56 protein-coding genes and 1 tRNA gene (2 of these 57 running past the window's edge) are annotated in these 54,666 nt (G+C 64.3%); 29 read left to right on the forward strand and 28 right to left on the reverse strand.

Annotated elements, in window-relative coordinates:
• Positions 1 to 338, forward strand: the 3' end of a protein-coding gene (locus AWB72_RS04795) for a Bcr/CflA family multidrug efflux MFS transporter (protein ID WP_040051872.1). It extends 874 nt beyond the left edge of the window; 338 of the gene's 1,212 nt are visible here — the last part of the coding sequence; the start codon falls outside the window, past its left edge; the stop codon is at positions 336 to 338.
• A gap of 504 nt (positions 339 to 842) precedes the next feature.
• Here AWB72_RS04795 and AWB72_RS04800 read toward each other — a convergent pair.
• The 5 genes from AWB72_RS04800 to AWB72_RS04820 all read right to left on the reverse strand — a co-directional run bounded on the left by AWB72_RS04800 (position 843) and on the right by AWB72_RS04820 (position 7,566).
• Positions 843 to 2,993, reverse strand: coding sequence for a prolyl oligopeptidase family serine peptidase (locus AWB72_RS04800; RefSeq protein WP_040051967.1), 2,151 nt, complete (start codon positions 2,991 to 2,993; stop codon positions 843 to 845).
• A gap of 157 nt (positions 2,994 to 3,150) precedes the next feature.
• Complete coding sequence (locus AWB72_RS04805; RefSeq protein ID WP_040051873.1) at positions 3,151 to 4,269, reverse strand: ABC transporter ATP-binding protein; 1,119 nt, start codon at positions 4,267 to 4,269, stop codon at positions 3,151 to 3,153.
• A gap of 53 nt (positions 4,270 to 4,322) precedes the next feature.
• Positions 4,323 to 5,180: a carbohydrate ABC transporter permease gene (locus tag AWB72_RS04810; RefSeq protein WP_087127882.1), complete on the reverse strand. Its 858-nt coding sequence runs from the start codon at positions 5,178 to 5,180 to the stop codon at positions 4,323 to 4,325.
• A complete protein-coding gene (locus AWB72_RS04815; RefSeq protein ID WP_040051875.1) occupies positions 5,170 to 6,111 on the reverse strand; it encodes a carbohydrate ABC transporter permease in 942 nt (313 codons plus the stop codon). The genes AWB72_RS04810 and AWB72_RS04815 overlap by 11 nt, the downstream gene beginning before the upstream one ends.
• 201 nt (positions 6,112 to 6,312) lie before the next feature.
• Positions 6,313 to 7,566 carry an ABC transporter substrate-binding protein gene (locus AWB72_RS04820; RefSeq protein WP_040051876.1) on the reverse strand — a complete coding sequence of 418 codons (1,254 nt, stop codon included), beginning with the start codon at positions 7,564 to 7,566 and terminating at the stop codon, positions 6,313 to 6,315.
• Between AWB72_RS04820 and AWB72_RS28430 the strand changes: the two genes are divergently transcribed.
• The 4 genes from AWB72_RS28430 to AWB72_RS04835 all read left to right on the forward strand — a co-directional run bounded on the left by AWB72_RS28430 (position 7,566) and on the right by AWB72_RS04835 (position 12,381).
• Positions 7,566 to 8,018 carry a hypothetical protein gene (locus AWB72_RS28430; RefSeq protein WP_143754577.1) on the forward strand — a complete coding sequence of 151 codons (453 nt, stop codon included), beginning with the start codon at positions 7,566 to 7,568 and terminating at the stop codon, positions 8,016 to 8,018. The two genes, AWB72_RS04820 and AWB72_RS28430, sit on opposite strands and share 1 nt — an antisense overlap.
• A gap of 144 nt (positions 8,019 to 8,162) precedes the next feature.
• On the forward strand, positions 8,163 to 9,623 hold the full coding sequence (zwf, locus tag AWB72_RS04825) for a glucose-6-phosphate dehydrogenase (protein WP_040051877.1): 1,461 nt from the start codon (positions 8,163 to 8,165) through the stop codon (positions 9,621 to 9,623).
• A 138-nt stretch (positions 9,624 to 9,761) separates the two neighbouring features.
• On the forward strand, positions 9,762 to 10,484 hold the full coding sequence (gene pgl, locus AWB72_RS04830) for a 6-phosphogluconolactonase (RefSeq protein WP_040051878.1): 723 nt from the start codon (positions 9,762 to 9,764) through the stop codon (positions 10,482 to 10,484).
• Positions 10,465 to 12,381: a bifunctional transcriptional regulator/glucokinase gene (locus tag AWB72_RS04835; RefSeq protein ID WP_040051879.1), complete on the forward strand. Its 1,917-nt coding sequence runs from the start codon at positions 10,465 to 10,467 to the stop codon at positions 12,379 to 12,381. The genes pgl and AWB72_RS04835 overlap by 20 nt, the downstream gene beginning before the upstream one ends.
• Before the next feature lie 132 nt (positions 12,382 to 12,513).
• Here the strand turns inward: AWB72_RS04835 and AWB72_RS04840 are convergent, their stop codons facing one another.
• The 5 genes from AWB72_RS04840 to AWB72_RS04860 all read right to left on the reverse strand — a co-directional run bounded on the left by AWB72_RS04840 (position 12,514) and on the right by AWB72_RS04860 (position 17,936).
• A complete protein-coding gene (locus tag AWB72_RS04840) occupies positions 12,514 to 13,635 on the reverse strand; it encodes a porin (protein WP_040051968.1) in 1,122 nt (373 codons plus the stop codon).
• Positions 13,636 to 13,994: 359 nt separating this feature from the next.
• Entirely contained in the window at positions 13,995 to 15,164 is a 1,170-nt protein-coding gene (locus AWB72_RS04845) for a porin (RefSeq protein WP_040051969.1), read from the reverse strand.
• Between the two features lie 515 nt (positions 15,165 to 15,679).
• The gene (locus AWB72_RS04850) at positions 15,680 to 16,459 is read right to left on the reverse strand and encodes an ABC transporter ATP-binding protein (RefSeq protein ID WP_040051880.1); all 780 of its coding nucleotides are present in this window, start codon (positions 16,457 to 16,459) and stop codon (positions 15,680 to 15,682) included.
• A gap of 31 nt (positions 16,460 to 16,490) precedes the next feature.
• Positions 16,491 to 17,204 carry an ABC transporter permease gene (locus AWB72_RS04855; protein WP_040051881.1) on the reverse strand — a complete coding sequence of 238 codons (714 nt, stop codon included), beginning with the start codon at positions 17,202 to 17,204 and terminating at the stop codon, positions 16,491 to 16,493.
• Between the two features lie 45 nt (positions 17,205 to 17,249).
• Entirely contained in the window at positions 17,250 to 17,936 is a 687-nt protein-coding gene (locus AWB72_RS04860; protein ID WP_040051882.1) for an ABC transporter permease, read from the reverse strand.
• A 452-nt stretch (positions 17,937 to 18,388) separates the two neighbouring features.
• Here AWB72_RS04860 and AWB72_RS04865 point away from each other — a divergent pair, with 452 nt between their 5' ends.
• Complete coding sequence (locus AWB72_RS04865) at positions 18,389 to 19,087, forward strand: pirin family protein (protein ID WP_040051883.1); 699 nt, start codon at positions 18,389 to 18,391, stop codon at positions 19,085 to 19,087.
• 100 nt (positions 19,088 to 19,187) lie between these two features.
• On the opposite strand, the gene AWB72_RS04870 is transcribed toward AWB72_RS04865, so the two are convergent.
• On the reverse strand, positions 19,188 to 19,784 hold the full coding sequence (locus AWB72_RS04870) for a Spy/CpxP family protein refolding chaperone (protein WP_040051884.1): 597 nt from the start codon (positions 19,782 to 19,784) through the stop codon (positions 19,188 to 19,190).
• A 222-nt stretch (positions 19,785 to 20,006) separates the two neighbouring features.
• Here AWB72_RS04870 and AWB72_RS04875 point away from each other — a divergent pair, with 222 nt between their 5' ends.
• On the forward strand, positions 20,007 to 20,729 hold the full coding sequence (locus AWB72_RS04875) for a response regulator (RefSeq protein ID WP_040051885.1): 723 nt from the start codon (positions 20,007 to 20,009) through the stop codon (positions 20,727 to 20,729).
• Positions 20,713 to 22,053 (forward strand): ATP-binding protein, encoded by a 1,341-nt coding sequence (locus AWB72_RS04880; RefSeq protein WP_040051886.1) that lies wholly within the window; start codon positions 20,713 to 20,715, stop codon positions 22,051 to 22,053. The genes AWB72_RS04875 and AWB72_RS04880 overlap by 17 nt, the downstream gene beginning before the upstream one ends.
• 46 nt (positions 22,054 to 22,099) lie before the next feature.
• On the opposite strand, the gene AWB72_RS04885 is transcribed toward AWB72_RS04880, so the two are convergent.
• Together AWB72_RS04885 and AWB72_RS04890 are read right to left on the reverse strand one after the other, a co-directional pair.
• Positions 22,100 to 22,363, reverse strand: a complete 264-nt coding sequence (locus AWB72_RS04885) for a double-stranded DNA-specific endonuclease (RefSeq protein ID WP_040051887.1) — start codon at positions 22,361 to 22,363, stop codon at positions 22,100 to 22,102.
• A 96-nt stretch (positions 22,364 to 22,459) separates the two neighbouring features.
• Complete coding sequence (locus tag AWB72_RS04890; protein ID WP_040051970.1) at positions 22,460 to 24,145, reverse strand: GGDEF domain-containing protein; 1,686 nt, start codon at positions 24,143 to 24,145, stop codon at positions 22,460 to 22,462.
• Positions 24,146 to 24,873: 728 nt separating this feature from the next.
• Between AWB72_RS04890 and AWB72_RS04895 the strand changes: the two genes are divergently transcribed.
• The 4 genes from AWB72_RS04895 (at position 24,874) to AWB72_RS04910 (ending at position 28,803) form a co-directional block, all read left to right on the forward strand.
• On the forward strand, positions 24,874 to 26,625 hold the full coding sequence (locus AWB72_RS04895; protein WP_040051889.1) for an ABC transporter permease: 1,752 nt from the start codon (positions 24,874 to 24,876) through the stop codon (positions 26,623 to 26,625).
• A 12-nt stretch (positions 26,626 to 26,637) separates the two neighbouring features.
• Positions 26,638 to 28,008, forward strand: coding sequence for an ABC transporter ATP-binding protein (locus AWB72_RS04900; RefSeq protein ID WP_040051890.1), 1,371 nt, complete (start codon positions 26,638 to 26,640; stop codon positions 28,006 to 28,008).
• A 179-nt stretch (positions 28,009 to 28,187) separates the two neighbouring features.
• Entirely contained in the window at positions 28,188 to 28,388 is a 201-nt protein-coding gene (locus tag AWB72_RS04905) for a type II toxin-antitoxin system HicA family toxin (protein WP_040051891.1), read from the forward strand.
• Between the two features lie 13 nt (positions 28,389 to 28,401).
• On the forward strand, positions 28,402 to 28,803 hold the full coding sequence (locus tag AWB72_RS04910; protein WP_040051892.1) for a type II toxin-antitoxin system HicB family antitoxin: 402 nt from the start codon (positions 28,402 to 28,404) through the stop codon (positions 28,801 to 28,803).
• Positions 28,804 to 28,868: 65 nt separating this feature from the next.
• On the opposite strand, the gene AWB72_RS04915 is transcribed toward AWB72_RS04910, so the two are convergent.
• From AWB72_RS04915 to AWB72_RS04925, 3 genes are all read right to left on the reverse strand, one after another.
• Positions 28,869 to 29,393 carry a hypothetical protein gene (locus AWB72_RS04915; RefSeq protein ID WP_040051971.1) on the reverse strand — a complete coding sequence of 175 codons (525 nt, stop codon included), beginning with the start codon at positions 29,391 to 29,393 and terminating at the stop codon, positions 28,869 to 28,871.
• Positions 29,390 to 29,944, reverse strand: coding sequence for a hypothetical protein (locus AWB72_RS04920; RefSeq protein ID WP_040051972.1), 555 nt, complete (start codon positions 29,942 to 29,944; stop codon positions 29,390 to 29,392). The genes AWB72_RS04915 and AWB72_RS04920 overlap by 4 nt, the downstream gene beginning before the upstream one ends.
• Before the next feature lie 259 nt (positions 29,945 to 30,203).
• On the reverse strand, positions 30,204 to 31,271 hold the full coding sequence (locus tag AWB72_RS04925) for a sigma-54 interaction domain-containing protein (protein WP_040051893.1): 1,068 nt from the start codon (positions 31,269 to 31,271) through the stop codon (positions 30,204 to 30,206).
• Between the two features lie 621 nt (positions 31,272 to 31,892).
• On the opposite strand from AWB72_RS04925, the gene AWB72_RS04930 reads away from it, so the two are divergent.
• From AWB72_RS04930 to AWB72_RS04970, 9 genes are all read left to right on the forward strand, one after another.
• Positions 31,893 to 32,267: a hypothetical protein gene (locus AWB72_RS04930; protein ID WP_040051894.1), complete on the forward strand. Its 375-nt coding sequence runs from the start codon at positions 31,893 to 31,895 to the stop codon at positions 32,265 to 32,267.
• A 61-nt stretch (positions 32,268 to 32,328) separates the two neighbouring features.
• Positions 32,329 to 32,646: an ElaB/YgaM/YqjD family protein gene (locus AWB72_RS04935; protein WP_040051973.1), complete on the forward strand. Its 318-nt coding sequence runs from the start codon at positions 32,329 to 32,331 to the stop codon at positions 32,644 to 32,646.
• A gap of 64 nt (positions 32,647 to 32,710) precedes the next feature.
• Positions 32,711 to 32,917 carry a hypothetical protein gene (locus AWB72_RS04940; protein ID WP_040051895.1) on the forward strand — a complete coding sequence of 69 codons (207 nt, stop codon included), beginning with the start codon at positions 32,711 to 32,713 and terminating at the stop codon, positions 32,915 to 32,917.
• 330 nt (positions 32,918 to 33,247) lie between these two features.
• Complete coding sequence (locus AWB72_RS04945; protein WP_040051896.1) at positions 33,248 to 34,651, forward strand: sigma-54-dependent transcriptional regulator; 1,404 nt, start codon at positions 33,248 to 33,250, stop codon at positions 34,649 to 34,651.
• A gap of 210 nt (positions 34,652 to 34,861) precedes the next feature.
• The gene (locus tag AWB72_RS04950; protein ID WP_087127884.1) at positions 34,862 to 35,062 is read left to right on the forward strand and encodes a hypothetical protein; all 201 of its coding nucleotides are present in this window, start codon (positions 34,862 to 34,864) and stop codon (positions 35,060 to 35,062) included.
• A gap of 247 nt (positions 35,063 to 35,309) precedes the next feature.
• Positions 35,310 to 35,546 carry a hypothetical protein gene (locus AWB72_RS29300; RefSeq protein ID WP_084593022.1) on the forward strand — a complete coding sequence of 79 codons (237 nt, stop codon included), beginning with the start codon at positions 35,310 to 35,312 and terminating at the stop codon, positions 35,544 to 35,546.
• A 193-nt stretch (positions 35,547 to 35,739) separates the two neighbouring features.
• Positions 35,740 to 37,188, forward strand: coding sequence for an alpha,alpha-trehalose-phosphate synthase (UDP-forming) (otsA, locus tag AWB72_RS04960; protein WP_040051898.1), 1,449 nt, complete (start codon positions 35,740 to 35,742; stop codon positions 37,186 to 37,188).
• Positions 37,189 to 37,312: 124 nt separating this feature from the next.
• Entirely contained in the window at positions 37,313 to 37,666 is a 354-nt protein-coding gene (locus AWB72_RS04965; RefSeq protein WP_244285515.1) for a chemotaxis protein, read from the forward strand.
• Positions 37,667 to 37,787: 121 nt separating this feature from the next.
• Positions 37,788 to 38,705 carry a YihY/virulence factor BrkB family protein gene (locus tag AWB72_RS04970; protein ID WP_040051900.1) on the forward strand — a complete coding sequence of 306 codons (918 nt, stop codon included), beginning with the start codon at positions 37,788 to 37,790 and terminating at the stop codon, positions 38,703 to 38,705.
• A gap of 142 nt (positions 38,706 to 38,847) precedes the next feature.
• On the opposite strand, the gene AWB72_RS04975 is transcribed toward AWB72_RS04970, so the two are convergent.
• Complete coding sequence (locus AWB72_RS04975) at positions 38,848 to 40,335, reverse strand: RNA polymerase factor sigma-54 (protein WP_040051901.1); 1,488 nt, start codon at positions 40,333 to 40,335, stop codon at positions 38,848 to 38,850.
• A gap of 506 nt (positions 40,336 to 40,841) precedes the next feature.
• On the opposite strand from AWB72_RS04975, the gene AWB72_RS04980 reads away from it, so the two are divergent.
• Positions 40,842 to 41,183: a BON domain-containing protein gene (locus tag AWB72_RS04980; protein ID WP_040051902.1), complete on the forward strand. Its 342-nt coding sequence runs from the start codon at positions 40,842 to 40,844 to the stop codon at positions 41,181 to 41,183.
• Between the two features lie 329 nt (positions 41,184 to 41,512).
• A complete protein-coding gene (locus AWB72_RS04985) occupies positions 41,513 to 41,746 on the forward strand; it encodes a hypothetical protein (protein ID WP_040051903.1) in 234 nt (77 codons plus the stop codon).
• A 135-nt stretch (positions 41,747 to 41,881) separates the two neighbouring features.
• Here the strand turns inward: AWB72_RS04985 and AWB72_RS04990 are convergent, their stop codons facing one another.
• Positions 41,882 to 42,334, reverse strand: a complete 453-nt coding sequence (locus tag AWB72_RS04990) for a PA2169 family four-helix-bundle protein (RefSeq protein WP_040051904.1) — start codon at positions 42,332 to 42,334, stop codon at positions 41,882 to 41,884.
• Between the two features lie 193 nt (positions 42,335 to 42,527).
• On the opposite strand from AWB72_RS04990, the gene AWB72_RS04995 reads away from it, so the two are divergent.
• Entirely contained in the window at positions 42,528 to 42,767 is a 240-nt protein-coding gene (locus tag AWB72_RS04995) for a hypothetical protein (RefSeq protein ID WP_040051905.1), read from the forward strand.
• Positions 42,768 to 42,842: 75 nt separating this feature from the next.
• Here AWB72_RS04995 and AWB72_RS05000 read toward each other — a convergent pair whose 3' ends face one another.
• The 6 genes from AWB72_RS05000 to AWB72_RS05025 all read right to left on the reverse strand — a co-directional run bounded on the left by AWB72_RS05000 (position 42,843) and on the right by AWB72_RS05025 (position 47,159).
• Positions 42,843 to 43,421 (reverse strand): glycine zipper 2TM domain-containing protein, encoded by a 579-nt coding sequence (locus tag AWB72_RS05000; RefSeq protein ID WP_040051906.1) that lies wholly within the window; start codon positions 43,419 to 43,421, stop codon positions 42,843 to 42,845.
• Between the two features lie 82 nt (positions 43,422 to 43,503).
• Positions 43,504 to 43,878 (reverse strand): DUF1488 family protein, encoded by a 375-nt coding sequence (locus tag AWB72_RS05005; RefSeq protein ID WP_052450010.1) that lies wholly within the window; start codon positions 43,876 to 43,878, stop codon positions 43,504 to 43,506.
• The gene (locus AWB72_RS05010) at positions 43,875 to 44,426 is read right to left on the reverse strand and encodes a DUF4142 domain-containing protein (protein WP_040051907.1); all 552 of its coding nucleotides are present in this window, start codon (positions 44,424 to 44,426) and stop codon (positions 43,875 to 43,877) included. Before AWB72_RS05010 ends, AWB72_RS05005 begins: the two co-directional genes overlap by 4 nt.
• Before the next feature lie 54 nt (positions 44,427 to 44,480).
• Entirely contained in the window at positions 44,481 to 45,020 is a 540-nt protein-coding gene (locus AWB72_RS05015; RefSeq protein WP_040051908.1) for a type 1 glutamine amidotransferase domain-containing protein, read from the reverse strand.
• Positions 45,021 to 45,161: 141 nt separating this feature from the next.
• Positions 45,162 to 46,532, reverse strand: a complete 1,371-nt coding sequence (locus AWB72_RS05020) for an MFS transporter (RefSeq protein WP_040051909.1) — start codon at positions 46,530 to 46,532, stop codon at positions 45,162 to 45,164.
• Positions 46,533 to 46,655: 123 nt separating this feature from the next.
• Positions 46,656 to 47,159: a YbhB/YbcL family Raf kinase inhibitor-like protein gene (locus AWB72_RS05025; protein WP_040051910.1), complete on the reverse strand. Its 504-nt coding sequence runs from the start codon at positions 47,157 to 47,159 to the stop codon at positions 46,656 to 46,658.
• Between the two features lie 283 nt (positions 47,160 to 47,442).
• On the opposite strand from AWB72_RS05025, the gene AWB72_RS05030 reads away from it, so the two are divergent.
• Positions 47,443 to 48,927, forward strand: a complete 1,485-nt coding sequence (locus AWB72_RS05030; protein ID WP_040051975.1) for a sensor domain-containing diguanylate cyclase — start codon at positions 47,443 to 47,445, stop codon at positions 48,925 to 48,927.
• 6 nt (positions 48,928 to 48,933) lie between these two features.
• Here AWB72_RS05030 and AWB72_RS05035 read toward each other — a convergent pair whose 3' ends face one another.
• Positions 48,934 to 49,317, reverse strand: coding sequence for a hypothetical protein (locus AWB72_RS05035; protein WP_087127886.1), 384 nt, complete (start codon positions 49,315 to 49,317; stop codon positions 48,934 to 48,936).
• Between the two features lie 130 nt (positions 49,318 to 49,447).
• Here AWB72_RS05035 and AWB72_RS05040 point away from each other — a divergent pair, with 130 nt between their 5' ends.
• Positions 49,448 to 50,137, forward strand: a complete 690-nt coding sequence (locus AWB72_RS05040; protein WP_040051911.1) for a TetR/AcrR family transcriptional regulator — start codon at positions 49,448 to 49,450, stop codon at positions 50,135 to 50,137.
• Positions 50,138 to 50,206: 69 nt separating this feature from the next.
• On the opposite strand, the gene AWB72_RS05045 is transcribed toward AWB72_RS05040, so the two are convergent.
• Complete coding sequence (locus tag AWB72_RS05045; protein ID WP_040051912.1) at positions 50,207 to 51,064, reverse strand: shikimate dehydrogenase; 858 nt, start codon at positions 51,062 to 51,064, stop codon at positions 50,207 to 50,209.
• Between the two features lie 272 nt (positions 51,065 to 51,336).
• Between AWB72_RS05045 and AWB72_RS05050 the strand changes: the two genes are divergently transcribed.
• Both AWB72_RS05050 and AWB72_RS28825 read left to right on the forward strand, forming a co-directional pair.
• Positions 51,337 to 53,226: a bifunctional sugar phosphate isomerase/epimerase/4-hydroxyphenylpyruvate dioxygenase family protein gene (locus tag AWB72_RS05050; RefSeq protein WP_087127937.1), complete on the forward strand. Its 1,890-nt coding sequence runs from the start codon at positions 51,337 to 51,339 to the stop codon at positions 53,224 to 53,226.
• Positions 53,227 to 53,268: 42 nt separating this feature from the next.
• Positions 53,269 to 53,433 carry a hypothetical protein gene (locus AWB72_RS28825; RefSeq protein WP_159459342.1) on the forward strand — a complete coding sequence of 55 codons (165 nt, stop codon included), beginning with the start codon at positions 53,269 to 53,271 and terminating at the stop codon, positions 53,431 to 53,433.
• 6 nt (positions 53,434 to 53,439) lie between these two features.
• Here the strand turns inward: AWB72_RS28825 and AWB72_RS05055 are convergent, their stop codons facing one another.
• Positions 53,440 to 53,652, reverse strand: a complete 213-nt coding sequence (locus AWB72_RS05055) for a hypothetical protein (protein ID WP_244285516.1) — start codon at positions 53,650 to 53,652, stop codon at positions 53,440 to 53,442.
• 244 nt (positions 53,653 to 53,896) lie between these two features.
• On the opposite strand from AWB72_RS05055, the gene AWB72_RS05060 reads away from it, so the two are divergent.
• Positions 53,897 to 53,971: transfer RNA gene (locus AWB72_RS05060), tRNA-Arg, on the forward strand.
• 107 nt (positions 53,972 to 54,078) lie between these two features.
• Here AWB72_RS05060 and benD read toward each other — a convergent pair.
• On the reverse strand, positions 54,079 to 54,666 hold the 3' portion of the coding sequence (benD, locus tag AWB72_RS05065; RefSeq protein ID WP_040051915.1) for a benzoate diol dehydrogenase BenD. The gene runs 189 nt beyond the window's last position; 588 of the gene's 777 nt are visible here — the last part of the coding sequence; its start codon lies off the right edge, out of view; it ends in the stop codon at positions 54,079 to 54,081.

A 54,666-nucleotide genomic window follows, 5' to 3' on the forward strand; every position in this document is an offset into this window, starting at 1 on the left:
TGGTCGCGGCGCTCGTGGTCGCGCTCGTCGCGCTGACCGGATGGGGCGGCTTATGGTCGATCGTCGCGAGCCTCTTCTTCGTCGTGGGCGTGGTGGGCTTGCTGTCGGCCAATTGCACGACCGAGCTCATGCACCGCTATCCACGCAACGCGGGCGCGGCGGCGGCCGTCTTCGGCGCGATGCAGCTTGCGCTCGGCGCGCTGGCGAGCCTCGCAGTGGGGTTTTTTCACGACGTATCGCCGCACGGCATGGGCGTCGTCATCGGCGTGTGCGGCGTGCTGACGTTCGCCGGGCGTACGCTCGTGCTGCGTTCGCATGCCGCCCCGGTGCGGGTTTGACCGGGTCTGACGCGGCTTCGACGCGAGCATGTCCGCCGGCGAGCGCAGGCGAAAAAAAACCTCGCGCAATGGCGAGGTTCAATGGGTCAGAGTGTTTCTCTCGGTCTTTCTTCAGTCCATGCCTTGGGTCAGAAGTGTGTCCTGAGTCGAGCCGTTATGGGCCGGCATTCTTCGGGTCAGAGATGAATGGCCGGTCAATTCGATTTTGGCGATAGGCGTCTCCTCCTGGGCATGGATCGGAACCGGCTGGGTCAGAGGCGTTCCAGATCGTTTCGATGGAATGAAACAGTTAGCACGTCGTACTGCTGCTCGCCGAGCGAACCCGCGCTGTCCACGTGCGGGTTCTTCACCGGCGGGCCGCTCCCGTCCACGAAGGCGGCTCGCCGTTGCAGCAAGCAGTGTTCAAACTATAGGCGCGCTGTAATGACGGCTATATCAACCGAATTCGAATTCGTAAGGACGCGCGGCGCTTTCGCCGGACAAGTCTGAATTACATGATGAAACTCAAGCCGCCGGCGGCAGCGGTCCAACGGTCGACGCGAGGAAAGTGAACGCCGCCGCCTCGGCCTGCGCGACGGCTTCCGGCTCGACGCCCGCACCGTGGCCGCCGTCGCCCGTTTCCTGATACCAGACGCGCTCGTGCCCCTGCGCCTGCATCTTCGCCGCCATCTTGCGGGCGTGGCCGGGATGCACGCGGTCATCGCTCGTGGATGACGTGAAGAGCACGGGGGGATACGTCACATCGGCTTTCACGTTCTGATACGGCGAATACGCGACGAGATGACGACGATCGGCGGCATCGTCGGGATCGCCGTATTCGTCGATCCACGATGCGCCTTGCAGCAGCGTATGGAATCGCATCATGTCGAGCAGCGGCACTTCGGACAGCACCGCGCCGAAGCAGTCGGACCGCTGCACCATGCAGACACCGGTCAACAAACCGCCGTTGCTCGCGCCGCGAATGGCGAGGTGTTTCGCGCTCGTGACGCCGCTTTTGGCGAGCGCTTCGGCAACCGCGACGAAATCGTCGAACGAGACCTGCCGGTTCTCGCGCAGCGCCGCCTGATGCCACTGCGGGCCGAACTCGCCGCCGCCGCGAATGTTCGCGACCGCGTAAAGACCGCCGCGTTCGAGCCACGCGATGCCCGTCGTCGCGTCGTAGCTGGGATCGAGCGCGACTTCGAAGCCGCCGTAGCCGTAGAGCAGGCAGGGGCGCGGTTGAGCGGGCGATTGCGCATCGACGTCGCGGCCGATCAGCCAGTACGGAATGCGCTCGCCGTCGGGCGCGATCGCGTGACGGCGCACGGCGGTGAGGCCGGTCGCGTCGAACTGCGCGGGCAGGCGCGCGAGCAGCGTCCAGGGCGCGTCGCTGGCGAGGTCGGCATGATGGAGCGACGGCGGCGTGAGGAAATGTTCGACGTGAATCAGCACGGTATCGTCGCGCTCGCTGTCGATCGAATCGACGTACGACTGGCTCGCCTCGGGCAACGCGACGTCGCGCGATTGCCATGCGGCCTTCGTGTCGGCATCGGCATCGGCATCGGCGTTCGCGGGCGGGCGCCACAGCGTGACGCGCGGGGCGCCGTCGTCCATCTGCGAAGCGATCAGCCAATGCTTCGTGAAGTCGATGCCCGCGAGCACCCGACGCTCCGCCGGCTCGAAAAGCGCGGTGAAGTCGCGCGCGCCGTCCAGAAACGCAGCGCGCCGGATGACCAGCAGCGAGCCCGCCGCGTGACGCCTTCCGCCCGTCGTCCACGCCTTGCGCGGCGTGACGAAGAGCCAGCCGTCCCAATGCTCGATTTCGACGTGCTGCGGCAGATCGTACTGACGCCATTCGTTCGCGGTTTCATCGAGCCAGAAATGCAGCGTGTCCCAGAACGTGACGGCGCGCGAGGCTAGATGCAGCTTTTCGAGCGGATCGTAGTCCGCGCCCGCCGATACATCGCGCCGCTTGCCTTCAAACACGACCGGCGCATCCGCGAGCGGCGTGCCGCGCTTCCAGCGCCGCGCCTGACGCGGAAAGCCCGACGTGGTCAGCGCGGGTCGCGCGTTCGTCTTGCTGTCGTCCCAGCCGACGTAGACCGTGTCGCGATCGATCCACGATACGTCGTGCTTGCCGACATCCGGCAGCGCGAAGCCATCGTCGACGAAGCGGCGCGCGGCGATATCGAACTCGCGCACGATGCACGCGTCCGAGCCGCCCGGCGACAGGGAGACGAGCGCGCGGTCGTAAGCGGGGTAGAGCATGTCGAAGTCGGAGAGCGCCCAGCGCGTGTCGTCGGCCTCGTTCGTGTTGAGGTCGAGCGCGTCGACATCGAGCACGATGTCCCATTCGGGCGTCCCGGCGAGCCACGCGCTCCACGGCGTGCGCCGCACGATGCCGAGCGGATGTGCGTCGTCCTGCCACGTGTTGTACGCCCAGTCGCCGTAGCGCGAACACGTGACGATGCGGTCCTGCGACGTGTACGCCGCTTCCAGCCGCGCGGCGAGCGCGCGCGCATCGGGCGTCTCGCCGAACGCGGCTTCGGTGCGGCGATTCTGGGCATCGACCCAGGCTTGGGCGGCGGGATCGTCGAGGGATTCGAGGCCGATGAACGGATCGGGGCCATTGGAAGCCGGCCAGGCGAGATTGGGATGCGTGGAAAGCAAGGTCATGAACGAGGGCAGCGCGTGATGCTCGATCGAGTGATGAAACGGTGATTGTGCCGCATTCGCTAGATCGGGCCGCTTTGTGCGCGGAACCACCCGACCGCGCAAAGAAAAAGCCGCGCAATATGCGCGGCTTCCGAAGAACTGCGGCGAGGGAAGGCGGTCAGGCGAGCCGCTCTTCCGTCTGCGGATCGAACAGCACCGCCTTCGACACATCGAAAAGCAGCGTCATGTTCGTCATCGGCTGCGGATTGCTCGCCGGATGCACACGCGACACGACGCGCTTGCCGTTGACCTGCGCGAACACGAGCGTGTCCGGGCCGGTCGGCTCGATCACGTCGACGCGCACGTCGATCGGCTGCAGGCTCGCGTCTTCGACGTTATGCGCGCTGCGCGCATCGGTGATGCGCTCCGGACGCAGCCCGAGCACCACGTCCTGGCCGACCTTGCCGCGCAGCCGCGATGCATCGAACGGCAGGTTCAGCACTTTCTTCGCGACGCCGGTGTCGATCTGCAAGCCGACGCCCGAGCCCGACTCGACCAGCTTGCCGGTGATGAAGTTCATCGGCGGCGCGCCGATGAAGCCCGCGACGAACAGGTTCGACGGCGAATCGTAGATTTCTTGCGGCGCGCCGAACTGCTGCACGATGCCGTCCTTCATCACGGCGATGCGGTCGCCGAGCGTCATCGCTTCGATCTGGTCGTGCGTCACGTACACGATCGTCGTGCCGAGACGCTGATGCAAGAGCTTGATCTCCGAGCGCATCTCGATACGCAGCTTCGCGTCGAGGTTCGAGAGCGGTTCGTCGAACAGGAACATGACGGGATCGCGTGCGAGCGCGCGGCCCATCGCGACGCGCTGACGCTGACCGCCCGACAACTGCCCCGGCTTGCGGTCCAGCAGATGGCCGATCTGCAGCGTCTCCGACACGCGATCGACGATCTTCTTCTGCTCGTCCTTCGGCACCTTGCGGATGTTGAGGCCGAACGAGATGTTGTCGCGCACGCTCATGGACGGGTAGAGCGCGTAGGACTGGAAGACCATCGCGATATCGCGGTCCTTCGGCGAGAGATTGTTGACCGTCTTGCCGTCGATCATGATGTCGCCGCGCGTCACGGTTTCGAGACCCGCGATCATGTTGAGTAGCGTGGACTTGCCGCAGCCCGAGCCGCCGACGAGGATCAGGAACTGACCGTCCTCGATATCGATGTTGACACCCTTGAGAACCGGCACCCCGTTCGGGTAGGTCTTGTACACGTCACGGATGGAAAGGCTTGCCATGCTTGAATCCTCTATGTTGTCTGTTCAGCAGGGGACGCGCGTCGAAAGCGCGCTCAACCCTTCACCGCGCCCGCCGTCAGGCCGCGCACGAAATAACGTCCCGCGATCATGTAGACGAGAATCGTCGGCAATGCCGCGATGATCGCGCCCGCCATGTCGACGTTGTATTCCTTCACGCCCGTCGACGTATTCACGAGGTTGTTCAGCGCGACCGTGATCGGCATGGAATCCACGCCCGAAAACACGATGCCGAACAGGAAGTCGTTCCAGATCTGCGTGAATTGCCAGATGAGGCAGACCATGAAGATGGGCAGCGACACGGGCAGCAGAATCTTCGTGAAGATCATGAAGAAACCCGCACCGTCGATGCGCGCCGCCTTCACGAGCTCCGCCGGAATGCTCACGTAGAAATTGCGGAAGAACATGGTCGTGAACGCGATGCCGTAGATCACGTGCACGAGCACGAGGCCGCTCGTCGTGTTCGACAGGCCGAGAAAGCCCTGCAGGCGCGCCATCGGCAGCAGAATGGCCTGGAACGGGATGAAACAGCCGACGAGCAGCATGGTGAAGAACGCATCCGCGCCACGGAAACGCCAGTGCGTGAGCACGTAGCCGTTGAACGCGCCGACGATCGACGAGATCAGCACGGCCGGAATCACCATGCGCACCGAGTTCATGAAAAACGGCTGCATGCCGTCGCAGCGCACGCCGGTACACGCTTCCTGCCACGCCTTCACCCACGGCGCGACGGTGAAGTGCGACGGCGGCGTGAGCAGGTTGCCCGTGCGAAGCTGGTCGAGGTCCTTGAACGACGTGGACAGCATCACGTAGATCGGGAACAGGAAGTACAGCGCAAACAGTATGAGCACCGCGTAAATGACGGCGCGGCTGATCGTCATCTTAGGCTGCATTGCGGGTGCTCCTCGATTCGAGATACATGAGCGGCACGAGCACCGCGACGACGGTGGCGAGCATCATCATCGACGAAGCGGCGCCCACGCCCAGTTGTCCCCGGTTGAACGAGAACGTGTACATGAAGATGGCCGGCAGCGACGACGACGTGCCCGGACCGCCCGCCGTCAGCGCGACGACGAGGTCGAAGGTCTTGATCGTGATGTGGCAGAGAATCAGCAGCACGGAGAAAAACACCGGCCGCATGCTCGGAATCACGATCTTGCGATAGATGGTCGGCAGCGTCGCGCCGTCCACCTGCGCGGCCTTGAAAATTTCGCTGTCGACGCCGCGCAAGCCCGCGAGGAAGAGCGCCATCACGAAGCCGCTCGACTGCCAGACCGCCGCGATCACGACGCAGAAAATGGCCTTGTCCGGATTGCCGAGCCAGTCGAACGAAAAGCTCGTCCAGCCCCAGTCGTGCAGCACTTTCTCGATGCCGAGGCCGGGGTTCAGAATCCACTGCCACGCGGTGCCGGTCACGATGAACGAGAGTGCCATCGGGTAGAGAAAGACCGCGCGCAATGCGCCTTCATTGCGGATCTTCTGGTCGAGCAGGATGGCGAGGAACAGCCCGAGCGCCACGCAGATGCCGATGAACGGAATGCCGAACCAGCCGAGGTTGGCGGCGGACGTCCACCAGACGTCGTTGTCGAAAAGCTGCCGATAGCGGTCGAGGCCCGAGAATTCGTAGCGTGGCATCAGCCGCGAGTTCGTCAGCGACAGATAGCCGGTGATGAGAATGAACCCGTACACGAACACGAGCGCAATCAGGATGCTGGGAGCGAGCACCAGCTTCGGAATCCAGCGATCGGCGAGCGCCGCTGTGGGCGAAGCGCGGCGAGGCTGGGGCGGCGTTTTTTCCGCGGTACCGCTGAGGGAGGCAGTCACAACTCGACTCCTGGAAGATGCGCCGGCGCTTGTTCGCGCTCTTGCGCGCTGTAGGACACTGACTCGCGCGCTTGTGGCGACAGGTGGTGCTTTCGGATTGGGCTGGCTTGGAGCGTAACGAACGCTCGATGCAAGGTGTTGCTGGCCGGGCAGCGCGCGGCGAGGATTCCCCGCACGCCGCCCGGCCTTTCGACTTCGTTCTTACTTCGTCTTGGCAGCGTTCGCGAGCGCTGCAACCGCGCTCTTGGAATCCTGCGACGAATTCATGAACTTGGTCACGACGTCGGTCATGGCGCCCGCGGTGGCGTCGCCCTGAGCCATGCCATGCGCGAGCGACGGAACGTAGCCGCCCGATTTGATGGCCGTCTGTTCATCAGAGTAGGACTTCTTCGCGCAGTCGTCGAACTTGTCCATCTTCACGCCGAGGCGAACCGGGATCGAGCCCTTGTTCAGGCTGAACTGTTCCTGGAAATCGGGCGACATGATGGTCTTCGCGAGCGCGAGCTGGCCCGGCGTGGCGGTCTTCTGGCCCTTCTGCTGGAAGAACACGAACGAATCGACGTTGAACGTGTACGACTTCTCCGTGCCCGGCACCGCGGCGCAGATGTAGTCCGTGCCCGCCTTCTTGTTCGCGCCGGCGAATTCGCCCTTCGCCCAGTCGCCCATGAACTGCATGCCGGCCTTGCCGTTGATGACCATGGCCGTGGCGAGGTTCCAGTCACGGCCCGTGCGGCCGTTGTCGAAGTAGCCCTGGATCTTGCGGACCGTGTCGAACACCTGAACCATCTTGTCGGACGTCAGCGTCTTCTGGTCCAGATCGACGATAGCCTTCTTATAGAAGTCCGCGCCCTGCGACAGCACGACGTCTTCCCACAGCGTCAGGTCTTGCCACGGCTGGCCGCCCATCGCGACCGGCATGATGCCCGCGGCCTTCATCTTGTCGGCCACCTGGAAGAACTCTGCCCAGGTCGTCGGCACCTTGCCGCCTGCCTTGTCGAGCGCGGCCTTGTTGATGTACAGCCAGTTCACGCGATGCACCGAGAACGGCGCGGCAACGTAGTGGCCGTCCGCGTGGATGATCTTGTCGATTTCAGGCGGCAGGTTCTTCTTCCAGTCACCCGCGACGGAATCGATCGGCACGAGCACGCCTTGCTCCGACCATTCCTGGATCAGCGGTCCCTTGATCTGGGCTGCCGACGGCGCGTTGCCCGAGATCACCTGCGTCTTCAGCGCGGTCATCGCGGCAGCGCCTGCGCCGCCCGCGACGGCGAAGTCCTTCCAGGTGTAACCCTGCTTGGTCATGTCGTCCTTGAGCACGCCGACCGCCTTCGATTCGCCGCCCGAGGTCCACCAGTGCAGCACGGACACGGCTTCGGCAGCCTGCACCGCCGACGCCGTCGCGCCGCACAGAAGACCTGCGGCGCACAGCGCGCCCATGAGCTTACGGACTTTCATTGTTTATCTCCTCCAGACACCTGAACAAAAAACGATTGGCCCCTGATGTCGCCAGAAGCGTTGAAAAAAGGTGGTTCAAACGGGCACTGCTGGGTGGCCGGGGAATCGGCGGTGTCGGCGGGGAAGCGAGCGGCGTGCTCCATGAGTCGCACACGCGCGTGCAAGGCCGGCAGACCGATGATCGGCCGCACGGCTCTCAAGGAATGAGTGAGTTGGATCGCAACGACTGTCTCCTCTCGACCGAAGCCGGCGGTTTTTGCGCCTTTTCCGGTCCCATGCAAAGTAATTGCTTTTGGTTTTTGCCTGCGCAGACGGCCGACATGCGTTCGGACAGCCGATGCGAGCGGGAGGCCGACCGCACGAAAAGCCCGAACGTGCCTGAAAGCAGCGATGTCCGGACTCCGTTAACATGCGTTCAGAACGATCACCTAGGGAAAACACTCAGCTTTTGATTGACAAGCCATTTTTTTCCCGGATCACATTTCCTCTTGATTTGGATTGTAGTTAAACTACAATTCAGTGTCAAAAAAAATTTTGTCGAACTACGATGACCTTTCGTTCGACGTCCCACCGACTTCACAACCGGCCTCAAACCCATGCAAAGCGACTCGAATTTCATTTTCGTGCTGTTCGGCGGGACCGGCGACCTGTCGATGCGCAAGATCCTCCCCGCGCTGTTCGAGGCGCATCGCGCCGGAATGCTCGCGGCATCGGGCAAGATCGTCGCGGTGGCGCGCGGCGCGCAGGCGCCGGGCGAATACCTCGCGTGGGTCGAGGAGCACGTGAAGCCGCACGTGTCGAAAGAGGGCATCGATGAAACCGCGTGGCGCAGTTTTCTCGATCGCATTCAGTATGTGCAGCTCGATCTCGGCCGCGCCGAAGACTTCGTCGTGCTGCGCGACGCGCTCGCCCAGCACGACGGCACGCGCGTCTTCTATCTGGCGACGGGACCGTCGCTCTTCGTGCCGATCTGCCGCGCGCTCGCGGACGTGGGGCTGAACCAGAACGCGCGCATCGTGCTGGAAAAGCCGCTCGGCTATGACCTGAAGTCGTCGAACGCCATCAACGACGCCGTCGGCGAAATCTTCCAGGAAGAGCAGATCTACCGGATCGACCATTACCTCGGTAAGGAGCCGGTGCAGAACCTGCTCGCGCTGCGTTTCGGCAATGCGCTGTTCGAGCCGCTGTGGCGGCGCGAATGGGTCGAGAGCATTCAGATCACCATTGCGGAAGAGCTTGGCGTGGAAGCGCGCGGCGACTTCTACGACAACACCGGCGCGCTGCGCGACATGGTGCAGAATCACTTGCTGCAGCTGCTTTCCATCGTGACGATGGAGCCGCCGCACTCGATGGATTCCGACTCCGTGCGCGACGAAAAACTGCGCGTGCTGCGCGCGCTGAAGCCTATCGATGAGCGCGATATCAGCCGCGTCGCGGTGCGCGGCCAGTACCATGCAGGCGTGATCCGCGGTGCATCGGTGCCGGCGTACGCAACCGAGCCGGGCGTGCGCCCGGACAGCACGACGGAAACCTTCGTCGCGCTGAAGGTGGAGATCGAGAACTGGCGCTGGGCCGGCGTGCCGTTTTTTCTGCGCACGGGCAAGCGGCTGGCGGATCGCGTCGCGGAAATCGTCGTCAATTTCCGGCCGGTGCCGCATTCGGCGCTCGGCGCGAACGCGTTGCGCGCGGGCGCAAACCGGCTCGTCATTCGCCTGCAGCCGAACGAAACCATTCGCCTCTATTGCCTCGCGAAGCAGCCGGGCGAGGGCATGAATCTGGCAAGCGTTCACCTCGATCTGGCGTTCGACCAGTTCTTCAAGGAAGGGCAGATGGAAGCGTATCAGCGGCTCTTGCTGGACGTCATTCACGGCCGCCTCGCGCTTTTCGTGCGGCGCGACGAACAGGAAGCCGCGTGGCGCTGGGTTGAGCCCATTCTGAACGCGTGGGCATCGTCGACGAACAAGCCCAAGCCCTATGCGGCGGGCACGTGGGGACCGGCGGCATCGAGCGCGATGCTGGCCCAGCACGGCACATGCTGGCTGGAAGAGGAAAATTGAGACAATGAGGCGCTCAGCCGACGGTCTCCACGAGAGAGACGCGGCGCGGACGCCAGCACCGAACACCGCTTCGCGGGCCGCTCGCGGCATCGCGGTAAAGGCGGGTCGATAAACCAAGACAAGCAGGATGGAGGAGCAGTGATCGAGCTTCGCACTTTCGACGACCCGCGCGCCCACTCGGACGCGCTGGCGAAAGCCGTCAGCGACGCGCTCGCCGCGTCCCTCGCGGCCAGAGGCGCCGCATCGGCCGATGCCAGCGCGCAGCCAACCGGACAATCCGCTCACGCCACGCTCGCGGTATCGGGCGGCACGAGCCCGCGTCCGTTCTTGCAGACGCTTTCGCAAGAAGCGCTCGACTGGGCGCATATCGACGTCACGCTGGTCGACGACCGCTGGGTGCCGGAATCCGACGCCGCGAGCAACGCGCGCCTCGTTCGCGAGACGCTTCTGCAGAACGCGGGCGCGGCGGCGTATTTCCTGCCGCTCGTCGATACGTCCGCATCGCTGGACGCGCACGTTGCCGCATTGAACGCGGACGCGCGCCGCGGCCTGCCGGACGTCGCCGTGCTCGGCATGGGCGAGGACGGCCACACGGCATCCATCTTCGCGGACGCGCCCGAATGGGACTTCGCCATTTCGACGCCGGACCGCTTCGTCGCGGTGCATCCGGGCAGTGCGCCGCATGCGCGCGTGAGCCTGTCGATGACCGCGCTCAAACAGGTCAGCCAGCTTTTTCTCTTCATCTCCGGCCAGAAGAAGCTCGACGTACTGAATGCAGCGCTCGCCGCCCGCCAAAAGAACGCCATCTCGACGTTGGCCAACGATGAAGGAGTGAAGCTCGATGTCTACTGGTGTGCATAAGGCCGCGCCGGCCGCGAGCCACGCCGATGGACCGAGGCTGCTTGCCGACATCGGCGGCACCAACGCGCGCTTCGCGCTGGAGACGGCGCCGGGCGAGATCGGGCAAATCCGCGTGTATCCGGGCGCCGATTACCCCGGCATCGCGGAAGTGATGCAGCAGTATCTGAAGGACACGAAGGTCGGCCGCGTGAATCATGCGGCGATCGCGATCGCCAATCCGGTGGACGGCGATAACGTGAAGATGACCAACCATGACTGGAGCTTTTCGATCGAAGCGACGCGCCGCGCGCTCGGCTTCGATACGCTGCTCGTCGTCAATGACTTCACCGCGCTCGCGATGGCGCTGCCCGGCCTCACGGATGCGCAGCGCGTGCAAATCGGCGGCGGCGCGCGCCGGCAGAACAGCGTGATCGGCCTGCTCGGTCCGGGCACGGGTCTCGGCGTGTCCGGCCTGATTCCCGCCGACGATCGCTGGATCGCGCTCGGCAGCGAAGGCGGCCATGCCACGTTCTCGCCGTTCGACGAGCGCGAGGACGTCGTCACGCGCTATGCGCGCCGCAAGTTCCCGCACGTGTCGTTCGAGCGCGTGTGCGCGGGGCAGGGGCTCGAGCTGATTTATCGCGCGTTGGCGGAGCGCGACGACGTGACGGTCGCCGACACGTTCACCGCCGCCGACGTCACTGCACGCGCGCTGGCGGGCGAAGCGCTCGCGCTCGAAACGGTGAATTGCTTCTGTGCGATCCTCGGCACGTTCGCGGGCAATATCGCGGTGACGCTGGGCGCGCTGGGCGGCATCTATATCGGCGGCGGCATCGTCCTCAAGCTGGGCGAACTGTTCCACAAGTCGCCTTTTCGCGAGCGATTCGAGGCGAAAGGGCGCTTCCAGCAATATCTGTCGGGCATTCCGACTTACGTCATCACGGCGGAATATCCGGCGTTTCTCGGCGTGTCCGCGATTCTCGCCGAACAGCTGTCGAACCGCGCGAACAGCGGATCGTCCGCGGTGTTCGAGCGCATTCGCCAGATGCGCGACGCGCTCACGCCCGCCGAGCGGCGCGTGGCGGATCTCGCGTTGAATCATCCGCGCTCGATCATCAACGATCCGATCATCGATATCGCGCGCAAGGCCGACGTGAGCCAGCCGACCGTGATCCGCTTTTGCCGCTCGCTCGGCTGCCAAGGGTTGTCCGACTTCAAGCTGAAGCTCGCGACGGGCCTCACCGGCACGATTCCGGTAAGCCACAGCCAGGTGCATCTCGGCGATACCGCCACCGATTTCGGCGCGAAGGTGCTGGACAACACCGTGTCCGCCATCCTGCAGTTGCGCGAGCATCTGAACTTCGACAACGTCGAGCGCGCGATCGAGATTCTCAACGGCGCGCGGCGCATCGAGTTTTACGGGCTCGGGAATTCGAACATCGTCGCGCAGGACGCGCACTACAAGTTCTTCCGCTTCGGCATCCCGACTATCGCTTATGGCGATCTGTACATGCAGGCGGCGTCGGCGGCGCTGCTCGGCAAGGGCGATGTGATCGTGGCCGTCTCGAAGTCGGGCCGCGCGCCGGAGTTGCTGCGCGTGCTCGAAGTGGCGATGCAGCAGGGCGCGACCGTGATCGCGATCACGTCGAGTAACACGCCGCTCGCCAAGCGCGCGACCGTGGCGCTGGAGACGGATCATATCGAGATTCGCGAGTCGCAACTGTCGATGATTTCGCGCATTCTGCACCTCGTCATCATCGACATCCTCGCGGTCGGCGTGGCGATTCGCCGTGCCGCGCCGCAGCCGGGCGCGAAGATCAGCGAGACGGTGGAGAAGGCGCGTCGATCGAGCGACGATGACGCCGCCGCCGTGCTCGACTGGCTGAGCCACGGGGCATCGGGCGTGGCGAAAGATTAGCGCTTGACGAGCGTGCAATGACGAAGGGGCCGCCGATGAAGAATCGGCGGCCCCTTTTTTATACGCGCAAGCGGCGAGGAAAAACGGAGCGGCGTTCCGAAGGACGCCGCGCCGTGATGCGCTCGTCGCCGTTTAGAACGAGTGCTGAATGCCCGCGTAGACGCCGGTCTGGCTGCGGCCCGGGAACGGATTGTCCGTCGATACCGACGAGCCGAAGTTGTTGGCGTTCAGGCCGTAGTTCGCCGTCTTGCTGTTCTGCACCGTCGCGACTTGCATGTCGAGCAGGGTGCGCTTCGACAGGTTGTATGAACCACCCACGGTGTACATCGTCGCGTTGCCAGCGCCGTTGTTGCCGTTCACGTGATAGACGGCAGCGGTCAGCGCGGCCGCCGGCGTGGCTTGCCACGTCACGCCGCCCCATTCGTGATCGAGCGTCGTCGGCTCGCCGGGAAGCTGGCCGGTCATGCCCGACGAGCGGACGGCCTGATAACCGGCCTGCAGCTTGAACTGGCCGAGGAAGACGTTGGCCATCGCGGAGTACTCGCGGGAGTAGGAGTACACGCCATTGTTGCCGGCGTAGTCGCCGCCGAGCGCGCCGTTACCGGGGTTGCGGATTTCGTCGTACATGCCGCGAACCTGGAAGTAGGGCGACGTGTAGGTGATGTACGCGCCAGCCTCGCGGCCCTGTTCCGTGCTGCCGTTACCGTTCCAGTTCGTAGCGTTGGACAGCGCGTACTGTCCGTAGAAGTCGAAGCCCGCGATCTTCGGCGACTGATACGAGATGTTGTTGCTCGATTGCGGCCAGTTGCGGCCACGCACCAGCGACGCCGACGACCACGCCGACTGACCGAACGGATCGAAGTCCCACACACCGTTCGACACGAACAGTTCGCGGCCGACCAACACCGTGCCGAACTGGTTGTTCGCGATACCGACCGTCGCCCAGCGATTGAAGATGCGGTTGCTGCCGGGACCCTGTCCGTTCATCGTGTTGAAGCTGCCTTCGAGCTGGAACACAGCGCGATTGCCGCCGCCCAGGTCTTCAGCGCCTTTCAGGCCCCACAGGCTCGTGCCCCAGTCGCCGCTTTCGGCGCGGATGCGGCTCGCCGTGACATTCGATGCGTTGCCGGTCGGCACGCCGTTCATGTATTCGAGCCCGGCGTCCAGGCGGCCATACAGCGTCACGCTGCTTTGGGCATGCGCCGCGGCGCCGAACGTCATCAGCGCTGCCGCTGCAAGCAAAGCTTTCTTCATCATCTCCTCCAACTCCGTCAAAGTGAACTCACTGCTGCCAAGCGGTTCGATGCGGGATGCACCGACCGGAATTCGTTCGGGGAGACGCTTGCGCACTGTCAGGAGCTCGCAGTCAGGTCCCCGCTTTTCGGACGGATTTTGAAGGGAAACTACTTTCTGGATGGGGTCGAACCTGTACTTTTGATTCAATATGACAAACCACACCACACTGCGTCGTAGCCTTTTGCGAGCGCGCCAAACCGCCGCGCCAATAAAAAACGGTGCGATACCCTTTCGGGCACCGCACCGATACGCGCCTCTCGCAGCAGCGTGAAAACTCTATAAGACTATTCTTTGCTCAGACTCGCCGATCGAAACGATCAGAACGAGTGCTGGATGCCTGCATACACGCCCGTCTGGCTGTGGCCCGGGAACGGATTGTCCGTCGCTGCCGCCGTGCCGAAGTTGTTGGCGTTCAGGCCGTAGTTCGCGGTCTTGCTGTTCTGCACGGTGGCGACCTGCAGGTCGAGCAGCGTGCGCTTCGACAGGTTGTACGAGCCACCGACCGTGTAGATGTTCGCGTTACCCGCGCCGTTGTTGCCGTTCACGTGGTAGACCGCTGCGATCAGCGCAGCCGCCGGCGTTGCTTGCCACGTCACGCCGCCCCATTCGTGATCGAGCGTCGTCGGCTGGCCGGGCAATTGGCCCGTCATGCCGGACGAGCGGATCGCCTGGTAAGCGCCCTGAATCTTGAACTGGCCGAGGAACAGGTTGAACATCGCCGTGTACTCGCGCGAGTACGCGTAGACGCCGTTGCCGTTTGCGTTGTTCGCGCCGGTGGTGCCGCCGTTGAGCGCGTTATAGGCGCCGCCGAGCGTGCCGTTGGCCGGGTTGCGGATTTCATCGTACATGCCGCGGATCTGGAACAGCGGCGTGGTGTAGGTAATGTACGCGCCACCTTCGCGGCCTTGCGGCGTGGTGCCGTTACCGTTCCAGTTCGTCGCGTTCGACAGCGAGTACTGGCCGTAGAAGTCGAAGCCCGCGAACTTCGGCGACTGGTACGAAATGTTGTTGCTCGATTGCGGCCAGTTGCGGCCACGGACCAGCGACGCCGACGACCAGTTCGACTGACCGAACGGATCGAAGTCCCACACGCCGTTTGCGATGAAGAGTTCGCGGCCCAACAGCAGCGTACCGAACTGGTTGTTCGCGACACCGACCGTCGCCCAGCGATTGAAGATGCCGTTATTGCCCGGGCCCTGACCCGTCATGGTGTTGAAGCTGCCTTCCAACTGGAACACGGCGCGATAGCCGCCGCCCAGATCTTCGACGCCCTTCAAACCCCACAGGCTCGTGCCCCAGTCGCCGCTTTCCGCACGGAAGCGGTGCGACGAGCCGGTAGCGGCGCCGTTCGCACCGACACCGGTCGGCACGCCGTTCATGTATTCGAGCCCTGCGTCCAGGCGACCATACAGCGTCACGCTGCTTTGAGCGTGCGCTACCGCGCTGAACGTCAGCAGTGCTGCTGCCGCGAGCAAAGCTTTCTTCATCATCTCCTCCAACCCTGTCAAGAAATAGAACCCAAAGTGCTGCTGTGTGCGGTTCGATGCGGGCGCATCCAACCGGAAATTGTTCTCAGAGGCAGACACACGCGCGGGCTGTAGGCTCATGGCGATTCGCGCGTCGGACGCGAACGTGACGCCGACCCGTCGATCGGTGTCTCCTCTTCTTGTTTTGAAGTAAAACTACTTTTTCGGTACTTCGTTTTGGTACTTTAGTTACCAATTTAACAAAATACATCGCACACGCCAAAGGAATTTGGCACCGCATGAACGTCTGTGTCAAAAAAGCAATGAGGATGTGGCGTAAGTGCGACCCAAAGCGTGGGAATCGCCGCGCAAAGCCTTGTGGGATAAGGGTTTGCGATAGCGCCGTTTAAGGGGTCAGGTGTGACGCCTATTGACGAGCGGGCACGGCGGCGCTAGGCCGCAAAAACGGCGAAAAAGCGGCGCGCGGACGTAAAAAAAGCGCCTTTCGGCGCTTTTTTTTGCGGACTTTCGTCAGCTTATTTGAGACTGCCAGAGAGGAACTGCTTGAGCCGTTCGCTCTTCGTGTTGCCGAAGACCTCGTCCGGGCGACCTTCTTCCTCGATGCGCCCCTGATGCAGAAACACCACGTGATTCGAGACATTGCGCGCGAACGCCATCTCGTGCGTGACGACGATCATCGTGCGGCCTTCTTCCGCGAGCGTCTGCATGACCTTCAGCACTTCGCCGACGAGTTCCGGATCGAGCGCGGAGGTCGGTTCGTCGAAGAGCATGACGTCGGGATGCATGGCGAGCGCGCGCGCAATCGCCACGCGCTGCTGCTGTCCGCCCGACAAATGCGACGGATACTGCTTCTCCAGCCGCGGCGCGAGCCCGACCTTCTCCAGATACGTGCGCGCCCGCTCCTCGGCTTCCTTCTTCGAGAGGCCGAGCACGTTCACGGGCGCTTCGATCACGTTCTCGAGCACGTTCATGTGCGACCACAGGTTGAAGTGCTGGAACACCATCGACAGCTTCGAGCGGACCTGGCGCAACTGCTTCGGATCAGCGACCTTCAGCGCACCGGCCTTGTCGAGCAGGGTGCGGACTTCGTTGCCGTCGACGAAAATGCGCCCGCGATTGGGCTGCTCGAGGAAGTTGATACAGCGCAGCATCGTGCTCTTGCCCGAGCCCGACGACCCGATGATGCTGATCACGTCGCCGGCGTTCGCCTTCAGCGATACGCCTTTCAGAACTTCGTTGCTGCCGTACTGCTTGTGGATGTCATCGACGAACAGCTTGTGCTTCTGGGAATTCATGAACGGTCCTTGGCCGGAGCGATTGCCTGACTTATTTGCCTTGAGGCCGCAGGTACGCGAGCCAGCGATACTCGGCGCGGCGAAACAGCCACACGAGCGCAAACGAAATGACGAGATAGAGCAGGGCGGCGATGCCGAACGCCTGGAACGACTGATACGTCGCCGAGTTCACGTCGCGGGCAATCTTCAGGATGTCCGGCACGGTCGCGGTGAACGCGACGGTCGTCGCGTGCAGCATGAGGATGACCTCGTTGCTGTAATAGGGCAGCGCGCGTCGCAGCGCCGACGGCAGAATTACCCGGCGATACAGCGTGAAGCTCGACATGCCATAGGCGCGCGCGGCTTCGATTTCGCCGTAGGGCGTCGCCTTGATCGCGCCGGCGAAGATTTCCGTCGTGTAGGCGCAGGTATTGAGCGTGAACGCGAGCAGCGTGCAGTTCATGCCGCTGCGAAAGAATTCGCCGAGCAGTTGATGATCGCGCACGACCTGCAGGCTATAGAGGCCCGTATAGCACAGCAGCAGCTGCACGTAGAGCGGCGTGCCGCGAAAGACGTACGTGTAGAGCCATACCGAGCGCGACAGCAGCTTGTTCTTCGACACGCGCGCCACCGCGAGCGGCACCGAGAGGCAAAATCCGAAGCCGATGGAAACGACGAGCAGCCACATCGTGATCGCGAGACCGGTGATGCGATAGCCGTCGGTGAAAAGGTAGTTCTTCCAGTATTCCTGGATGATTTCGATCATGAAGTCCGCCGCTCTTAATCGCTTTAGATGGCTGGTTGAAGGTGATCAGAGATCCGCTTTGCGCACGCCGATGGAATAGCGCCGCTCGAGCCAGATCAGCACGAAGTTCGAGATCGTCGTGATCGCGAGATAGACCACGCCTGCGAGCAGCGTGAAGAAGAAGAACCGCTGCGTGCCCTTGCCCGCGTCCTGCGCGGCTTTCACGACATCCGCGAGGCCGATGATCGACACGAGCGCGGTCGCCTTGACCATTACCTGCCAGTTATTGCCGATGCCCGGCAGCGCGAAGCGCATCATCTGCGGAAACATGATGCGCGAGAAGGTCTGCCACGGCGTCATGCCGTAGGCCGCGCCCGCTTCGAGCTGGCCGCGCGGCACCGAAAGGAACGCGCCGCGGAAGGTTTCGGTGAAATACGCGCCGTAGATGAAGCCGAGCACGAGAATGCCGGCGAGGAACGGATCGATGTCGATCTGATCCCAGCCGAGCTGGTCGGTCAGCAGATTCAGCCAGATCTGGATGCTGTAGAAGAGCAGCAGCATCAGCACCAGATCGGGCACGCCGCGGATGAGCGTCGTGTAGACGGTGCCGACGCCCGAGGCGAGCCGGTTCTTCGAGAGCTTCGCCGCCGCGCCGATCAGGCCGATCACGAAGGCGAGCCCGAGCGACAGCACCGCCAGCTTGACGGTCTGCCAGGTGCCCGCGAGGATCAGCGGACCGTAGCCTTGCAACATGGTGATTCCTTCCTAAGGTGCGCCACATATGACGGGCGCGCACTGGGCGGCTTTCGGCCGCCATCCGTCCGCGTGAGTTGCGCTCGCGACATGCCTGCTTCCGGCGTTTCGCCGGCGGTGCGTATTCTAGGTGGCCAAAATTGGCGAGCCCGCTGTGTTGCTGCTGCTCTTCCGGCGATCTTCCCGGCGATCTTCCCGCCGCGCGGTGGTTCGCCACGCATGAAACGGCAAGAATGACCGCCAACCGGCGTCTCTCGCGGCGCCGCGCCGATGCCGCCGGCCGAAAAGCGCGGTATTTTACCCGAACCCGGATCGCGCGCGGGCGATGTCCGGACATGTCCGATTACATCCACCGGCGGGACGGTGTAGTGCCGGCGCGCTCGTTGTTCCAACGGGCTGCCGCCCTTACATTCTGTCCATCGCAGTTCAACGTCTACACCGGGAGCAACATCATGTTCGAGATTCGCCGCAGCAACGAACGCGGTCATGCCAACCACGGCTGGCTCGACTCGTATCACACGTTCTCGTTCGCCGATTACTACGATCCGGAGCACGTCCACTTCGGCGCGCTGCGCGTGATCAACGAAGACCGCGTCGCGGGCGGCCAGGGCTTCGGCACGCACGGTCATCGCGACATGGAAATCGTGAGCTATGTGCTCGAAGGCGCGCTCGCGCATCGCGACAGCATGGGCAACGGATCGACCATCCGCCCCGGCGACGTCCAGCGCATGAGCGCCGGAACCGGCGTGCGACACAGCGAGTTCAACGGATCGCCGAACGAAACGGCGCACTTCCTGCAAATCTGGATCATTCCGGATGCGCCGGGCGGCGCGCCGGGCTACGAGGAAAAGCGCTTCACCGACGATGAAAAGCGCGGCCGCCTGCGCGTGATCGCGTCGCCGGAAGGTGAGGGCGGGTCGGTGAAGATCGGCGCGGACGCGCGAATCTTCGCGGGCCTCTTCAATGGCGACGAACGCGCGGAGTTCGCCGTGCCGGCGGGCCGTCGCGTGTACGTGCACGTGGCGCGCGGCAAGGTGTCGGTGAACGGCGAGGCGCTCGGCGCGGGCGATGCCGCGAAGATCCAAGACACCGCGACCGTCACGCTGGATGCGGGCGACAACGCGGAAGTGCTGCTGTTCGATCTGGCCTAAGGCTGCTGCTGTATCGACGACAAAACCGCGGAGCGCGTGAAGCGCCCGCGGTTTTTTTGCGCGCTGGACACATCCCCGACGCGCGTCCGTCCATCGAAACTTAGGGCTTCGCCGTGGCCGATGCCCCCGCAGCCGCGCCCGGCGTGCCGTCCGCACCGCCGCGATTTTTGCTCCAACCCTCGTGCATCTTGTGCTCGTGCTCGCGCATCCTGGCGAAGTGCTTCTTGAGCGCGGTGCTGACCGTCGTCTTCTGCTGATCGTTCAGCGCGTTGTAGAAGTTGAGCCACGCGGTCGCGGTCTCCTCACGCAGTTGCGCCTGCTGCTGCTCCAGCTTTTGATGCGCCGCGTGCATCGCGTTCAGGTCGAGAATCGGCTGATTCTGCATCGCCTCGAATTGCTGATGCATCTGGCGATGCGCCTCACGCATGGTGTCGCGCTGATGCTTCATCGTGTCGAGCGCGGTCTGCCAGAGCTTTTCCTGATCCGCGTTGAGCTTCAACTGGCCGTGCAGCTGGTCCAGTTGCTTCTGCATGCGCATTCCCATTCCCATGTGATGACCGCCGGGGCCGCCCATCATCATGCCCGGACCGCCCGGAGGCGGCGCGCTGGGCGCATCGTTGGTGGCGGCGTAGGCCGAGCCGAAGGACAGCGCGAGTGCGGTGGCAGCGGCGGTGAGGATGCGGTATTGCTTGCCCATCGTGAGACTCCCTTTATTGATTGTCGGAGCCGAATTGCGAGCCTCGTCGAGGTTTCGCGCTTCCGGTGAGACACAGCGTAGAGGCTCGCGCGGCATCGCGTGTTACCGCTGCGGCGTTTCGTATTACGCTGGTTTACGCGCTCCTTTCGCGGTAACACCCGGTAACCCTTTGGGGCGCGCGAGCCGTCAAACGGCCCGGGGTCACGCGCTAAACTTCCTCACATGACTACACAAATCCTTGTCGTCGACGACGACGCCGAACTGCGCGACCTTCTGCGCGACTATCTGGTCCGGCAGGGCATCGAAGTCTCGGTGCTGCATGACGCCGGTTCCCTCGAACGCCGGCTGGAGCGCGAGCGCCCCGATCTGATCGTGCTCGATCTGATGATGCCGGGCGTCGACGGCCTGACCGCGCTGCGAAAGCTCCGCGCATCGGGCGACGACATCCCCGTCATCATGCTGACGGCGCGTGCGGACGACGTGGACCGCATCGTCGGACTCGAACTCGGCGCGGACGATTATCTCGGCAAGCCGTTCAATCCGCGCGAGCTGCTCGCCCGCGTGCAGGCGGTGCTGCGCCGCCGCCGCACGATTCCGTCCGCCGCGCCGGAACAGCGCGAGCCGTATTCGTTCGGGCGCTTCCGGCTGGATTTCCAGTCGCGCACGCTTCAGCAGGACGACAAGCCGCTCACGCTGTCCGGCAGCGAGTTCGCGCTCCTGAAGATCTTCGTGAACAACCCGATGCGCACGCTCACGCGCGAGCGCCTGCTCGAACTGTTGCACGGCCCCGAATACGACGGCACCGACCGCGGCATCGACGTGCAGGTGTGGCGTCTGCGCCGCATTCTGGAAAGCGATCCGTCCACGCCGCGCTTCATCCAGACGGTGCGGGGGCGCGGCTACGTGTTCGTTCCTGACGGCGAGCAGAATGCGCCGGCCCATTGATTCGCTTTTCGGGCGTCTCGTCGTTCTGGTGATCGGCGTGCTCGTGCTGTCGCACCTCGCGTGGTTCGCGGTCATCCGCGTCGAGCGCGACAACTCGCAGACGCGCTATGCCGTCGAAGAGGCCGCGTTCCTGGTCGAAGCGGTGCGCCAGCACGTCGCGAACAATCCGGATCAGCCGCTGCCTTCGCGCGTGCGCGTCGTGCCGCTGAACGCGCCGGACGTCCCGCAGCCCGCGAGCGAAGCGATCCCGCGGCCGCTTTCGCGCTTTCTCGACGACATGAAAGACCGCCTGCCCGACGACACCGACGTGCGCCCCGGCGAACCGGGCGCGCCGCCGAGCGTGTGGGTGCACGGCGCGAAGGACGCCGGCTGGATCGTCGTGCCGGTGCAGCCGCTGCGTCCGCCGCGCTCGCGCGACCGCATGCTGGTCTGGCTCGCCATCATCTTTTCGACGGCCGTGCTGGCCGCGCTCTTCGCCGCGTGGCAGTTGCAGTCGCCGTTGCGCTCGCTCGCGCAGGCGGTCGGCCGCTTCGGACGCGGCCAGCCGACGCCGCCCGTGCCCGAACGCGGCCCGCGCGAATTGCGTCAGTTGACGCACGGTTTCAATCAGATGGTGCGCGAGGTCTCGCAGACCGAGAACGACCGCGCTGTGATGCTCGCGGGCGTCGCGCACGATCTCAAGACGCCGCTCGCGCGTCTGCGTCTGCGCGCCGAAATGATGGACGACGAAAAGGTCCGCGACGGCGTCGTGCGCGATGTCGCTTCCATGGCGCATATCGTCGATCAGTTTCTGGTGTTCGCGCATGACCGCCCGGACGGCAGCGAGCCGGTCTCGGTGGATCAGACTTGCGAGCGCATCTCGCGGGCGTATCGGGCGGTGTCGCCGAACGCGGAGCCGATTCGCCTCGCGCTCGAAGCCGGGCCGAGCTTCGTGCTGCCCGCGGCGACGCTGGATCGGCTGCTGTCCAATCTGCTCGATAACGCGCATGCGTACGGCGCGCCGCCCATCGTCATCGAGACGCGGCGCGGGGCGAATGGCTGGGTGCTGGTGGTGGCGGATCACGGCAAGGGCATCGCGCCCGACGACCTGATCAAGGCGAGCCGACCGTTCGTCCGGCTCGATCCGGCGCGCGGCGGCAGCGGACATAGCGGACTCGGGCTCGCAATCGTCGAGCGTCTCGCGCGGCGCGCGGGCGGGGAGTGCGAAGTCGGCAATCACGCGCAAGGCGGCTTGCAGGTCGTGATGACTTTTCCGTTCGACATCGCCACGCGGCCGGTCGCGGAGCGCCGCGCCGGGCCGCAGCACGAGGAGCGCGCGCTCTAGCGAAGGCGCGCGTCCTTCATTTGCTGCCGGAAAAGCGCGAAAGGTCTCAGTCGAACAGCGTCTCGAGCGCCGAGGCCGCCTCGCTATCCACCGTGTTGTACGTCACCGTCGACGCCTCGAAGATGTAATGCGTCGTGTACTTGCCGAGCCGCGAGAGAATCTCCTCCTGGATCACCTCGGGCGCGATGTCGATCTTCAGATACCACGCGGTGGACGAGAGCCGCGTCTGAAACGACCCGTACTCGGCGAGCAGTTGGTCGAACGTTTCAGCATCCTGATCGCGGCACACGATGACCAGATTCCCCTTCATGCAATCCTCCCGATGACGGCAACGGCATTCGATATCCAAAGTCGATGATACCTGCCCGCACGCGGCAGCGCCGTGTCCATCGGCGCGTCCGCGCGCTTATTTGCCGGCCAGCGAGTTTTCGGGATGACGCGCCGGCGGGATGGGATCGGCGGGGCGCACTTCGCTGCGGTCGCGCCCGCGCGATTTCGCTTCGTAGAGCGCGAGGTCGGCGCGGGAGAGAATCCATTCGAGCGCGTCGCCGCTGGCCAGCTCGGTAATGCCGATGCTCACGGACAGTTCGGCACCGTCGGGAAGATGCCCGCAGTGCTCGTGGTTGAAGCGCTTGCGCAGGCGTTCGAGCACGGCTTGCGCGTCCGCGAGCGACGTCTGCGGCAGCAGGATGCCGAATTCCTCGCCGCCGAGCCGGCCGATCGCGTCGTTCGGGCGAAGCTGCGCGCGGCACACGTCCGCGAAATGCTCGAGCGCGCGGTCGCCGGTTGCGTGGCCGTAGCGGTCGTTGATCTGCTTGAAGTGGTCCAGATCGGCGATGGCCACCGAAAGCGGCGTGCCGGATGAACGCGCCAGTTCCACTTCGTGACGCAGCGTATCGAGGAAATAGCGGCGCGACAGGGCGCCCGTGAGCGCATCGTGGCGGGCTTCGGCGGAAAGCATCGTATTGGCGGACTGCAACTGCTCGGCGAGATCGCGCGTCGCGCGGTGCAGCCGGCGTTCGCGCGAATACGAGGTCGCGATCACCACCGCGAGCGTGACGACGCCGAGCATCGTCAGAAACACGAGCAGGCGGTCGCGGCTATGGTTGCGGCTGATCTCCGGCCAGCTCGTGAGCGGATGCACGATATGCGCCGACAGACCCGAGTTCAGGCCCGTGCGCTCGTCGTAGAGCGAGGGCGACGCGTCGCCGTTCGCGGTGTAGACGCTCTGCGCGAGCGCGGGCGCGAGCCAGGGCGCGGCCTGGCGCATCTGCTCGCCGACCGGCGCGACGCGCAGCGGCGGAAACGAATCGCGGCGATAGTGCTCGAAGCGCTCCGAAGGCGTCATGCGGGCGACGGGGGCATCGGGCATCGCCTGATATTCGAGGCGGCCGTCGTGCGCCATCACGACGACGCCGTTTTCGTCCGTCACGAACGTGCCCGCGCGCGACACCCAGTGCCGCAGCCGGTCGATGCTCACCTTGGCGATCACCGCGCCGACGAGCAGCCCGTCTTCATAAACCGGCGCCGCGATGAAGATGCCCGGCTCGCCCGACAGCCTGCCGACGCCGTACATCTCCGCGAAGCCGCCGAGCAGCGCGCGGCCGACGTAGGCGCGCGCGCTCATGTCATAGCCGATGAAGCTGTTCGCATCCGCCGCATTGCTCGACGCGATGCAGAAGCCCCGATCGTTCACGAGCCAGATCGAATCGAGGCCGGAGAAGCCCTGTGCGTCGTGCAGGAAGGCATCGACGCGGGCGAGGTTCGGCAGCGCCATCCATTGCGCGCGGCGCGCCGTTTCCGTCGCCTTCGGGTTCAGGGCATAATGCCGCGACTCGGCGAGGGCGCGCTGCATCAGGTCCATCTGCGCGAGCGTGGCCGGAATGGCGCGGGACATGGCCAGGTCGCTCGCGATACTTTGCGCCATGTTGTCGACGATGGACGCCGCCATCTGCCGCTCGGTGCGCACCGTGGCGGTCATCTCCTGCTGTACCATTCGGTCCGAAAGCAGGCCGGCGGCAACCCAGCACCCGAACACGAGCATCGCGAGGCAGAGCGTCGCGATTACGCGGTGCAAAGTGAGCTTGTTCATCATTCGGCCGGTACGGACGTCACGCCGCACGCATCGGGCGCGCGGATGGCGCACCGTCCGCAGCGAACGTGCCGGCCCCGCGCCGGGACTCGCCGCCGTCAGCCAAAAACGGGATAATCGCCGGCCTGAGCGCGCGGCTCAGCCGGACGCAGCGGGCGCGTTCATTGCGTCGCGTCCGAACGGCAGCCGCGGTCCTTCCATGCGCACCCGGCCGGGCGACGCGGCAAGGACGGTCTCTCGAGTCTGTCGGACGGCCTTCCGACTTGGATTTGGCGTCACGCATTGCATCGGCGCTCAATTTATTGTTTGTGGTAAGTCAAGATTGGACGATGTTTTTTGTCGTCTATCAAGGGTCTTCTCGCCGCGGGCGACGTGTGTCCAACACAATGCCACGCCGCCGTGCTCGCGCTTGACTCGTCACCCCGGCTGACGACCGCTGCATCGGCGGACTCTTCATTTTTGCCTTCGTCGTGCCGAAGAGCAACAGAAGCATCGCATGAAAGGGCGAAGTTCGGGAGGAAGGTTGTGCCTGTCATCGTGCTTGGTGTAGTGTCGCCCGGTTCGGCGCGCTTTACGTGTAGTCGATTCGGCGGCCGGGCGCGTTGAACGTCCGGCGGCGCGAGAGGAGCGCGTGGGGACGCCTCCGGGACCGGACGACGGCGCTGGCCGTCTCGAGCATCACCCGCGCCTTGCGCGGTCGGAAGAAAGCCTTACGGGGAGGGCCTTGAATGGAATTTGGTTTCAATCTGAATCGCACGGCGAACGCGTCGGCGTGGCGGCTCCTGCCCAACCGGTGGGACTTCGTCGCGTTCCCGATGATCATCTGCATGATCGCGCTCGCCGCTGTCGGTTTCCATGAGACCCTCGCGCCGATCTCGACCCTGCAGACGCAGGCGATCTCCCTCGACCCCGCGAATCTCCCCGAATACGCGCTGCGCACGACCTTGCGCATGCTCGCCGCGATGGTCGCCTCGCTCATCTTCACGCTCGTCTACGGCACGCTCGCGGCAAAAAGCCGGCGCGCGTCCATCGTGCTCGTGCCGATTCTCGACATTCTTCAGTCGGTGCCGGTGCTCGGTTACATCTCCTTTACCGTCACGTTCTTTCTCGCGCTGTTCCCCGGGCGCGTGATCGGCGCGGAATGCGCGGCGATCTTCGCCATCTTCACGAGCCAGGCGTGGAACATGACGTTCAGCTTCTATCAGTCGCTGCGCACGGTGCCGCGCGACCTCGACGAAGTGTCGCGCGGCTTTCATCTCACCAACTGGCAGCGCTTCTGGAAGCTCGAAGTGCCGTTCTCGATGCCCGGCCTCATCTGGAACATGATGATGTCGATGTCGGGCGGCTGGTTCTTCGTCGTGGCATCCGAGGCGATCACGGTCGGCAACCGCACCGTCGTGCTGCCGGGCATCGGCGCGTATCTGGCGGCGGCCATCGGCGAGCGCAATCTGAGCGCGATCGGCTGGGTCATTCTCGCGATGACCGTCGTCATTCTCGCCTACGATCAGCTGATGTTCCGCCCGCTCGTCGCGTGGGCGGACAAGTTCCGCATGGAGAACACGAGTTCGGGCAACGCGCCCGGATCGTGGCTGCTCGATCTGATTCGCCGCACGCGGCTGATTCACCGGCTGCTCGTGCCGGCGGGATGGATTCTCGCGCGGGCCGCGCGCGTGCCGATTCGCCTGCCGTCCATTCAGCGCGTGAAGCTGCCGTTGCGCGCGCCGGTCGCATCGACGCGCGCGGGCGATATCGCCTGGGGCGCGGTCGTGCTGCTGCTGACGGTGTTCGTCGTGTGGAAAGTGGTGTCGTTCGTCGCGACGGGCGTCACGTGGGGCGAAGTGGGCCACGTGTTCGTGCTCGGCTTCATCACGCTGATCCGCGTAGTCGTGCTCATTGCGATCGCGTCGGTCGTGTGGGTCCCGGTGGGCGTGCTGATCGGGCTGCGTCCCGCGCTCGCCGAGAAATTTCAGCCGCTCGCGCAATTCCTCGCCGCGTTCCCGGCGAATCTGCTGTTTCCGGTGTTCGTCGTCGTGATCGTGCGATGGCATCTGAACCCGGATATCTGGCTCTCGCCGCTCATCGTGCTCGGGACGCAGTGGTATATCCTGTTCAACGTGATCGCGGGCGCATCGGCCTATCCGAACGATTATCGAGAAGCCGCGACCAACTTTCAGATTCGCGGCTGGCAGTGGTGGAAGAAGGCCATGCTGCCCGGCATTTTTCCTTACTACGTCACCGGCGCGATCACCGCGTCGGGCGGCGCGTGGAACGCGAGCATCGTCGCGGAGGCGGTGTCGTGGGGCAACACGAAGGTCGTCGCGCATGGCTTGGGCGCGTATATCGCGCAGACCACCGCTGACGGCGATTATCCGAAGATCATCCTCGGCATCGCGGTGATGTCGCTCTTCGTGACGCTCTTCAACCGATTGTTGTGGCGTCCGCTGTACGCCTACGCCGAAGCACGGCTTCGACTGGATTAAGGACGAGTTCCGATGCAGAACCTCAAGAACACGCAGACGCCCGCCGCGCAGGTCGCCCAGCGCACGGGCGCGGCCGCGCAGCCGACCAAGCCGCCGCGTATCGGCAACGAAATCCTGCGCGTGCAGAACGTGAGCCGCGGCTTCAACAAGACGCAGGGCGAACTGCTCGTGCTCGACGACGCCAATCTCTCGTTGCGCGAAGGCGAGATCGTCGGCTTGCTGGGGCGTTCGGGCTCGGGCAAATCGACGCTGCTGCGCATCATCGCCGGATTGATCGAGCCGACTGCCGGCGAAGTCACGTATCTCAACGAGCCGTTGCGCGGACCTGCGAAGGGCGTCGCGATGGTGTTCCAGACGTTCGCGCTGTTCCCGTGGCTGACCGTGCTGCAGAACGTGGAAGCGGGTCTGGAAGCGCAGGGCGTCGGCGCGCGCGAACGTCGCGAGCGAGCGCTGGCGGCGATCGACCTGATCGGTCTCGACGGCTTCGAGAACGCGTATCCGCGCGAGCTTTCCGGCGGTATGCGGCAACGCGTGGGATTCGCGCGCGCGCTCGTCGTCGATCCGACTCTTTTGCTGATGGACGAGCCGTTTTCCGCGCTCGACGTGCTGACTGCCGAGAACCTCCGCACCGATCTGCTCGATCTGTGGACGCAGGGCCGGCTGCCGATCAAGTCGGTGCTGATCGTGACGCACAACATCGAGGAAGCGGTGTTCATGTGCGACCGGATTCTCGTGTTGTCGTCGAATCCCGGCCGCGTGATGGCCGAGATCAAGGTGCCGTTCAAGCATCCGCGCAACCGGCTGGATCCGGCGTTCCGGCGGCTCGTCGACGACATCTACGCGAAGATGACCGCGCGCCAGATGGACGAAGCGAAGAAGAAGGGGCTCGAGCTCGGAAGCTGGCTGCCGTCGGTATCGACGAACCTGATGGCTGGTCTCATCGAAACGCTCGCGGCCGAGCCGTACCACGGCCGCGCGGACATGCCGGAAATCGCGCGGTCGCTGCATCTCGAAGTGGACGATCTCTTTCCGGTCGCGGAAGTGCTGCAGCATCTCGGCTTCGCGGACGTGCGCGAGGGCGACATCTACCTGACGCCGCAGGCGCGCGTGTTCGCGGAATTCGGCACGCAGGAACGCAAGATGATGTTCGCGGAGCATCTGCTGCGCCACGTGCCGCTCGCCGCGCGGATCAAGAAGGTGCTCAACGAGCGGCCGGGGCATCGTGCGCCGCGCGTGCGCTTCGAGCAGGAACTCGAAGACTTTCTCTCCGACAAGGCGGCGCAGGAAACGCTCGATGCGGTCATCGACTGGGGGCGTTACGGCGAGATCTTCTCGTATAACGACCAGACGGAGATGCTGAGTCTGGAGGATGTGGAGGCTTGAGGCTTCGGCTCGATGTCGGATGGCGCAAACCAAGCGCGGTGGCCAGAGATGGCGCCGCGCTTTTGCTTTTGGCGTAGGCCGTTTGGATGACTGCCGGTAGCGAACACGCCGCCGTAAATTTCCCGTCTTCAATCACGCGCTTCGTGTGTAAAATTACACACGAAGCATTCGGAGACGGGATGGATTCATCGCGCTTGATACGAATGCTTCTGGATGATGGCTGGCAACTGGTGCGCATCCGAGGCAGCCATCACCATTTCAAACACGCAACGACCAACGCACGCGTGACAGTGGTTCACCCGAAGAAGGACCTGGCTATCGGAACAGTCAGAGCCGTTCTGAAGGCCGCCGGACTGCTGAACCGGCTTTACTCGTCGTAGAGGACTATCGGACATGGAATTCGCCATCGCCATTCATAAAGATCCTGAGAGCTGTTACGGGGTGACCGTGCCCAACGTGCCCGGAGTTTTTTCCGCCGGGGACACGATCGAGGAAGCGCTGCGCAATGCGAAGGAGGCGATCGTCTGCCACGTGCAGGCGATCATTGAGGAGGGCGACAAGGTCATCATCGACTCGACGAGCATCGAAGAACTCGTTGCGAATCCCGACTACGCCGACGCCATCTGGGCCTTCGTCGAAGTGGACCTCTCCAAGCTGGACTCCAAACCCGAGCGCATCAACATCAGCCTGCCGCGTTTCGTCCTTCACAAGATCGACAGCTACGTCGAAGCGCGCCACGAAACGCGCAGCGGCTTTCTCGCGCGCGCCGCGCTGGAGGCCATCGCGCACGGCTGACGCAACAAAAAAGCGCGGTTCCCGTCGCCGGAAACCGCGCTTGTGGCATCGCACGTACGTCGCGCCTACTGCAAATTCCCCCAGCGCTCGACCGCCGGCTCCGCCGACGCCCATTTCCAGCCTTCGGTTTGCTTGCACGCCGTCGCGATGAACCACTCCGCATGCGAATTCGGCTCGTCGCCATCCGCGACGGAGAACGCGAATTCCTTGCAGCTCGCAAGCGCGTTGTCGAATTCCCGCAGCACGCGAACGTCGCCGTGGCCGTTCTCGATCGGCAACGTGTGCTTCACCTTCCAGGGCCGGGTCTCGCCGACCGTCGATACACCCGCCGCCGACGCGATCGCCACTTGCTGATCCGTGTGCAGCGACTTCGATACGCGTTTTACCGCTTCGTCGGTGGCCGCCTGAACCGCGATACCCACGCCGATGCCGATCGCCGGATTCGTCGTGACCGCGCCTGTCGCGACGCCCGCGACCGCGCCCGTCGCCGCGCCGATGGACGCGCATCCGCTCACGGCCGCGCACGCCGCCGCGACGGCGGCCAGAAGCGCAAGGCGCAGCGCTCCTGCATTCGTCAGGCGCACCGTCATTGCAGCGAGCCCCAGCGCGGCGTGGCCGGTTCCGCCGACGCCCATTTCCACTTCGGGCCATCGCGGCAGACGGATGCGACGTAGAACGCGCTGTCCGCGGCGCGATCCTTGGTGGCGTCGCGATCCACCGAGAAGACGATTTCCTTGCAATCGAGCGCGCCGCTGCTGATTGCCCGGCTCACGGTCACGCGGCCTTTCTCGTCCTCTTCGAGCGGAACGGAATGCACGGACACCCACGGCGCGACCGCACCGACCGCGAGCGGTCCGGCGGCGGCGGCGATCTTGTCCTGCGTATCGGTATGGATGACGCGCTGCGTGTACTGCACGCCCGCGCGCGCCGCCGCGACCGCGCCCAGGCCGATGCCGGTCGCCACTGCCGCGTTCTCCGTCACCTTCCCGGCGACGGCCGCACCCGCGATACCCGCGCCCGCTGTCGCGCCTTCGCTGTAGAGCGAGTTGCATCCGCTCAAACCCAGGCACGCGACGGCGCCTGACAGAAACGCGGTGAATGCGGCGACGCGTCGGCCGCGCCGGGGGACACAGATCTGCATGTTGCTTTTCCTTCGTCTGCCGTTTTTATTGGCGCTGCGATCGAACGAACGCGGCTGATTTTTCCCTGCCACCGATCGCGGAGACTTGTCGCACAAGGCTCAAAAGCGCGACTGGCCGCGAGCTTCGCGCATTTTGAAGCATGCTTCTAATTACGGGTGCGGGAAAATTGCAAGAAATTGCAAGCGGACGGAACGCGTTTCGCAGTTCGTAATACTGAATGGGCGGCTGGGGACGACGGTCCGCGAGCCGCCCAGAAGGTCAGCCTTCGCTGGCTGAGGAAGAGGAATCGTTGCCTTCGGTGTCTTCGTTCTCGTAGGCGCCGAGCCGGTTATACAGCGTCTTGAGACTCACGCCGAGCGCCTTCGCCGCGCGCCGCTTGTCGCCGCCGCAATGCTTGAGCGTGCCGAGAATGATCTGCTTCTGCGCATCGGCGAGCGGCGTGCCGACCCAGACGTTCATCGCATCGCCCTGAGTAATCGGCTTCTTCACGCGCGACGCGAGATGCGGATGCGCGATTTCCACCGTTTTTTCCGCGAGAATGAACGCGCGATACACGGTGTTCTTCAGCTCGCGCACGTTGCCCGGCCACGAATAGGTGCGCAACACGTCGAGCGCGCGCTTGCTGAACGCCTTGTTCGTGCCTTCCTGCGCGTTCATTTCGGCGAGGAAATGCTGCGCGAGGAATTCGCGGTCCGAATCGCGCTCGCGCAACGGCGGCGCGCGCAGCGGAAACACGGCGAGGCGATACATCAAGTCTTCGCGCAGCCCGTTTTCCTTCACGGCGACGACGGGATCGCGATTGGTGGCGGCAATCACGCGCACGTCCGAACTGATGAGGTCGTTGCCGCCGACACGAAAGAACGTGCCGGTTTCGAGCGCCCGCAGCAGCTTCACTTGCCGGACCGGCGACATTTCCGTCACTTCGTCCAGAAAGAGCGTGCCGCCGTTGGCGTGCTCGAAATAACCGACGCGACCCTGCACCGCGCCCGTGAAACTGCCTTTCTCGTGGCCGAAAAGCTCGGCTTCGATCAGGTTGTCCGGAATCGCGCCACAGTTCACGGCGATGAACGGCGCGTCCTTGCGTGCGCTCTGGTCGTGGATGGTCCGCGCGATGAGTTCCTTGCCGGTGCCGGATTCGCCGATGATGAGCGCCGTCGCGTCGGTGCCGGCGACACGCTCGATCTGCGAATACAACTCCAGCATCACGGGCGATGAGCCGTACAGCAGTCCATAAGACTTCAAACCCGGCACGTCGCCCGCTGTGCGCTTTTTCTGCGCGGGTGTTTCGCCTGCGACAAGCGGCGGGTCAAGATCGGTTGACGCCATAAGTCCTGATGGTTCCTGAGTTCTGCGAATGTGGTTGGGTCGGGCGGCGCTTCGCAGCAGTCGAAAGAGAAGCGCCGCCGAAGCGGGCTGGGCTCGATCGCGGTTGCACGCCGGGCCGGGCCTCGATCGTGCTGTGGACTTCATCGCGCGTGGCATGACGCACGCACGTATCGACCGTCCGCATCAGCGATCACGCGCTGGCGCTGCTGTCGTGCTCTCGATTGCGATGAGCCGTCCCTCTCCATGCGTCGGTCCGGAGTCTCGCGCGGCGCGGCGTTGCACGCCGGTTGCGGCGCGTTGATCGCGCATCGCCGCGGACGACTCTATCTCATAAACGCTATTTAACCATTCGCGGCGATATTGCGGCAATGCGCTCTTGAGCGGGCAGAGGCAATTTGTCTGATTGCCTGAGGCCGCGTCCGGCGCTTCCGGAAAGGTTCGCCGCATGCGCCGCGAATTTACAAGCCGACGGCGTAAGACTTACCCGCCGTCTTCGTCGCTGAATGGTTCGTGGCGCGTGAAAGCGATATGGCACGAATGCTGCTCCACGGTGTTCATCCTTATTCGAATGCCCGAGAAAACGCCGAAGATCGCAGGGCAGTGCGAGGGGCCGAACACATCATGGAAGACATCTTTGATATCGATTTATCCGCGCGCGATTACCGTGCGTCCGCCAGCGCGAGCCGGCCTGCCTCGGCGTCCAAGGCGGGCGGCCGCGAACGGCCGGCGGGCGATCGGCAGGAACTCGCGACAGGCGAGGCGATCGACATTTATCACTGGGCGGCCGTCGCACTCGTGACGGCGCTGATGTGCGCGGTGCTCGCCTACGCGGCAGGCACGCCGGCGCTGGCGGGCGCGGCCAACGTGACGAGCCTCGTGTTCGGCGTGGCGGGCGGCGCACTGACGGCGAGCGGCATCGTGCGCCGGCTGCGCGCGCGCCTCACCGTCAACGGATCGCGCGATCCGTTGACGGTGACGGTCGCGAAACCGCAATGACGGCGAATCAAGGGCGATCAGCTAACTTAAATGGCAAAACCCAATGTGGAGGACTGATTCCATGAGTCAAACGACTGTCCAGCTTGCGTTGGGCAAGCAGAAGATCATCGAAGACATCAAGGTGCTGCTGGACGACTCGGAAGAGTTGCTGCGGCTCTCGGCGACGCTGCCGGGCGAAGGCGTCGACGCGCTGCGCTCGCGCCTGCGGACGCACACCGATACGGCGCGCGCCGCGCTCGAAGACGCGCAGGCAAATGCGCAGAGCCGCTATCGCGCGGGCGTCGACTGCACGGAGAAATACGTGCGCGAGAACCCGTGGCAATCGCTGGGCATCGCGGCTGCTGCCGGCTTCGTGCTGGCGCTCCTGATTCAGCGCTAAAGGCGCACGGCATGCGCCGCCGCCTGGCGGCATCGATCATCAACAACGACAGGAGAAAAACACCATGGCACGTTCTTCGATTGGAGTGTTCGGGGCGCTGTTCGCTGTCGGCAGCGTGCTCGCGTGGAAATGGATGCAGTCGCAGGACGCGGCCGGACGCCGCTTCGGACGCGATCCGAATCGCACGGTATCGGCGTCGCGGCGGCGCTCGGCGGCGGACGGTTACGTCGTCGGCGGCACGCCCGACGCGTGGCACTTCCCGCGAAGCTGACGACGGCCGGAGCCGAAGCCCGGCTCCAAACCAGCGATCGCGATTGACCGAAGCAGACGCACGCCTTTACCGGCGTGCGTTTTTATCTTAATAAACCCTTATAATTGAGAAACCTCTGCTATAAGTCGCCTAAATGGCAAAACTTACGGCGGTCGCCCCAAGCGTGCGGAAATTTCGGAAATTATTTTATTTTTAGCGCTTCAGGCCGGGTTCGATCGATGATCCCCGGCCGCAAGACGCACCGGCCCGGACGGCGCCTTGTCGCCCGGAGAAGACCACGCTGCCGCGCAGCGTGTGACCCTGAAACGCTTTGGAAGAATTCGAGACGCAATGCCACACGTATTGATTGTCGATGACGATCCCAGTACCCGCGAGGCGCTAGCCGCGATCATCGGCGAAGATGGACTGACGACGGCCACCGCCAGCGATTTGCGCGAGGCGCGCATTCAGCTCGTGAGGCAGACGCCGGACGTCGTGTTCACGGACCTCAAGTTGCCCGACGGAACGGGCGTCGACCTGTTCGAGGATCTCGATCCGCGCTCCGGCGTGGAAGTGATCGTGATCACCGGTCACGCGACCGTGGAATCGGCCGTGAGCGCGCTGAAGATGGGCGCGACCGACTATCTGGTCAAGCCGATCAACATGCAGCGCGTGAAGGCCATCCTCTCGCGCCTGCCGCGCGCCGGCGACCTGAAGGCGGAAATCGGCACGCTGCGCGGCGAACTCCGCCGCATGGGCCGCTTCGGCCTGATGCTCGGCAATTCGCCCGCGATGCAGACCGTCTACGACCAGGTCGGCCGCGTCGCGCCGACGGCGGCCTCGGTGCTGCTGATCGGCGAATCGGGCACGGGCAAGGAGGTGGCCGCGCAGACGCTGCACGAGCTGAGCCTTCGCCGCAAGCATTCGTTCATCGCGGTGAACTGCGGGGCGATTTCGCCGAATCTGATCGAGTCCGAAATGTTCGGCCACGAACGCGGATCGTTCACGGGCGCGGATCGTCAGCACAAGGGCTATTTCGAACGCGCGAACGGCGGCACGCTGTTCCTCGACGAAATCACCGAAATGCCGATCGAGCTGCAGGTCAAGCTGCTGCGCGTGCTGGAAACCGGCATGTTCATGCGCGTCGGCACGACGAAGGAACTCGAAACCGACGTGCGCCTGATCGCGGCGACGAACCGCGATCCGGAGCAAGCGGTGCTCGAAGGCAAGCTGCGCCTCGACCTGTATCACCGGCTGAACGTGTTCCCGATCAACCTGCCGCCGTTGCGCGAGCGGGGGAAGGACGTCGAACTGCTGGCGCAGGCGTTCCTCGACGAGCTGAATTCGCGCTACAACACGCGCAAGGACTTTCCGCCGGCCGTGCGCGACATGCTCGCGTCGTACAACTGGCCCGGTAACGTGCGCGAGCTGAAGAACTACGTGCAGCGCGCGTACATCATGTCGGCGTCCGATTCGGACAGCACGGCGACCGTGCCGCTGCAGATCTCGCTCTCGAAGGCATCGGCGGGAACGGCGGTGACGATTCCGTTCGGCACGTCGCTCGCGCAGGCGGATCGGCAGTTGATCCTCGCGACGCTCGAGCAGTGCGGCGGCGTGAAGACGCGCGCGGCGGAAATACTCGGCATCAGCCTGAAGACGCTCTACAACCGGCTCGTGGAATACGGCGAAGACGCGAACAAGGCAGCCGTCGGCGAGGGTGGCGATCCGAGCGACGCAGACGGCGAAAATCTCTGAACGTCGGCTATCTTCACACGAAAACAACGCCCGCTGCTTGCAAAAAGCGCGGGCGTTTTTGTTGGCAGGCGCGCTTTCAGCCACCATAATGGGGTTCATGGACGCGACTGGAATCGCGAAATTGGGGAACAGACCTTGCGGAAGAATGAGCGCATCCTTCCGACTCAGCAGCGGATGTAATCACGATCACAAGACCGCAAGGAGCCCGACATGACCGATTCCGCACGCGCGCCCATCAGTGCGCAGACGCCGCAGCCGCCGGACCCGCCGGTGACGCCGCCCGATCAGCCGCCGCCGAACCCGATTCCGCCCGACACGAACCCGGACCCGACACGCGATCCGCCCGAGCAGCCGATGCAGCCCATCGGCGATCCGCCGCCCGGGCCGGGCGACGCGCCCCCGGTGGCTTAAGCGGCGTGTCGGACGCATCGGCGGCGTCTTCCGGACCGATTCACCGAATTCGTGCAAGGCTTGAATAAGTTTCCATCCCGACGGTAGGGATTACAACGAATGCCGCAAGAATGACCGGTTTCGCACGTGGTCACCGGTCCTTTTTTCTCAAGAACGCGTGGATTCGACGCCCGGAAACGGCGACGAACCGCGCATCGGTCTGACGCCGCCGAGGTCTATTCACGACGGCCTTCTTTCTGGAGGCACCATGAGGCATCCCGCACTTCGACGCTCCGCGCGTCACTCATCCAAACGCGAAGCACGCGCCGAAGCCGCGAAGAACGGCACGGCCCAGAACGCCTCTCCGCCCCCCGCCGATCACGACCCCGCCGGCCAGAACCGCCCCGCGCCTGGCGCTCCGCCCGATGGCGAACATAACCAGGGCGGTGTGCGCCGCGAGGGCATCGACTATCAGCGCGACCTCGGTTCCGAGCAGGACGCGTGACTTGCCGCGATCACGCGGCGCACCGACACCGACGAAAAGTTCGACGCGCCGACGTTTTGGCGCGTGCTTTCGTTCGTCCGTAACATCTGGATACGAATTTTTCACCGGGAATGTGCGCAAAACGGCATAAGACTTGCGTAACTTGATGTCGTCCATTCGGGCATGCAACGACAACTGAAGAGGTGAGCCTGTAATGAGCAGATTGATCGTGGTATCGAATCGCGTCGCGCCGGTGCAGGAGGGCAAGCCCAGCGCGGGCGGTCTCGCTATCGGCGTGTTGGATGCGCTCAAGGAAACGGGCGGCGTGTGGTTCGGCTGGAGCGGCGAGATCGTCGGCGAATCGGCCGCGCCGGTCGTCGAAAAGAATGGCAATGTCACCTATGCGACCGTCGGCCTGACCCGCCGCGACTACGACCAGTACTATCGCGGCTTCTCGAACGCGACGCTATGGCCGACCTTCCACTATCGCAACGACCTCTCGCGTTTCGATCGCGAGGAATACGCGGGCTACATGCGCGTCAACGCGACGCTGGCCGCGAAGCTGAAGACGCTGCTTCAGCCGGACGACATCATCTGGGTACACGACTACCACATGCTGCCGTTCGCGCAGGAGCTGCGCAAGATCGGCGTGACGAACCCGATCGGCTTCTTCCTGCATATTCCGTTTCCGGTGCCGGAAGTCATGCGCACCGTGCCGCCGCACGAGGAACTGATGGCGGCGATGTGCCAGTACGACGTCGTCGGCTTTCAGACGGACAGCGACAAGCAGTCGTTCGTCGATTACATCGAGCGCAGCGGACGCGGCCATTGCAGCGACGACGGCATGCTGCAGGCTTTCGGCCGGATGCTGAAGGTCGGCGCGTATCCGATCGGCATTTATCCCGATGCGATCGCGAAGGCCGCCGAGCAGTTTTCGACGCGCAAGCAGGTCAAGAGCCTGCGCGACAGCATGCGCGGCCGCAAGCTCATCATGAGCGTGGATCGCCTCGATTATTCGAAGGGTCTCGTCGAGCGCTTCCAGGCCTTCGAGCGCCTGCTGCTGAACGCGCCGGGCTGGCACGGCCGCGTGTCGCTCGTGCAGATTGCGCCGCCGACGCGCGCGGACGTGCAGACGTACCAGCGCATCCGTCAGAATCTGGAGGGCGAAGCGGGGCGCATCAACGGGCGTTTCGCGCAGCTCGACTGGACGCCGATTCAGTACCTGAACCGCAAATACGAGCGCAATCTGCTGATGGCGCTGTTCCGTCTCTCGCAGGTCGGCTACGTGACGCCGTTGCGCGACGGCATGAATCTCGTCGCGAAGGAGTACGTCGCGTCGCAGGATCCGGAAGATCCGGGTGCGCTCGTGCTGTCGCAGTTCGCGGGCGCGGCGGATCAGTTGCCGGGCGCGCTCGTCGTCAATCCGTTCGATTTGTCGCAGATGTCCGAGGCGCTGGAGCGCGCATTGTCGATGCCGCTCGCCGAGCGCCAGGCGCGTCACGCCGACATGATGGCGCCGCTGCGCGAGAACAATCTCTCCGTGTGGCGCGATTCGTTCCTGTCCGATCTGCGCAGCGTCGCGACGGCCACGTCGGTGACGGCGAAGACCGTCAACACGGTGAAGCAGGGCGCAGCCGAAGCGAAGCGGGCGGCGAAGGCCTGATCGCACGGCGTCGCATCGCGTAAGAAAGCCCCGCGTCTCGCACGAGCGCGGGGTTTTTTCATGACGAATCGCATGCGGAACGGGACTTGCGATCCTCTCATCGACACAATCGAAGGAGGTCATCATGACGGGAAGCACACTGAATCCGCCGGATGAAGGCGGCACGGAATGGGGCAAGGGTCACGGCACGGGCGCGCTCGGTCCGAGCGATTCGTCGGATAGCGGCTCGGACGTGCAGGGCGAAATGCGCCGTCCCGCCGATATCGAGGACGAACTCGACGCCCACGCGCTTGGCTTGTCGGACGCACAGCTCGACAGCGATACCGACCGCTTCGGCACGGGCGAAGACGCATCCGCGGACGGCGACAACAATCTCGCGGTTGACGGCGACATCCTGCCGGACGAAGTGGAAGACGACGACGTTGAGTCGCTGAGCGACGAGGGCGCCGACCCCGCCGACGACGACGAACGCATCTGAACGCCGCTTGCCGCAGCACCCAAGGCGCGCGCGGACTTTCCGCCCGCGCCTTTTTTACACGCGTCGCGCGCGGGGAGGCTAACATCGGCGCTTGACGTTCCAAACGGTCCCGCACTCGCCGATGAACCGCGAAGTCCCCCAAGTCCCCAATCCGTCCGCTCCCCTGGCGGAAGGCCGCACGTCGCGGTTCGGCTGGCTGTCGTGGCTCGCCGATCCCGTCACGCAATGGATTCAGGACCACTGCCTCATGTTCTCGGCGGCGATCTCGTTCTTCGCCGCGTTTTCGCTCGCGCCGACGCTCGTCATCGTCATTTCGGTGGCGAGCATTTTCTTTGGCGCCGATGCCGTGCAGGGCCGGCTCTTCGCCGAAATCAGCGGCGTCGTGGGCGTGGACGCGGCGCACACGCTCGAAGCGATCGTCGCGAACGCGTGGCACGCCGACATGGCGCGGCGCACGGCCGTGCTGTCGATCGCGGGCGTGCTGATCGGCGCGTCGGCGACCTTTTCGTCGCTGCATAGCGCGCTGAACGTGATCTGGCCGACGCCCGCCGTCGGCGCGCGCGCGAGCATCTTCGCGCTCGTGCGCGTTCGGTTGGTGTCGTTCGCGCTGGTAGTGGGCGCGGGGCTGCTGGTGGTCGCGCTGCTCGTGCTCGATGCGCTCGTCGAAGTGCTCGGCCACTGGGCGCTCGGCGACGGCAATCCGTTCGTCGTGCTGTCGACGGTGACGCGCCGCGCAATCTCGCTCGCCATGCTGATGCTCGCGTTCACCGTCCTCCTCAAGTTTCTCCCGACGACCCGCATGCGCTGGTGCGACGCCGCGCTCGGCGCGACCGCCGCCGCGATGCTGTTCGAATGCGGCAAGCGGCTCTTCGCGTTTTATTTGCAGCACGCGGGCACGGCGAACATGTTCGGCGCGGCGGGATCGCTCGCGATCATCCTCATGTGGCTCTATTACTCGGCGGCGGTGTTTCTGCTTGGCGCGGAACTGTCGGCGACGGCGGCGCGCAAGCGCACGCATCGCGAGTCCGGCTGGCGCTAGGAAGGCGCACAAAAACGCGGGCGAAAAAAAGGCCGCCCACGAAAGGCGGCCTGACAGCCACGCTCCTTTGATTCCACTCATGCGACTCGCTTTGACCGGGTCGTCGCTCGAGCGCGGGGAGCGCAAAACCGTTAGCGGTGCTTCATGCCTGGCGGCGCAGTTCCGCCGGCGGCACCTTCATCAAATGCCGATACTTCGCCACCGTGCGGCGCGCGACGATCACGCCCTGATCGGCGAGCATCTTCGCGAGGCTCACGTCGGAGAGCGGATCGCGCGTGTTTTCCTTCGAAATCATTTCCTTCAGGAGCGCGCGCACGGCGGCGGCCGAACACGTGCCGCCGCTTTCGGTCGACAGTTCGCGCGGGAAGAAGTGCTTGAACTCGAAGATGCCGCGCGGCGTGGCCATGTACTTGTTGCCCGTGGCGCGCGAGATGGTCGATTCGTGCAGGCCGAGTTCGTCGGCGACATCGCGCAGAACGAGCGGCTTCAGCGCGATTTCGCCGTAATCGAAGAACGCTTTCTGATGCGAGACGATGCATTCGGCCACGCGCTGAATCGTCGTGAAGCGCTGCTGTGCGTTGCGGATGAGCCAGCGTGCTTCCTGCAACTGCTGCGCGAGCGGCGAACGGCTCGCGCCGGCCGATTGCGCGAACAGCTCCGCATACATGCGATGAATCCGCGCGCGCGGCAGCACCGCCGGGTTGATCGTCACGACCCATTGCTTCTTCACCTGACGCACGATGACGTCCGGCACCACGTAGTTGTCCTCGCTTTGGCCGTAGTTCTCGCCCGGCTTCGGATCGAGACGGCGCACGAGCGCGCACGCAATGCGCAGTTCGTCCGCGCTGCAGCCGATCTTCTTCTGCAGTTCGGCCTGCTCGCGGCGGGCAAGCCGTTCGAGATGATGCACGACGATCTCGCGCGCCACTTCGCGGCCCGGCGTGTCGTGCGGCATCGCGTCGAGCTGAAGCGTCAGGCATTCGGACAGATTGCGCGCGCCGACGCCCGGCTTGTCGAGCGACTGCACGAGCTTCAGCGCGATGCTGAGTTCGTCCTCGCTGATGGCCGGCTCGATATCGACGACGTCCGCCAGTTCGCTCAGTTCCTGGCGCAGATAGCCGTCGTCGTCGAGCGCTTCGATGATCAGTTGCGCGACCGCGCGATCCCGCTCGTTGAGCTGATACATGCGCAGCGAGTCGTGGAGCGTTTCATGCAGCGACGGTTCGATGCGCACCCAGTCGGCGGGATCGGAGCCTTCGCCGTCGCCGTTGTTGCGCGACGCGCTGCGGCCGAACGGATCGGACGAGAACTCGCTCATGGAGTCGTCGCGCGAACTGGAATCAGCGCCGGAGTCGCCGTCCATGCTGGATTCGGTGGAGAGCGGCGCTTCGGCCGTGCTCTCGGTGGAAGTCGAGAGCGATGCTTCGCTCATCGAATTGCCGTTGTCCGCGCCGAGGGCGTTGTCCTCGGTCTGCGATTCGTCGTATTCGAGGAAAGGATTCGTGTCGAGCGCGTTGCGCAACTCCTGCTGGAATTCCAGCGACGAAAGTTGCAAGAGGCGGACGGACTGCTGCAGACGTGGCGTCAGGGCCAGGCTTTGCTTGGTACGGAGTTCGAGTGAAGGCGGCATTGCTGGCTAATCCTCGAGTATTCGTTCGTGATCGATATGTTCGTCGACCAGCAAAAGCAACCACCGTGCCATGCGTCGCTAAGGTCATGCTTCGCATACGTTTTTGGTTCTGACGCGCGTTCGTTCGAAGTGTGCGGACCCCCGCTTTCACGCAGTTTTTACACGGCCTCAGACAAAAGGACGGCCCGCCGCGCGGCTTGTTCGACGGGCTTTTCATGGCGCTCGCCCGCCTGTTCATGATTTGTCGCTTCGGCTCGCGGCGTCGGCGGTTCAAGGCGTCGCGCCGATGTTCGGGCGCACACACGAGTTTTCCGAACGGAGCCGGCACGCGAGTTGCGGTACTGACCATGCGATCGGCGCGGCGACGCGCGGACGCTATCGAGGCAACAACAATTATCACGAAGAAGCGGGGCGCCTCGTGCGCGTGCTCGACAAGACACGAGCATGCGGGCACGTCAGCGTGACAGGGGCGCGCAAGACTAAAACCGAGAACAAGGAGTATCACTATGAAGACGACTCAATTCCTCAAGGCAGCCGGTGGTATCGCATGTGTCGTGTTCGCGCTGAACGTGAACGCGCAGACCAACTCGACGTCGTCCTCGGGTGCTTCGGACACGTCCGTCAGCCAGAAGGTCGATGACAGCGCGGTGACGACGAAGGTCAAGGCCGAACTGCTGAGCGCGAAGAACGTCAAGTCGACGCACATCCACGTGAAGACGCGTCGCGGCGTCGTTTCGCTGACCGGCACGGTGCCGTCGGCTGAAGACAAGACCGCCGCGGAAGAAGTGGTGAAGGAAGTATCGGGTGTTGCATCCGTGAAGAACCATCTTAAAATTGCTGCCAAGTAAGACGGAAGTGATGGCATAGTTCGTATGCGCGGCGCGCTTCAGGCGGGCCGCGCTCGAAACCGCAGTACCGGAACCCGCGCGGGGTTCGATGATTCGTCGTCGCAACGAGACATCGGGCCTTTCAGCGCGGGTTCGCACATCGGGCGGCGCTTCTTGTCGCCTGTTTGTTCGCTTCGCCTGCTTCGCTTGTTTCACACGGCACGTGCATCACCTCGCAGCATGTTTGAAACCCTAAAAACGAAGGACGGCCGATTCAGGTCGTTACTCACAGGCGGCTCACGAAGCGTCGTGCATGCGGCGCTCGAAGGCCCCGGCAAAAGGAGCTCTTCATGAAGACGAAAAAGACGGCATTGATCGGCGCGCTGGCTCTCGCATTCTCGGCGACGGCGTTCGCACAGGCGGCATCGGATACGGCGGGCATGGCAGCCCCGGCGTCCGGCGCCCACGCAAAAAGCAAGGGCACGACGCTGCATCAGCAGAACAAGGCGCACAAGCTGAAGGGCGCATCGGCGGCTGCGGCGGCTTCCTCGCTCGGCACCAACGACAAGGGTCAGCCGCAGTAACATCGGCTGCTTGCGCGCTCGAAGAAACGGCCACGCAAGTGGCCGTTTCGTTTTGTCACGTTGCTCCGGCCGCATCGTCGTGCGAAAAAAACGCCGCCTGAAGGCGGCGATGATGCGGCTATGCTGCGAAACGCATTACGACTTCGTGGCCGCGTATTGATCTCGCAGGTCGCGGATGCGATCGTGGTTCTCGATCACGCCCTGATACTGACGCTCGACGACCGCGCGCACATCGGCCGGCAGGTCCTTTTCGAGCGCCTCGCGATAGTTCTTCTTCGCGGCGTCCTCACCGCGCTCGCATTCGGCGAGAATCGCGTGGTCGCTGTGGCCGCTCACTGCCGACTTCACGTCGACCCAGCCGCGATGCAGCGCGCCCGCGACGGAGCCGCCCGTTTCCGGCTTGCCGCCCAGGCGCTGAACCAGGTTCTGCAATTCGATTGCGCCTTGTGCGCATGCTTCGGCGCGATTCTGGAACAGGAGCTTGAGGCTCGGGTCACGCGTGTCTTCGGCGGCCTTGAGGAAACCCTTCTCTCCGTCCTTCGAGGTTTCGATGAGATCATTGAGTACCGATACGACGTTCGTGCTCATAGGGATACCTCCTTTGTTGGCGAATTGGCTTGAGCGCTGCGTCCCTTGCGGGATGCGCTGGTTTTAGCGCATGCACGCAGCGTGCCCGGAAGCAGTCGATCGAACGCGGCATGCCGTTTGCTTTTTGGTCGCGTGCATTCAGACGTTCGTCCCACGCAGGACGACGCAACGACAAGGCAACAGGAGAAACCGGATGAAAAGATTCAGCGCGCTCGCGAATCGCGAGTTTTTGGTATTGGTGGCGATCGTCGCATCGGCGGTCACGCTGCATGTGCGCGAACGAGCGACCGAAACGCCCGTGGCATCGCAAGTCAGCTATCCGCACATGTGCGAGCCGACCGGCGCGGCGGGCAACAAGGCAAAGATCCTGCCCGCCGGCTGCGACGTTCGCACCGACGCGAAAAAGGATGGCAACGCGCGTCCGTGGGTCTGACGCCGATTCAATCAACGACGCAATGCAAAACGCCCCGGACGTCGAACGTCCGGGGCGCATACAAGAGCACTTGCCTCACGCGCGCGGCTGCGCGAATTCCTTCACCGTCTGCGGCGGCTTCAGCGGATCGAAGTCGCTCCAGCGGCCTTGCTTCCAGCGGCCCGACGCGCGCTCGATTTCCATCCCGCCCGCTTCCTGCAAGATCGACGCTGCCCTGTCATGCGTCTCCGGTGACACGTGCACGGCCACCAGCACGCCGGAATTGCGCATCGGTTCCTCGGCCTGCATGGGCGCGGCGTTGGGCTTCTTCTTCGTGTGCGACATGGCGCCCGCCAGCGAGCCGATATACGCGCCGACGCCCGCCGCGACCACGGATACGAAGAGCGGCGCCTTGAACACGGCGAAGATCGCCGCGCCGATGATCGCTCCGACGACCGCGCCGATCGTCACGCCCTTGCCGGCGCCCTTGGGCGCGGCGCCCGCGCCTTTATCGGTGGACACGTCGCCGCCAATCGGAAAGCGCGCGTGCTGACCGCTCGGGTTGACGAAGAAGAGCGTCACGTCTTCTTCCACGAAGCCGTTCGCGAAAAGCCGCTGCGCGGCGGCTTCGGCGGCGGGAAAGGTCTCGAATCGGCCGGCGATGATCAGGGACATGTTCCCTCCTTCTGAGTGATGGGTTGCGTGGAATCGGCCAGAACGCGCCTCGGTGCGGGCGCGGTTCGATGCGCGGCCGCGATCATTCGGGTTCCAGGCCCGCAACGCGGAAGAGGCCGCTGCGCAGCACGACGGGCTGGCCGCCGTTGTCGTCGAGCGCTTCGGCGCATACCGCGCGGATGCGCGCCGCGCCGCCTTCGAACGCGGGCATCAAGTCTTCCTCGCGCGGAGAGGCCGCGCCGAAATGGTCTTCGAGCGCCTCGGCGCTGATCGAGCAGACGACCGGCTCGCCGTCGACGAGAGCGGTGAAATGGATCGCGAGGTCGTCGCCGTCGAACACGGGGCGTTCGTCCGAAAACGTGATGTGCATGGTCGAGTCCTCATAAGCCGGCCTGGGACCGGCGGGCGCGCGAACGGGCAGGCCGTCGGCACGTTCGATGAAATGCGGGGCGTTCATGGCGCGGCCTTCGGCGAAGCGTTGCCGAGTTGCTGCGCCATCTCGTAGTGATGACGGATGACCGGCAGCGCCTTCGCGGCAGCGGCCTTCAGCGCGGCATCGTTGCCGTTTTCGCTTTCCTTCGTGAAAAGCTCAACGGCCTTCTGATGACCCGCCAGCGCGACCTTTTCAATATAGGCTTTGTCGAAGTCGGCTCCCTGAAGATTTTGCAGACTGCCGACGACCGACGAATCGGATGCCGGCGGCGTCGTGATGCCGTGGCGTTTGGCGATCACATCGAGATTGCGCGCGAGCGCCGTGTGATCCGCGATCATTCGCTGTGCGAACTCCTTCACCTGTTTGTCGCCCGAACGCGTGAGCGCGAGCTTGCTGGCGGCGATTTCCGTCGCGCCCGCGGCGCCTGCGTCCTGGATGAACTGCTGATCGACGGTGGAGAGCTTCTGCGTCTGCATCTTGCTCGCGCTTTCCCGGGTCTGGGCGTGCGCGGGCGCGAGCGCGGCGGAAGCCGTCAGCGCAAGGGCGATGAAGCACGATGAAACGCGTGGCATCGGCTCGGCTCCGGTTGTATCGAATGGGTCGGATCGGGGCGATCAGGCCGCGCGCTACTTGCCGAGCGCGTCGATGAGCGCCTTGTTGAACGCGGGCAGGTCGTCGGGCTTGCGGCTCGTGATCAGATTGCCGTCGATCTGCACTTCCTGGTCGACCCACGTGCCGCCCGCGTTGCGCACGTCGTCCTGAAGGCTCGGCCAGCTCGTGATCGTGCGGCCCGCGATAATGCCCGCCGAGATCGGCAGCCAGCCGCCGTGGCAGATCACCGCAATGGGCTTCTTCGCCTGATTCGCTTCCTTCACGAAGGCTTGTGCTTTGGCGTCGAGACGAATGGCGTCGCCGTTCACCACGCCGCCCGGCAGCACGACCGCGTCGTATTCGCGAGAGGTTGCTTCGTCGAGCGTGCGATCGACGGCGACGGCATCGCCCTTGTCGACGTGTTTGAAGCCCTGAATCTGCCCCGGCTTCTGCGAGATGACATCGACCTGCGCGCCGGCTTCCTTCAGCGCGCGCTGCGGCTCGACGAGCTCGGCCTGTTCGAAACCATCGACGGCGAGAATCGCGACCTTGCGGCCATTGAGGGAACTTGCCATGGGATACACCTCCTTCTTATTGCTTGTTCGGACGTTCGCGGCGAGCGGGTCGCGCGCGGATGGACGTTCGAAACGGCAGCAAGGTGTGTGCCCAAATCGAGGCGCGATGGCCGCCGTAGGCCATCGCGGTGAGGAGCCGGATCAGGAGACCGTTTCGACTCGACGCTTGCCCGTGAGTCTCAGCATGCTGACGACAGCCGCCGCCGCCGCGAACACCGCCGCGACCGCCAGCGCGATGATCGGCCCGCGTTGCGGCTCGACGCCGAAGATCAGCGCGACGAGCGCGGCGCCGAGCGTCTGCCCGGTGAGGCGCGCGGTGCCGAGCATGCCGCTCGCGCCGCCGCTGCGATGACGCGGCGCGGAGGACAGCATCTGCCGGTTGTTCGGCGACTGAAACAGCCCGAAGCCGAAGCCGCATATCGCCATGCGCCACGCCACGTCGGTCGGCGTCGGATGCGCGCCCACGGTTGCGAGCAGCACGAGGCCGACGCACAGCACCGCGAGCCCGATGCCGCCGAGCAAGCCCGCCGAATAACGGTCCGCGAGTATGCCCGCGACCGGCGCGACGAACACGATGACGAGCGGCCACGGCGTCATCAGAAAACCGGTTTCAACCTGGCTCATGCCGAAGCCGTTTTGCAGCAGAAAGGGCAGCGAGACGAACGCCAGCATTTGCGCGCAGAACGAACACACCGATGTGCCGATCGACAGCGCGAACACCGGAATGCGCAGCAGATCGACAGGCAGAAGCGGCGCGCTTTGCGTGAGTTGCCGCCGCACGAAGAAGTAGCCGATGACCGCCGTCGCGACGAACTCGCCGATCACATACGGGCGATGCTCGCCGTGCCCGAGCCCATCGACGGCGACGATCGCGATGCCGAAGAAGAGCGCGTTCATCACCGCGCTCACGTAGTCGTACGGTTGCCGATGCCCCGGCGTGCGCGGCAGCGCCTTCGCCCCGATGGCGAGCGCGGCGATGCCGATGGGCACGTTGATCGCGAAGAGCCACGGCCACGGCGCGACGGCCAGCACGCCGGAGGCGACCGTCGGCCCGATCACCGAGGAAATGGCGACCACCGTCGCGTTGATGCTGACGCCGCGTCCGAGCTGCTTGTGCGGATAGATCATGCGGACGATCGCCGTGTTCACGCTCATGATGCCCGCCGCGCCGAAGCCCTGCACGACGCGCGCGATGGTGAGCGTGGCGAGCGTGCCCGACAGCGCGCACGCCAGCGACGACACCGTGAAGAGCGCAAGCCCGCCCATGTATACGCGCCGGTAGCCGATGCGATCGCCGAGCGAGGCGAGCGGCAGCAGCGAAATGGTGATCGCGAGCTGATACGCGTTGACGACCCAGATGGAATCGGCGGGGGAAGCGTTGAGATTGCGCGCGATGGTCGGCAGCGCGACGTTGGCGATGGCGCCGTCGAGCACCGCGAGCGTGATGCCGAGCGCGACGACGGCGATCGCCCAATAACGTTGGGGAAGGGGAAGACCTTGGTCGGAATCCATCGGAAGGCTGTGGGTGGCGGGGCGGCGCATTGTATGTCGCGCCGTTTTCAAATCGCTTGTGGCTGCTTTTCATCGACGCGGCCGCGAAACCATCGCGGCCGCGTGCGCTTCATGCCGCTTCGTTCACTTCAGTTCGTAAAGTCCCGTGTAAGACGCCGAATCGATCTCGTTCAGATGTGTCATGAAGCGCGCGACGGCGTTCGTCGCGTTCGGATCGAGCGGCAGATTCTCGGCTTCGAGGGCATGGATGCGGAAGATATAGCGATGCGGCTTGTCGCCGCGCGGAGGCGCCGCGCCGCCGAAGCCGACCGTGCCGTAGTCGTTACGAAGCTGCAGCGCGCCGGCGGGCAGCAGGCTGCCGTCGGCCTTGCCCGCGTTGCGCGGCAGCGACCGTACATCGGCCGGAATGTTGACGACGATCCAGTGCCAGAAGCCGCTGCCGGTGGGCGCGTCGGGATCGTAGACGGTGAGCGCGAAGCTCTTCGTGTCGGCGGGCGGGTCTTCCCACTGCAGCGCGGGAGAGATGTTTTCGCCGGATGCGCCGAAGGCTTGCAGATCGAATTCCTGCGCGCGGGTCAGAAAGCCGTTTGCCGGGAATTCGTCGGACCAGATGCGGAAATCAGCCATGAGAGTCATGCCTCCTTGTGAGCTCCAGTGAGGGATGGGGAATGCGGCCCGATGCACGGCACGCCGCGCAGCAAATGTGCCCAGCGAGGCGCGACATGCGCGGGAGGCCGGATAGCCGATCGAGTGTAGCATCCGCCCCTCATTCGGACATGCGCCGGGAAGCGAATCGCTTGACGCAGTAAAGGCAGGAAATTTGGCGGACTACAATTGTGAGATGACACGAGAGCCCGTAAAAATGACCGGGTAGACGTTCAACGAGCCGGCGCGAGCCGAGAAAATGACGATGCCAAACGACCCGCGCCGCGCCGCCGGCCAATTCACGCCGGCGAGGCTTCCCGAAGACGACGCCGACATGTTCGACCTCGCGCCCATTTCCCTGTGGCTCGAAGACTTCAGCGCCGTGCGCGAGCGGCTCGAACAATGGCGCGCCGCCGGCGTCACCGATTTGCGCGCGTTCCTGACGGAGGACACGGCGCGCATCGCCGAATGCTCGTCGCGGATTCGCGTCGTGAAGGTGAACCGGCGCACGCTGTCGCTGTTCGGCGCGCGGGACATCGACGATCTCGTGCAGAACCTCGCCCGTGTTTTTCGCGACGACATGCTGACCACGCACGTCGACGAACTCGAGCAGCTGTGGTCCGGCAAGCTGCGCTTCGTGAGCCAGACGGTCAACTACACGCTCGACGGCAGGCGGCTGGATGTGCTGCTGAAAGCCGTCGTGCTGCCGGGACACGAGGACACATGGGGCCGCGTGCTCGTCACCATCGAAGACATCACCGAACTCGAAACCGTGCGCCGCAAGGCCGCGGAGAGCGAACTCTACGCGCGCGGGCTCTTCGAGCATTCGCCGGTCTCGCTGTGGGTCGAAGACTTCAGCGCCGTGAAGATGCTGCTGGACGAAGTGCGCGAGCGGGGCATCGTCGATTTCCGGACGTTCGTGAACGTGCATCCGGAATTCGTCGAGCGATGCATGCAGGAGATTCACGTCCTCGACGTCAACGAGCACACGCTGCGCATGTTCGCCGCCCCCGACAAGCCGACGCTGCTCGCGCGCCTGCCGGACATCTTTCGCGACGACATGCAGCAGCACTTTCAGGAGCAGCTCGCCGATCTATGGGAGCACAAGCTCTTTCATCAGCGCGAAGTGCTCAACTATTCGCTCGATGGAAGCGAAGTGCACGTGCATCTGCAGTTCTCGGTGTTTCCGGGGCACGAGGCGCGCTGGGATCTCGTGCTCGTCGCGCTCACGGACATCACCGCGCGCAAGAAGGCCGAAGCGTATCTGGAATTTCTCGGCAAGCACGACGTGCTGACCAAGCTGAAGAATCGCTCGTTCTATATCGATGAAATCAATCGGCTGGAACGCAAGGGGCCGTTCCCGGTGACGGCGATCGCGGTCGATGTGAACGGCCTGAAGAGCGTCAACGATCAACTGGGCCACGCCGCCGGCGATGCGCTCCTGCGACGCGCGGGCGAAGTGCTCTCGAAGGCCGTCGAGAAGCCGTTTCAGGCGGCGCGCATCGGCGGGGACGAGTTCATGCTGCTCTTGCCCGGCACCGACGAACGCGGCGCGGAAACGGTGATGGGCGGCATCCGCCAGTTGCTCGAGGTGAACAATCAGTTCTACTCGGGCATGCCGTTGAGCTTCGCGATGGGCGCGGCGACATCGCGCGAAGGCGAGCGGCTCGAAGCGATGCTGCAACGCGCCGATGCCGCGATGTACGTCGAGAAGCGCGCGCAGTACACGCAGGGCGCGCAGGGTGAGTGACGAAACTTACTGCGTGACTTCGTCGATCCCGCGATCCAGCGCGGGGCACGCCTCGTCGATTTCCTTCTTGTACTCGGCGGGATTGCTCGTCTTGAGCTTGTCGAATCGATCGACCGTCGCCTGCGCCTGCCGGTAGCCGAGCGCCCATTCCGCTTCGAAGTCGGGCGCGTCGCGGAAGTTGGCGCGCGCGGCGTCCTTGAAGTGCGCGATCTTCGTGGCATCGATATGACAGACATCCGCCGCGCCGCGCGCGATGTTCGCGCTCGTCATCACGCCTTCGGCTGCGAGCAGTTGCGGCGACGATGGATGTCCGGGCGGCAGTTGCGTCTGCGCGGAAGCGCCGAGCGCAAAAAGTGCGAGTGAAGAGGCGACGACTTTCGATGGCGACATGCGGTAAATGAAAGCGGTGACTGGATCGAAAAAGTATAGATGAAGCCCTGGAAAACCAGTGTCCTCGAGGCGAAAGACGCTATGACCCCCATGCTAGAATCGATTCCCACCGCCGTTTTCAGACACAACAATGAAAAAAGGAAGCAAGGCCGCGACGCCCGCCAGTGCTGCGCCCTCGCCGACCGGGTCGGAAGGGCGGCGCAAGTACGATCCTGAAGAAACCAAGCGCAATATTCTCGATATCGCCACGCAAGAATTTTCGGCGATGGGGCTGACGGGCGCGCGCGTCGATGCCATCGCGGAGCGCACGAACACCACGAAGCGCATGCTGTACTACTACTTCGGCAGCAAGGAAGGGCTGTACGAAGCGGTGCTCGAACAGGTCTACGGCGACATCCGCGCGCTCGAACAGGAACTGCATCTCGCGGACATGGAACCCGAGGAAGCGTTGCGCGAGTTCATCGGTTTCACGTTCGACTATCACGACAAGCATCGCGATTTCGTGCGCCTCGTGACCATCGAGAATGTGCATTCGGCGAAGTACATCGAGCAGTCGAAGACCTTCAAGGCGCGCAATTCGACGGTGGTGAAGACCATCGAGGATCTCATCGCGCGCGGCGTGGCGGCGGGGCGCTTTCGCGACGACGTCGATCCCATCGATCTGCATCTGATGATCAGCTCGTTCTGTTTTCATCGCGTGGCGAATCGCCATACGTGGAGCGCGGCGTTCGGGCGCGATCCGTCCGGTCCGCGTTCGCGGGCGCGGCATCGCGAGATGGTCATCGATGCCGTGCTCTGCTTCATGCGTCGCGAAGACTGAGCGCACAAAAACAAAACGGCGGCTCTCTTGCGAGGCCGCCGTTTTTCGTGATGCTTCGCGTCAGTCGAATCAGGCTTCCAGCAAGCGCTGGAAATGCGCGAACATGCGCTCCGCGTCGGGTTCGCGGCCCGTGAAGATGCGCAGCGCATCCACGGCCTGACACACGGCCATGCCGCCGCCGCTGACAGTCTTGCAGCCGAGCGCCTTCGCGGCCTTCAGCAGTTCCGTTTCGAGCGGAAAATAGACGATCTCCGCGACCCACAGATCCTTGTGCAGATACTCCGCCGGCAGCGGCAGGCCCGGCAGCTTCGCCATGCCGGTCGGCGTCGCGTGGATGAGGCCGTTCGCCGCGCGCAGTGTCTCGCGCAAGTCGCCGCCGCTCGTCACTTCGCGATCCGGAAAGCGCGCCGCGAGTTCCTGCGCTAGCGCCGACGCCCGCGCCTCATCCGAATCGAAGAGCGTGAGCGCGCGCGCGCCCATCGTGAGCGCCGCATGCGCGACGGCCGCGCCCGCGCCGCCCGCGCCGAGCTGCACGACGCGATCGAGCGGCGCATCGGGCAGGGCGCGCTGAAACGCGCGCGCGAAGCCCGACCAGTCCGTGTTGTAGCCGATGCGCTTGCCGTCCTTCAGCACGACCGTATTGACCGCGCCGAGCGCGCGCGCGTCGGGGTCGAGATCGTCGAGCAACGGGATCACGCTTTGCTTGCACGGATACGTGATGTTCAGGCCGTCGTAGCCCATGCGTTCGGCGGCCTCGAGCAGTTCGGGCAGCGCCGATGGTTCGAGCTTCAGCGCTTGCAGGTCGATGCGCCGATACACGTAGTTGAGCCCGAGGACGCGGCCTTCTTCTTCGTGCATGGCCGGCGTGAGCGAACCGCCAATGCCCGAGCCGATGAGTCCGATGAGGTATGAAGTTTTGCTGGTCATGCGAGATGCTCCCGCGAAAGAAGCCAGGCTAAAACGCCTAGCGTACTGCAGAAAATGAGGGCGCGATGTTGCATCGCGACAGCGATAGAACTTAGGACCGAAGTGTGACCGCCGCAGCGGCCGGTGTCCGTCCGTATTTTCACGGATTTTGTACGATCTGGTTAGTTTGTTATGCTGCCGCACAATGACGTGGCATGCGTGCGCAGCGCCTACACTGAATCGATCACCCCGCATCACACCGAATGCAACGAGGAGGCAGCATGCTGCGTTCAATCCCGACATCCATCGCGACGGTATCCATTAGCGGAACGCTCGTGGAGAAGCTCACGGCCATCCGCGCGGCGGGCTTCGACGGCGTCGAAATCTTCGAGAACGATCTCCTGTATTTCGACGGCACGCCTGCCGATGTCCGGCGCATCTGCGAAGACTTAGGCCTCGCCATCTATCTGTTCCAGCCGTTTCGCGATTTCGAGGGCGTGAACCCGGAGCGCTTCACGAAGAACATCGAGCGCGTGAAGCGCAAGTTCGACTTGATGCACGAACTCGGCGCGGACCGCATGCTCGCGTGCAGCAACGTGTCGCCAGAGACGATCGGCGATGACGCGCTCATCGTCGATCAGCTCGGCACGCTTGCGCGGCTCGCGAAGGAAGCGGGCGTCGTCGTCGGCTACGAGGCGCTCGCGTGGGGCCGGCACGTCAACTCGTACAAGCATGCATGGCGTCTCGTCGATGCCGTGAATCACCCGAATCTCGGCCTCGTGCTCGACAGTTTCCATACGTTGTCCATCGGCGATTCCGTCGATGAAATCGCCGCGATTCCCGGCGATCGCATCGCGTTCGTGCAGATCGCCGATGCGCCCGTGCTCGCGATGGACGTGCTCGAATGGAGCCGTCACTATCGCTGCTTTCCGGGGCAGGGCGCGTTCGATGTCGCGGGCTTCACCGCGCGCGTGTTCGAAGCGGGCTACGCGGGGCCGCTGTCGCTGGAGATTTTCAACGACGGCTTTCGCGCCGCGCCGACCGCGATCACGGCGGCGGACGGGCATCGGTCGCTGCGCTTTCTCGAAGAGCAGACGCGCGCCGTGATGGGCGACAAAGCGCCCGCCGCGCTCTTCGATCCGCCCGCGCCGCCGGAGCACATCGGCTTCCAGTTCCTCGAATTCGCCGTCGACGATACGACGCGCGAGCACGTCGCCGAATGGCTGGGCAAGCTCGGCTTCCGGCTCGCGGGACGGCATCGTTCGAAGGACGTGACGCTCTTTCGGCATGGCGCGGGATCGATCGTGCTCAACGCCGAGGCCGATTCTTTCGCGAGCGCGTTTTATCAGCAGCATGGCTTGTCGCTGTGCGCGTCGGCGTTTCATGTCGATGACGCGAAGCTCGCGTTCGAGCGCGCCGCCGCTTACGGATCGAAGCCGTTCTCGGGACAGGTCGGGCCGAACGAGCGCGTGGTGCCGGGCGTGCAGTCGCCGGATGGCAGCCTCGATTATTTCGTCGATGAAGCGCCCGGCGCGCCCACGCTGTGGGAATCGGATTTCGTGCTGACCGATATCGATGGTCCGTATGAAGTCGGGCCGCTGTCGCGTATCGATCATGTGTGTCTTTCGCTGCCGGCCGAAGCGCTCGATACGTGGGTGCTCTTCTTCCGCAGCGCGTTCGGTTTCGAGACCGAGCCGAGCGTGATCGTGCCGGACCCGTATGGCCTCGTGCGCAGCCGCGCGGTGCGAAGCCGCGACGGATCGGTGCGCATTGCGCTGAACGCGTCGGTGGATCGGTACACGGCGGTGGCTGAATCGCTTTCGACGTATCGCGGTTCCGGGCTGAATCATGTCGCGTTCAGCACGCCCGATATCTTCGATGCGATCCCGCGCCTCGCCGCCGACGGCGTCAAGTTCCTGCGCATCCCGCGCAATTACTACGACGATCTCGTCGCGCGCTACGGCCTGCCCGACGAACAGATCGACGCGATGCACGAGCACAATATCCTCTATGACCGCGACGAGCGCGGTGGCGAGTTCTTCCATGCGTACACGGAGCAGCTCGATCAGCGCTTCTTTCTGGAAGTGATCGAGCGGCGCGGCGGCTACGACGGCTATGGCGCGGCGAACGCGGCAGTGCGGCTCGCGGCGCATGCGCAGCAGCAGCGCGCGCGGCAGGCGTGACTATCATGAAGACAGGGCGGCAATCGATAGCGGGAGGGCGCCATGATGGACTTATCCGGCATACTGATCGGCGTCGCGATCATGGCGGCGCTCGGCATCGTGTTGTTCGCGCATGACTGGCGGACCGGGCATCGCAGGGACGAGCCGATGCACACCGGCGCGCGGCGTCAATCGCTGCGCGACTGGTGGATGCGGCATCGTCATTGAACGATGCTAGCCGCTTTGACCGCCCGCCGCCGCGATCGGCTGGTCATCGCGCACGGCAGATGCGGTCTCGAAGGCATCGATATACAGATGGAGCCGATGCACGATCTGCACTTGCGTGGGCGAAAGATGTGACTGGCGCGTGACGGCGGCGAGCCGTTCGCGCCAGTACGAAGGCGGCAGCAATGGACCGCCAAGATCGCACGACAACGAACGACGCATCACCCTTTGCAGGTGAGCCAGGTCCTGGTCTGCCATCAGCGCCGCAAACGCGCCGTGGGGTTTCATATGAGGAGTGGGGTCCATTACTCCGATGGCGGCATCGTGCGCGGAAACTTGATAGGTGCAAACCCGAGGTTTCGTGTGCCATCGTCTCAGGCCGACTTTTCGGTCCCCACGTTCGATGACGCCGCGATGCGTTTGCTATACTCTGCGCTCTCGCCGCTCAGGCGGGATGCACGGTCCGCTCCCCGTAGTTCAATGGATAGAACGAGTGCCTCCTAAGCGCTAGATGCAGGTTCGATTCCTGCCGGGGGGACCAGAGAAAAGTATTTATTCGACGTTGGCGTGAAGTTCGCGTAACGCACTCGAAAACAAAAAACCCCGCGCAAAGCGGGGTTTCGTTTTATGCGCCCTTGTCGTGGCGTTCTAGCCGTTGTCGCCGCCTGCAACCGGCAATACGGCGCCCGTGATGTAGCCCGCTTCGTCGGATGCGAGGAAGAGAATCGGCGCGACCTGTTCGTCGAGCGTGGCGTAGCGTTTGAAGAAGGTGGATTCGGTGACTTGCTTCACCGCTTCGCTCATCCACATCTTCTCTTGCTCGCTGTCGCCGGCGGCGTTGCGAGGCACGCGTCGCGGAGGCGCTTCTGTCCCGCCGGGCGCGGCAGCCACCACGCGGATGTTGTGCTCGCCGTACTCCATCGCAAGCGACTGCGTCATCGCATTGACGCCGCCCTTGGCCGCCGAGTACGGCACGCGTCGAATGCCGCGCGTCGCATTCGATGACACGTTGACGATCGTTCCGCGCCCTTGCGCGAGCATCGCCGGCAGCACCGCGTGGCACGCGTACAGCGTGGGCATGAGCGAGCGGCGAATTTCCGCATCGATCTGCGCCGGTTCGAACTCCGCGTACGGTCTCATGCGAATGGCGCCGCCCACACCGTTGACGAGAATATCGATCCGCCCGAACTTCGCAATGGCGAAGGCCATCGCCGATGCCGCGCCTTCGTACGTTTC

This window comes from Caballeronia concitans (genome assembly GCF_001544615.1).
In the GTDB taxonomy this organism is placed as follows: Bacteria; Pseudomonadota; Gammaproteobacteria; order Burkholderiales; family Burkholderiaceae; genus Caballeronia; species Caballeronia concitans.

What these genes read in the sequence shown, in the direction of transcription:
- AWB72_RS04950 (WP_087127884.1), top strand. Translation starts at nt 34,862, where the DNA reads ATGACCGATTCCGCACGCGCGCCCATCAGTGCGCAGACGCCGCAGCCG.
- AWB72_RS05000 (WP_040051906.1), bottom strand. Translation starts at nt 43,421, where the DNA reads ATGTCCCTGATCATCGCCGGCCGATTCGAGACCTTTCCCGCCGCCGAA.
- AWB72_RS05055 (WP_244285516.1), bottom strand. Translation starts at nt 53,652, where the DNA reads ATGCGTCGTTCGTTGTCGTGCGATCTTGGCGGTCCATTGCTGCCGCCT.
- AWB72_RS05005 (WP_052450010.1), bottom strand. Translation starts at nt 43,878, where the DNA reads ATGAACGCCCCGCATTTCATCGAACGTGCCGACGGCCTGCCCGTTCGC.
- AWB72_RS04835 (WP_040051879.1), top strand. Translation starts at nt 10,465, where the DNA reads ATGTCTACTGGTGTGCATAAGGCCGCGCCGGCCGCGAGCCACGCCGAT.
- AWB72_RS05020 (WP_040051909.1), bottom strand. Translation starts at nt 46,532, where the DNA reads ATGGATTCCGACCAAGGTCTTCCCCTTCCCCAACGTTATTGGGCGATC.
- AWB72_RS04975 (WP_040051901.1), bottom strand. Translation starts at nt 40,335, where the DNA reads ATGCCGCCTTCACTCGAACTCCGTACCAAGCAAAGCCTGGCCCTGACG.
- AWB72_RS04915 (WP_040051971.1), bottom strand. Translation starts at nt 29,393, where the DNA reads ATGACGGTGCGCCTGACGAATGCAGGAGCGCTGCGCCTTGCGCTTCTG.
- AWB72_RS05010 (WP_040051907.1), bottom strand. Translation starts at nt 44,426, where the DNA reads ATGCCACGCGTTTCATCGTGCTTCATCGCCCTTGCGCTGACGGCTTCC.
- AWB72_RS04990 (WP_040051904.1), bottom strand. Translation starts at nt 42,334, where the DNA reads ATGAGCACGAACGTCGTATCGGTACTCAATGATCTCATCGAAACCTCG.
- AWB72_RS04810 (WP_087127882.1), bottom strand. Translation starts at nt 5,180, where the DNA reads ATGCAGCCTAAGATGACGATCAGCCGCGCCGTCATTTACGCGGTGCTC.
- AWB72_RS04965 (WP_244285515.1), top strand. Translation starts at nt 37,313, where the DNA reads ATGACGGGAAGCACACTGAATCCGCCGGATGAAGGCGGCACGGAATGG.
- AWB72_RS04845 (WP_040051969.1), bottom strand. Translation starts at nt 15,164, where the DNA reads ATGAAGAAAGCTTTGCTCGCGGCAGCAGCACTGCTGACGTTCAGCGCG.
- AWB72_RS04880 (WP_040051886.1), top strand. Translation starts at nt 20,713, where the DNA reads ATGCGCCGGCCCATTGATTCGCTTTTCGGGCGTCTCGTCGTTCTGGTG.
- AWB72_RS04910 (WP_040051892.1), top strand. Translation starts at nt 28,402, where the DNA reads ATGGAATTCGCCATCGCCATTCATAAAGATCCTGAGAGCTGTTACGGG.
- AWB72_RS05045 (WP_040051912.1), bottom strand. Translation starts at nt 51,064, where the DNA reads ATGACCAGCAAAACTTCATACCTCATCGGACTCATCGGCTCGGGCATT.
- AWB72_RS04945 (WP_040051896.1), top strand. Translation starts at nt 33,248, where the DNA reads ATGCCACACGTATTGATTGTCGATGACGATCCCAGTACCCGCGAGGCG.
- AWB72_RS04890 (WP_040051970.1), bottom strand. Translation starts at nt 24,145, where the DNA reads ATGAACAAGCTCACTTTGCACCGCGTAATCGCGACGCTCTGCCTCGCG.
- AWB72_RS04885 (WP_040051887.1), bottom strand. Translation starts at nt 22,363, where the DNA reads ATGAAGGGGAATCTGGTCATCGTGTGCCGCGATCAGGATGCTGAAACG.
- AWB72_RS04855 (WP_040051881.1), bottom strand. Translation starts at nt 17,204, where the DNA reads ATGATCGAAATCATCCAGGAATACTGGAAGAACTACCTTTTCACCGAC.
- AWB72_RS04940 (WP_040051895.1), top strand. Translation starts at nt 32,711, where the DNA reads ATGGCACGTTCTTCGATTGGAGTGTTCGGGGCGCTGTTCGCTGTCGGC.
- AWB72_RS04865 (WP_040051883.1), top strand. Translation starts at nt 18,389, where the DNA reads ATGTTCGAGATTCGCCGCAGCAACGAACGCGGTCATGCCAACCACGGC.
- AWB72_RS05030 (WP_040051975.1), top strand. Translation starts at nt 47,443, where the DNA reads ATGCCAAACGACCCGCGCCGCGCCGCCGGCCAATTCACGCCGGCGAGG.
- AWB72_RS05035 (WP_087127886.1), bottom strand. Translation starts at nt 49,317, where the DNA reads ATGTCGCCATCGAAAGTCGTCGCCTCTTCACTCGCACTTTTTGCGCTC.
- AWB72_RS04920 (WP_040051972.1), bottom strand. Translation starts at nt 29,944, where the DNA reads ATGCAGATCTGTGTCCCCCGGCGCGGCCGACGCGTCGCCGCATTCACC.
- AWB72_RS04980 (WP_040051902.1), top strand. Translation starts at nt 40,842, where the DNA reads ATGAAGACGACTCAATTCCTCAAGGCAGCCGGTGGTATCGCATGTGTC.
- AWB72_RS04970 (WP_040051900.1), top strand. Translation starts at nt 37,788, where the DNA reads ATGAACCGCGAAGTCCCCCAAGTCCCCAATCCGTCCGCTCCCCTGGCG.
- AWB72_RS04860 (WP_040051882.1), bottom strand. Translation starts at nt 17,936, where the DNA reads ATGTTGCAAGGCTACGGTCCGCTGATCCTCGCGGGCACCTGGCAGACC.
- AWB72_RS04840 (WP_040051968.1), bottom strand. Translation starts at nt 13,635, where the DNA reads ATGAAGAAAGCTTTGCTTGCAGCGGCAGCGCTGATGACGTTCGGCGCC.
- AWB72_RS04875 (WP_040051885.1), top strand. Translation starts at nt 20,007, where the DNA reads ATGACTACACAAATCCTTGTCGTCGACGACGACGCCGAACTGCGCGAC.
- AWB72_RS04935 (WP_040051973.1), top strand. Translation starts at nt 32,329, where the DNA reads ATGAGTCAAACGACTGTCCAGCTTGCGTTGGGCAAGCAGAAGATCATC.
- AWB72_RS04995 (WP_040051905.1), top strand. Translation starts at nt 42,528, where the DNA reads ATGAAAAGATTCAGCGCGCTCGCGAATCGCGAGTTTTTGGTATTGGTG.
- AWB72_RS04900 (WP_040051890.1), top strand. Translation starts at nt 26,638, where the DNA reads ATGCAGAACCTCAAGAACACGCAGACGCCCGCCGCGCAGGTCGCCCAG.
- AWB72_RS04925 (WP_040051893.1), bottom strand. Translation starts at nt 31,271, where the DNA reads ATGGCGTCAACCGATCTTGACCCGCCGCTTGTCGCAGGCGAAACACCC.
- AWB72_RS04870 (WP_040051884.1), bottom strand. Translation starts at nt 19,784, where the DNA reads ATGGGCAAGCAATACCGCATCCTCACCGCCGCTGCCACCGCACTCGCG.
- AWB72_RS05025 (WP_040051910.1), bottom strand. Translation starts at nt 47,159, where the DNA reads ATGGCTGATTTCCGCATCTGGTCCGACGAATTCCCGGCAAACGGCTTT.
- AWB72_RS04905 (WP_040051891.1), top strand. Translation starts at nt 28,188, where the DNA reads ATGGATTCATCGCGCTTGATACGAATGCTTCTGGATGATGGCTGGCAA.
- AWB72_RS29300 (WP_084593022.1), top strand. Translation starts at nt 35,310, where the DNA reads ATGAGGCATCCCGCACTTCGACGCTCCGCGCGTCACTCATCCAAACGC.
- AWB72_RS05040 (WP_040051911.1), top strand. Translation starts at nt 49,448, where the DNA reads ATGAAAAAAGGAAGCAAGGCCGCGACGCCCGCCAGTGCTGCGCCCTCG.
- AWB72_RS04820 (WP_040051876.1), bottom strand. Translation starts at nt 7,566, where the DNA reads ATGAAAGTCCGTAAGCTCATGGGCGCGCTGTGCGCCGCAGGTCTTCTG.
- otsA (WP_040051898.1), top strand. Translation starts at nt 35,740, where the DNA reads ATGAGCAGATTGATCGTGGTATCGAATCGCGTCGCGCCGGTGCAGGAG.
- zwf (WP_040051877.1), top strand. Translation starts at nt 8,163, where the DNA reads ATGCAAAGCGACTCGAATTTCATTTTCGTGCTGTTCGGCGGGACCGGC.
- AWB72_RS04930 (WP_040051894.1), top strand. Translation starts at nt 31,893, where the DNA reads ATGGAAGACATCTTTGATATCGATTTATCCGCGCGCGATTACCGTGCG.
- AWB72_RS28825 (WP_159459342.1), top strand. Translation starts at nt 53,269, where the DNA reads ATGATGGACTTATCCGGCATACTGATCGGCGTCGCGATCATGGCGGCG.
- AWB72_RS04805 (WP_040051873.1), bottom strand. Translation starts at nt 4,269, where the DNA reads ATGGCAAGCCTTTCCATCCGTGACGTGTACAAGACCTACCCGAACGGG.
- AWB72_RS05015 (WP_040051908.1), bottom strand. Translation starts at nt 45,020, where the DNA reads ATGGCAAGTTCCCTCAATGGCCGCAAGGTCGCGATTCTCGCCGTCGAT.
- AWB72_RS04800 (WP_040051967.1), bottom strand. Translation starts at nt 2,993, where the DNA reads ATGACCTTGCTTTCCACGCATCCCAATCTCGCCTGGCCGGCTTCCAAT.
- AWB72_RS04895 (WP_040051889.1), top strand. Translation starts at nt 24,874, where the DNA reads ATGGAATTTGGTTTCAATCTGAATCGCACGGCGAACGCGTCGGCGTGG.
- AWB72_RS04985 (WP_040051903.1), top strand. Translation starts at nt 41,513, where the DNA reads ATGAAGACGAAAAAGACGGCATTGATCGGCGCGCTGGCTCTCGCATTC.
- AWB72_RS04850 (WP_040051880.1), bottom strand. Translation starts at nt 16,459, where the DNA reads ATGAATTCCCAGAAGCACAAGCTGTTCGTCGATGACATCCACAAGCAG.